General features: G+C 68.5%; 55 protein-coding genes, 1 tRNA gene and 2 pseudogenes (1 of these 58 cut by a window edge). 24 read left to right on the top strand and 34 right to left on the bottom strand.

Going from position 1 to position 54,940, the window contains the following annotated elements; translation table 11 throughout:
• From AC5Y3P_RS17065 to AC5Y3P_RS17045, 5 genes and pseudogenes are all read right to left on the bottom strand, one after another.
• A pseudogene (locus AC5Y3P_RS17065) lies at positions 1–661 on the bottom strand (inorganic phosphate transporter) (its annotated part extends 531 nt beyond the left edge of the window); the annotation flags it as partial.
• Between the two features lie 147 nt (positions 662–808).
• The gene (locus AC5Y3P_RS17060) at positions 809–1,201 is read right to left on the bottom strand and encodes a VOC family protein (protein ID WP_500047105.1); all 393 of its coding nucleotides are present in this window, start codon (positions 1,199–1,201) and stop codon (positions 809–811) included.
• Between the two features lie 17 nt (positions 1,202–1,218).
• A complete protein-coding gene (locus AC5Y3P_RS17055) occupies positions 1,219–2,079 on the bottom strand; it encodes an SDR family oxidoreductase (RefSeq protein ID WP_500047104.1) in 861 nt (286 codons plus the stop codon).
• Positions 2,080–2,090: 11 nt separating this feature from the next.
• Positions 2,091–3,020, bottom strand: coding sequence for a 1,4-dihydroxy-2-naphthoyl-CoA synthase (locus tag AC5Y3P_RS17050; protein ID WP_500047103.1), 930 nt, complete (start codon positions 3,018–3,020; stop codon positions 2,091–2,093).
• A gap of 380 nt (positions 3,021–3,400) precedes the next feature.
• The gene (locus AC5Y3P_RS17045) at positions 3,401–3,850 is read right to left on the bottom strand and encodes a nitroreductase family deazaflavin-dependent oxidoreductase (protein WP_500047102.1); all 450 of its coding nucleotides are present in this window, start codon (positions 3,848–3,850) and stop codon (positions 3,401–3,403) included.
• 81 nt (positions 3,851–3,931) lie between these two features.
• On the opposite strand from AC5Y3P_RS17045, the gene AC5Y3P_RS17040 reads away from it, so the two are divergent.
• Positions 3,932–4,756, top strand: coding sequence for a hypothetical protein (locus tag AC5Y3P_RS17040; protein ID WP_500047101.1), 825 nt, complete (start codon positions 3,932–3,934; stop codon positions 4,754–4,756).
• Between the two features lie 6 nt (positions 4,757–4,762).
• Complete coding sequence (locus AC5Y3P_RS17035; protein ID WP_500047100.1) at positions 4,763–5,407, top strand: hypothetical protein; 645 nt, start codon at positions 4,763–4,765, stop codon at positions 5,405–5,407.
• Here AC5Y3P_RS17035 and AC5Y3P_RS17030 read toward each other — a convergent pair whose 3' ends face one another.
• From AC5Y3P_RS17030 to AC5Y3P_RS17020, 3 genes are all read right to left on the bottom strand, one after another.
• Complete coding sequence (locus AC5Y3P_RS17030; protein WP_500047099.1) at positions 5,408–6,094, bottom strand: HAD family hydrolase; 687 nt, start codon at positions 6,092–6,094, stop codon at positions 5,408–5,410.
• Positions 6,095–6,250: 156 nt separating this feature from the next.
• On the bottom strand, positions 6,251–7,873 hold the full coding sequence (gene fadD8 / locus AC5Y3P_RS17025; protein WP_500047098.1) for a fatty-acid--CoA ligase FadD8: 1,623 nt from the start codon (positions 7,871–7,873) through the stop codon (positions 6,251–6,253).
• A gap of 27 nt (positions 7,874–7,900) precedes the next feature.
• Positions 7,901–8,584, bottom strand: coding sequence for a GntR family transcriptional regulator (locus tag AC5Y3P_RS17020; protein WP_500047146.1), 684 nt, complete (start codon positions 8,582–8,584; stop codon positions 7,901–7,903).
• 83 nt (positions 8,585–8,667) lie between these two features.
• Between AC5Y3P_RS17020 and AC5Y3P_RS17015 the strand changes: the two genes are divergently transcribed.
• The 3 genes from AC5Y3P_RS17015 to AC5Y3P_RS17005 are packed head-to-tail and all read left to right on the top strand — an operon-like array spanning position 8,668 to position 14,052.
• A complete protein-coding gene (locus AC5Y3P_RS17015) occupies positions 8,668–11,454 on the top strand; it encodes an FAD-binding and (Fe-S)-binding domain-containing protein (RefSeq protein WP_500047097.1) in 2,787 nt (928 codons plus the stop codon).
• 58 nt (positions 11,455–11,512) lie between these two features.
• Positions 11,513–13,084 (top strand): long-chain-fatty-acid--CoA ligase, encoded by a 1,572-nt coding sequence (locus tag AC5Y3P_RS17010; protein WP_500047096.1) that lies wholly within the window; start codon positions 11,513–11,515, stop codon positions 13,082–13,084.
• A 2-nt stretch (positions 13,085–13,086) separates the two neighbouring features.
• Positions 13,087–14,052 carry an o-succinylbenzoate synthase gene (locus AC5Y3P_RS17005; protein WP_500047095.1) on the top strand — a complete coding sequence of 322 codons (966 nt, stop codon included), beginning with the start codon at positions 13,087–13,089 and terminating at the stop codon, positions 14,050–14,052.
• 8 nt (positions 14,053–14,060) lie between these two features.
• On the opposite strand, the gene AC5Y3P_RS17000 is transcribed toward AC5Y3P_RS17005, so the two are convergent.
• Complete coding sequence (locus AC5Y3P_RS17000; RefSeq protein ID WP_500047094.1) at positions 14,061–14,708, bottom strand: thioredoxin domain-containing protein; 648 nt, start codon at positions 14,706–14,708, stop codon at positions 14,061–14,063.
• A 30-nt stretch (positions 14,709–14,738) separates the two neighbouring features.
• Positions 14,739–15,356 (bottom strand): thioredoxin domain-containing protein, encoded by a 618-nt coding sequence (locus AC5Y3P_RS16995; RefSeq protein WP_500047155.1) that lies wholly within the window; start codon positions 15,354–15,356, stop codon positions 14,739–14,741.
• 52 nt (positions 15,357–15,408) lie between these two features.
• Here AC5Y3P_RS16995 and AC5Y3P_RS16990 point away from each other — a divergent pair, with 52 nt between their 5' ends.
• The 7 genes and pseudogenes from AC5Y3P_RS16990 to AC5Y3P_RS16960 all read left to right on the top strand — a co-directional run bounded on the left by AC5Y3P_RS16990 (position 15,409) and on the right by AC5Y3P_RS16960 (position 20,750).
• On the top strand, positions 15,409–15,543 hold the full coding sequence (locus tag AC5Y3P_RS16990; RefSeq protein ID WP_500047154.1) for a hypothetical protein: 135 nt from the start codon (positions 15,409–15,411) through the stop codon (positions 15,541–15,543).
• Positions 15,519–15,770 (top strand): annotated as a pseudogene (locus tag AC5Y3P_RS16985) (helix-turn-helix domain-containing protein); the annotation flags it as partial. The gene AC5Y3P_RS16990 and the pseudogene AC5Y3P_RS16985, both read left to right, overlap by 25 nt.
• A gap of 11 nt (positions 15,771–15,781) precedes the next feature.
• The gene (locus AC5Y3P_RS16980; protein ID WP_500047093.1) at positions 15,782–16,531 is read left to right on the top strand and encodes a DJ-1/PfpI family protein; all 750 of its coding nucleotides are present in this window, start codon (positions 15,782–15,784) and stop codon (positions 16,529–16,531) included.
• Positions 16,532–16,581: 50 nt separating this feature from the next.
• Positions 16,582–17,367, top strand: a complete 786-nt coding sequence (locus AC5Y3P_RS16975) for an alpha/beta fold hydrolase (RefSeq protein WP_500047145.1) — start codon at positions 16,582–16,584, stop codon at positions 17,365–17,367.
• Between the two features lie 23 nt (positions 17,368–17,390).
• A complete protein-coding gene (gene menD / locus AC5Y3P_RS16970) occupies positions 17,391–19,028 on the top strand; it encodes a 2-succinyl-5-enolpyruvyl-6-hydroxy-3-cyclohexene-1-carboxylic-acid synthase (protein WP_500047092.1) in 1,638 nt (545 codons plus the stop codon).
• A gap of 10 nt (positions 19,029–19,038) precedes the next feature.
• On the top strand, positions 19,039–19,545 hold the full coding sequence (locus AC5Y3P_RS16965) for a DUF3592 domain-containing protein (protein WP_500047091.1): 507 nt from the start codon (positions 19,039–19,041) through the stop codon (positions 19,543–19,545).
• 68 nt (positions 19,546–19,613) lie between these two features.
• The gene (locus AC5Y3P_RS16960; RefSeq protein WP_500047090.1) at positions 19,614–20,750 is read left to right on the top strand and encodes a glycosyltransferase family 4 protein; all 1,137 of its coding nucleotides are present in this window, start codon (positions 19,614–19,616) and stop codon (positions 20,748–20,750) included.
• Here the strand turns inward: AC5Y3P_RS16960 and AC5Y3P_RS16955 are convergent.
• Positions 20,747–21,445, bottom strand: coding sequence for a proteasome protein (locus AC5Y3P_RS16955; protein WP_500047089.1), 699 nt, complete (start codon positions 21,443–21,445; stop codon positions 20,747–20,749). The genes AC5Y3P_RS16960 and AC5Y3P_RS16955 overlap by 4 nt on opposite strands.
• A 76-nt stretch (positions 21,446–21,521) precedes the next feature.
• On the opposite strand from AC5Y3P_RS16955, the gene AC5Y3P_RS16950 reads away from it, so the two are divergent.
• Positions 21,522–22,208, top strand: a complete 687-nt coding sequence (locus AC5Y3P_RS16950) for a demethylmenaquinone methyltransferase (RefSeq protein ID WP_500047088.1) — start codon at positions 21,522–21,524, stop codon at positions 22,206–22,208.
• Between the two features lie 26 nt (positions 22,209–22,234).
• On the opposite strand, the gene AC5Y3P_RS16945 is transcribed toward AC5Y3P_RS16950, so the two are convergent.
• The 12 genes from AC5Y3P_RS16945 to AC5Y3P_RS16890 are packed head-to-tail and all read right to left on the bottom strand — an operon-like array spanning position 22,235 to position 33,315.
• The gene (locus AC5Y3P_RS16945; protein WP_500047087.1) at positions 22,235–22,906 is read right to left on the bottom strand and encodes an oxygenase MpaB family protein; all 672 of its coding nucleotides are present in this window, start codon (positions 22,904–22,906) and stop codon (positions 22,235–22,237) included.
• Positions 22,907–22,911: 5 nt separating this feature from the next.
• A complete protein-coding gene (locus tag AC5Y3P_RS16940; protein ID WP_500047086.1) occupies positions 22,912–23,835 on the bottom strand; it encodes an oxygenase MpaB family protein in 924 nt (307 codons plus the stop codon).
• Positions 23,836–23,856: 21 nt separating this feature from the next.
• Positions 23,857–24,477 (bottom strand): Rv1363c family protein, encoded by a 621-nt coding sequence (locus AC5Y3P_RS16935; protein ID WP_500047085.1) that lies wholly within the window; start codon positions 24,475–24,477, stop codon positions 23,857–23,859.
• Positions 24,461–25,675 (bottom strand): MCE family protein, encoded by a 1,215-nt coding sequence (locus tag AC5Y3P_RS16930; RefSeq protein WP_500047084.1) that lies wholly within the window; start codon positions 25,673–25,675, stop codon positions 24,461–24,463. Before AC5Y3P_RS16930 ends, AC5Y3P_RS16935 begins: the two co-directional genes overlap by 17 nt.
• A complete protein-coding gene (locus AC5Y3P_RS16925; protein ID WP_500047083.1) occupies positions 25,672–26,730 on the bottom strand; it encodes an MlaD family protein in 1,059 nt (352 codons plus the stop codon). Before AC5Y3P_RS16925 ends, AC5Y3P_RS16930 begins: the two co-directional genes overlap by 4 nt.
• Positions 26,731–26,735: 5 nt before the next feature.
• Positions 26,736–27,848 (bottom strand): MCE family protein, encoded by a 1,113-nt coding sequence (locus tag AC5Y3P_RS16920; RefSeq protein WP_500047082.1) that lies wholly within the window; start codon positions 27,846–27,848, stop codon positions 26,736–26,738.
• Positions 27,845–28,900: an MCE family protein gene (locus tag AC5Y3P_RS16915; RefSeq protein ID WP_500047081.1), complete on the bottom strand. Its 1,056-nt coding sequence runs from the start codon at positions 28,898–28,900 to the stop codon at positions 27,845–27,847. The genes AC5Y3P_RS16920 and AC5Y3P_RS16915 overlap by 4 nt, the downstream gene beginning before the upstream one ends.
• Positions 28,897–29,073: a hypothetical protein gene (locus AC5Y3P_RS16910; protein ID WP_500047080.1), complete on the bottom strand. Its 177-nt coding sequence runs from the start codon at positions 29,071–29,073 to the stop codon at positions 28,897–28,899. Before AC5Y3P_RS16910 ends, AC5Y3P_RS16915 begins: the two co-directional genes overlap by 4 nt.
• On the bottom strand, positions 29,073–30,119 hold the full coding sequence (locus AC5Y3P_RS16905) for an MCE family protein (protein WP_500047079.1): 1,047 nt from the start codon (positions 30,117–30,119) through the stop codon (positions 29,073–29,075). The genes AC5Y3P_RS16910 and AC5Y3P_RS16905 overlap by 1 nt, the downstream gene beginning before the upstream one ends.
• A complete protein-coding gene (locus AC5Y3P_RS16900; protein ID WP_500047078.1) occupies positions 30,116–31,648 on the bottom strand; it encodes an MCE family protein in 1,533 nt (510 codons plus the stop codon). Before AC5Y3P_RS16900 ends, AC5Y3P_RS16905 begins: the two co-directional genes overlap by 4 nt.
• On the bottom strand, positions 31,649–32,506 hold the full coding sequence (locus AC5Y3P_RS16895; RefSeq protein ID WP_500047077.1) for an MlaE family ABC transporter permease: 858 nt from the start codon (positions 32,504–32,506) through the stop codon (positions 31,649–31,651).
• Entirely contained in the window at positions 32,503–33,315 is an 813-nt protein-coding gene (locus tag AC5Y3P_RS16890) for an MlaE family ABC transporter permease (RefSeq protein WP_500047076.1), read from the bottom strand. Before AC5Y3P_RS16890 ends, AC5Y3P_RS16895 begins: the two co-directional genes overlap by 4 nt.
• A gap of 289 nt (positions 33,316–33,604) precedes the next feature.
• On the opposite strand from AC5Y3P_RS16890, the gene AC5Y3P_RS16885 reads away from it, so the two are divergent.
• Entirely contained in the window at positions 33,605–34,843 is a 1,239-nt protein-coding gene (locus AC5Y3P_RS16885; RefSeq protein WP_500047075.1) for a TetR/AcrR family transcriptional regulator, read from the top strand.
• A gap of 36 nt (positions 34,844–34,879) precedes the next feature.
• Here AC5Y3P_RS16885 and AC5Y3P_RS16880 read toward each other — a convergent pair whose 3' ends face one another.
• Together AC5Y3P_RS16880 and menJ are read right to left on the bottom strand one after the other, a co-directional pair.
• Positions 34,880–36,292: an IS4 family transposase gene (locus AC5Y3P_RS16880; protein ID WP_500047074.1), complete on the bottom strand. Its 1,413-nt coding sequence runs from the start codon at positions 36,290–36,292 to the stop codon at positions 34,880–34,882.
• A gap of 127 nt (positions 36,293–36,419) precedes the next feature.
• Positions 36,420–37,640, bottom strand: a complete 1,221-nt coding sequence (gene menJ, locus AC5Y3P_RS16875) for a menaquinone reductase MenJ (protein ID WP_500047144.1) — start codon at positions 37,638–37,640, stop codon at positions 36,420–36,422.
• A gap of 33 nt (positions 37,641–37,673) precedes the next feature.
• Here menJ and grcC1 point away from each other — a divergent pair, with 33 nt between their 5' ends.
• Together grcC1 and htpX are read left to right on the top strand one after the other, a co-directional pair.
• Positions 37,674–38,681, top strand: a complete 1,008-nt coding sequence (gene grcC1 / locus AC5Y3P_RS16870) for a nonaprenyl/(2E,6E)-farnesyl/geranylgeranyl diphosphat synthase (RefSeq protein ID WP_500047073.1) — start codon at positions 37,674–37,676, stop codon at positions 38,679–38,681.
• A 73-nt stretch (positions 38,682–38,754) separates the two neighbouring features.
• Complete coding sequence (gene htpX, locus AC5Y3P_RS16865) at positions 38,755–39,654, top strand: zinc metalloprotease HtpX (protein ID WP_500047072.1); 900 nt, start codon at positions 38,755–38,757, stop codon at positions 39,652–39,654.
• Positions 39,655–39,658: 4 nt separating this feature from the next.
• Here htpX and AC5Y3P_RS16860 read toward each other — a convergent pair whose 3' ends face one another.
• Positions 39,659–40,936 carry a PE-PPE domain-containing protein gene (locus tag AC5Y3P_RS16860; protein WP_500047071.1) on the bottom strand — a complete coding sequence of 426 codons (1,278 nt, stop codon included), beginning with the start codon at positions 40,934–40,936 and terminating at the stop codon, positions 39,659–39,661.
• Between the two features lie 125 nt (positions 40,937–41,061).
• Here AC5Y3P_RS16860 and AC5Y3P_RS16855 point away from each other — a divergent pair, with 125 nt between their 5' ends.
• Positions 41,062–41,592: a hypothetical protein gene (locus AC5Y3P_RS16855; RefSeq protein WP_500047070.1), complete on the top strand. Its 531-nt coding sequence runs from the start codon at positions 41,062–41,064 to the stop codon at positions 41,590–41,592.
• A gap of 102 nt (positions 41,593–41,694) precedes the next feature.
• Here the strand turns inward: AC5Y3P_RS16855 and AC5Y3P_RS16850 are convergent, their stop codons facing one another.
• On the bottom strand, positions 41,695–43,929 hold the full coding sequence (locus AC5Y3P_RS16850; protein ID WP_500047069.1) for a SulP family inorganic anion transporter: 2,235 nt from the start codon (positions 43,927–43,929) through the stop codon (positions 41,695–41,697).
• Positions 43,930–44,286: 357 nt separating this feature from the next.
• Here AC5Y3P_RS16850 and AC5Y3P_RS16845 point away from each other — a divergent pair, with 357 nt between their 5' ends.
• The 3 genes from AC5Y3P_RS16845 (at position 44,287) to AC5Y3P_RS16835 (ending at position 46,976) form a co-directional block, all read left to right on the top strand.
• On the top strand, positions 44,287–45,060 hold the full coding sequence (locus AC5Y3P_RS16845) for a response regulator transcription factor (protein WP_500047068.1): 774 nt from the start codon (positions 44,287–44,289) through the stop codon (positions 45,058–45,060).
• Positions 45,057–46,538, top strand: coding sequence for a sensor histidine kinase (locus tag AC5Y3P_RS16840; protein WP_500047067.1), 1,482 nt, complete (start codon positions 45,057–45,059; stop codon positions 46,536–46,538). Before AC5Y3P_RS16845 ends, AC5Y3P_RS16840 begins: the two co-directional genes overlap by 4 nt.
• A gap of 120 nt (positions 46,539–46,658) precedes the next feature.
• The gene (locus tag AC5Y3P_RS16835) at positions 46,659–46,976 is read left to right on the top strand and encodes a hypothetical protein (RefSeq protein WP_500047066.1); all 318 of its coding nucleotides are present in this window, start codon (positions 46,659–46,661) and stop codon (positions 46,974–46,976) included.
• Positions 46,977–46,986: 10 nt separating this feature from the next.
• Here AC5Y3P_RS16835 and AC5Y3P_RS16830 read toward each other — a convergent pair whose 3' ends face one another.
• The 3 genes from AC5Y3P_RS16830 to AC5Y3P_RS16820 form a co-directional block, all read right to left on the bottom strand.
• Positions 46,987–48,012 carry an NAD(P)H-dependent glycerol-3-phosphate dehydrogenase gene (locus AC5Y3P_RS16830; protein WP_500047065.1) on the bottom strand — a complete coding sequence of 342 codons (1,026 nt, stop codon included), beginning with the start codon at positions 48,010–48,012 and terminating at the stop codon, positions 46,987–46,989.
• Positions 48,013–48,080: 68 nt separating this feature from the next.
• Positions 48,081–49,595, bottom strand: a complete 1,515-nt coding sequence (locus AC5Y3P_RS16825) for a flavin-containing monooxygenase (RefSeq protein WP_500047064.1) — start codon at positions 49,593–49,595, stop codon at positions 48,081–48,083.
• 112 nt (positions 49,596–49,707) lie between these two features.
• Entirely contained in the window at positions 49,708–50,199 is a 492-nt protein-coding gene (locus AC5Y3P_RS16820) for a YajQ family cyclic di-GMP-binding protein (RefSeq protein WP_500047063.1), read from the bottom strand.
• A gap of 110 nt (positions 50,200–50,309) precedes the next feature.
• On the opposite strand from AC5Y3P_RS16820, the gene AC5Y3P_RS16815 reads away from it, so the two are divergent.
• Positions 50,310–50,392: transfer RNA gene (locus AC5Y3P_RS16815), tRNA-Tyr, on the top strand.
• Between the two features lie 124 nt (positions 50,393–50,516).
• A complete protein-coding gene (locus AC5Y3P_RS16810) occupies positions 50,517–51,197 on the top strand; it encodes a hypothetical protein (RefSeq protein ID WP_500047062.1) in 681 nt (226 codons plus the stop codon).
• A 13-nt stretch (positions 51,198–51,210) separates the two neighbouring features.
• Here the strand turns inward: AC5Y3P_RS16810 and AC5Y3P_RS16805 are convergent, their stop codons facing one another.
• Entirely contained in the window at positions 51,211–51,789 is a 579-nt protein-coding gene (locus AC5Y3P_RS16805) for a helix-turn-helix domain-containing protein (RefSeq protein WP_500047061.1), read from the bottom strand.
• Positions 51,790–51,836: 47 nt separating this feature from the next.
• Here AC5Y3P_RS16805 and AC5Y3P_RS16800 point away from each other — a divergent pair, with 47 nt between their 5' ends.
• Positions 51,837–52,478: an SAM-dependent methyltransferase gene (locus tag AC5Y3P_RS16800; protein WP_500047060.1), complete on the top strand. Its 642-nt coding sequence runs from the start codon at positions 51,837–51,839 to the stop codon at positions 52,476–52,478.
• A gap of 7 nt (positions 52,479–52,485) precedes the next feature.
• Here AC5Y3P_RS16800 and AC5Y3P_RS16795 read toward each other — a convergent pair whose 3' ends face one another.
• Positions 52,486–52,917 (bottom strand): anthrone oxygenase family protein, encoded by a 432-nt coding sequence (locus AC5Y3P_RS16795; RefSeq protein ID WP_500047059.1) that lies wholly within the window; start codon positions 52,915–52,917, stop codon positions 52,486–52,488.
• Positions 52,918–52,977: 60 nt separating this feature from the next.
• Positions 52,978–53,661, bottom strand: coding sequence for a winged helix-turn-helix transcriptional regulator (locus AC5Y3P_RS16790; protein WP_500047058.1), 684 nt, complete (start codon positions 53,659–53,661; stop codon positions 52,978–52,980).
• 133 nt (positions 53,662–53,794) lie between these two features.
• On the opposite strand from AC5Y3P_RS16790, the gene AC5Y3P_RS16785 reads away from it, so the two are divergent.
• Positions 53,795–53,998 carry a hypothetical protein gene (locus AC5Y3P_RS16785; RefSeq protein WP_500047057.1) on the top strand — a complete coding sequence of 68 codons (204 nt, stop codon included), beginning with the start codon at positions 53,795–53,797 and terminating at the stop codon, positions 53,996–53,998.
• A gap of 6 nt (positions 53,999–54,004) precedes the next feature.
• Here the strand turns inward: AC5Y3P_RS16785 and AC5Y3P_RS16780 are convergent.
• The coding region (locus AC5Y3P_RS16780) for an alpha/beta fold hydrolase (RefSeq protein WP_500047056.1) at positions 54,005–54,940 on the bottom strand (936 nt) is incomplete at its 5' end.

Here is a 54,940-nt window from a genome sequence, read left to right as displayed (position 1 = left end):
CCCAGAACGGCGGCATGTGATCGGACTGGTCGGCAGCGCCGTAGGAGATCAAGGCCAGGAAGATGACGCCCATGGTCTTCTGCGCGTCATTGGTGCCGTGCGCCAGCGACACCAGCGACGCCGAACCGATCTGGCCGTAGCGGAAACCCTTTTCGACCCGGTCCTCCGGGTACTTGCGCACCGTGCGGTACACCAGCCAGGTGCCGATGGTGGCGACCAGGCCGGCCAGGAACGGTGCCAGGGCGGCCGGCACCAGCACGGTGGACACCAGGCCGCTCCAGATCACGCCGTGTCCGCCGACGGCGGCCAGCATGGCCCCGACGATGCCGCCGATCAGCGCGTGCGACGAGCTGGACGGGATGCCCAGCAGCCAGGTCAGCAAGTTCCACACGATCCCGCCGACCAAACCGGCGAACACCAATTCCAGGGTGACCAGGCCGGACTGCACCAGCCCCTTGGCGATGGTGGCCGCCACGGCCGTGGACAGGAAGGCACCGACCAGGTTCAGTGAGGCAGACAAGGTGACCGCGACCTTGGGCTTGAGCGCCCCGCTGGCGATCGAGGTGGCCATCGCGTTGCCGGTGTCGTGGAATCCGTTGGTGAAGTCGAACGCCAACGCGGTGATGACCACGATGATCAACAGGAACAACTGGAAGTCCACGCCTGGATTGTTGCCGTTGCCGACCTGTTATGTAAAACCAAACGCCGGAAGTTGCGGGTGGATTTTTTCTTCGACCGGCAATGTTTGCCTGTTGTTCACCTTCGCAGGGGCTGCAGGCTGCTTCGGGGGCTCTGAGCGAGAGCCAGGTCAAGGCTTGTTGCGGGTGTCGCGGCGCAGCGGGTGGTTCTCGGGAACCTGCACAAAGATCAGCGTGACGCCGTCCGGGTCGGTGACGTGCATCTCGTGCAGGCCCCACGGCTCCCGGCGGGCTTCCCGCGTGATCGCCACCCCCCGGCCCCGCAGCTCGGCCTGGGTCGCCGCCAGGTCGCGGACCTGCAGCCATAGCGCGCCTGGGAATGCTGCCGTGGCCTCGGCGGTGGTGCCGTGGCCGGCGATCTCGATCAGCGACTGGCCGGCGTAGAACACCGTGCCGGCGCCGTACTCGCGGGCGATCGCCAGGCCCAACTCGTCGCGGTAGAAACGCAGCGTGCGCTGATAGTCGGCAGGCCGCAGCAGCACCCGGCTGGCCAGGATCTCCACGCCCGTCACCTCCTCGTTTAGCCGGTCTCGTTCGGTTGTACGCGTTGCCGGCGCATTACGCTGTTCACAAACCCGGGGGCGACGACGTCGACCGCGCGCGCGGTGACCGCGATCCGCGGCGCGATCCGCACCGGCCTGGTGCGTGCGGCGCGCACCATCCACTCGCCGGCCTCGGCGGCGCTGAGCGCCGGCATCCCGTCGTAGGCCCGGGTCGGCGCGATCATCGGGGTGGCCACCAACGGGTAGTACAGCGTCGTGGAGTGCACACCGCGCACCGCCCACTCGGTCTCCATCGCCCGGCTCGCGGTGGACAGCGCCGACTTGGATGCGTTGTACACCGAGAACAGCGAAGCACCTTCGCTCATCACGCCCCAGGTTGCGACGTTGATGATGTGACCGTCGCCGCGGTCGAGCATGGCGGGGGCAAAACCGCGGATCAGCCGCAGCGGCGCGTAGTAGTTCAACCTGATGGTGCGCTCGACGTCATGCCAACGTTCCAACGACTCGCTCAGTGGACGGCGGATCGAACGTCCCGCGTTGTTGACCAAGATGTCAACGGGCCCAACTGTTTCCACCAGATCGTCGATGGCGTCCAGGTCGGACAGATCGCATGCCCGTGCCTCGGCGCGGCCGCCGGCGGTGCGGATCCGCTCGGCCAGCGCGTCGAGCAGTTCTTGGCGCCGCGCCACCACGACGACGTCGGCCCCGGCCTGCGCGAACTGTTCGGCGGCGGCTTCCCCGATCCCCGAGGATGCCCCGGTGAGCAGAATCCGCTTGCCGCGCAAGTCGATATCGATTCCGGTGGGCAGCGACCACGGCGGCCGCATCCCGGCCAGCACGGCGCTGCGGGTGAACTTGCGCAGGGGATTGCGGCTCATGGCGGGTTGCCTCAGAAGTAGCGGGGGAACGGGGTCCAGTCCGGGTCGCGCTTCTCCAAGAACGCGTCCCGGCCTTCGACGGCTTCATCGGTCATGTAGGCCAGTCGGGTCGCCTCGCCGGCGAACAGCTGCTGGCCCACCAGGCCGTCGTCGAGCAGGTTGAACGCGTACTTCAACATGCGTTGGGCCTGAGGGGATTTGCCGTTGATCTCGGCGGCCCATTGCAGTGCGACGGTCTCCAGGTCGGCGTGGTCGACCACCTCGTTGACCGCGCCCATGTGGTGCATCTGCTCGGCGGTGTAGGCGCGGCCCAGGAAGAAGATCTCGCGGGCGAACTTCTGTCCCACCTGGCGGGCCAGGTAGGCGCTGCCGTAGCCGCCGTCGAAGCTGCCGACGTCGGCGTCGGTCTGCTTGAACCGGGCGTGCTCGCGGCTGGCCAGCGTCAGGTCGCACACCACGTGCAGGCTGTGCCCGCCGCCGGCCGCCCACCCGTTGACCAGACAGATCACCGGCTTGGGCATGAATCGGATCAGTCGCTGCACCTCGAGAATGTGCAGCCGGCCGGCGCGGGCGACGTCGACGGTATCGGCGGTCTCACCGCTGGCGTACTGGTAGCCGGACCGGCCCCGGATGCGCTGATCGCCGCCCGAGCAGAAGGCCCAGCCGCCGTCCTTGGGCGAGGGGCCGTTGCCGGTCAGCAGCACCACCCCGACATCCGGAGACATCCGGGCGTGGTCGAGTGCGCGATACAACTCGTCGACCGTGCCGGGCCGAAACGCGTTGCGCACCTCGGGCCGGTCGAAGGCCACCCGGACGGTGGGCTGCAGGTTGCCGTCGGCGTCGACCTGGCGGTGATAGGTGATGTCGGTCAGATCGGCGAACTGAGGGTCGAGATCCGCGACCGGACGCCACTGGTTGGGATCGAAGGGGTTGTCGGTCACATGGTCCTCCTACGTCAAGCCGCTGGCGGGGGGGCAACGCTTCGCCGGTTCTGGTGGCCGAGGTCGACGTCATCGAATCGCACCCTACCCGTGGTGATCAGAACGGTTCTCCGGAGCTTCGGGATGACCACGCCGCCGCGGCCGACAAGACACAGACGACATTCGGGTCGCCGCCCAGCTGCGCCGTGCTGAACAGAACTCCCGGCGGTTGCCGGGGCAGTGAAAAGGGTGAATAGACAAACGCTTCGACAACCTTAGGCTCGGTGACAGCCCTGGTTGCGAAAGGCGGAACTGCTTGCACCGAAGGTGATCCCGGTCAGATCACCCAATTGGCCGGAGCGTTTGCCATGGCCGGCGTGTTCACCGCCGAAAGCTGAGCATCAACTCGGATCGAGGCGGAAGACCGCGCAGCGCCCGGCCAGCGCCTCGAACTCCTCGGGTCGACCCTTGGTCACCAGGCCCGCGTTCTTCATGAAGCTCACACCGGTGGGCACCAGCGTGGGGAACTGGTACAGCAGCGGCCGCGCTTGTTCGGCCGGCATTTCGACCATCCGGATTCGTTCGGTGCGCCGGCCCTGCTGCAACGTCGCCGCGGGGTTGGCCCGCGCGTTGCGCACCCAGTCGGCACCCGGGAAGCCGCCGACCACGTACCGCTGGCCGTCCACCGTCATGGGCGTGACCGGCGTGGATCGTGGCCGGCCCGAGGTACGCCCGGTGAGGGTGAGGACCGTCGGCGCGTTGCCGCCGAGGACGCCGGTGCGCCCCACGGCCATCAAGATCTTGTTCATCGGCTTGAGCCACCGCGGTGGCCTCGGATCCGGGTTCGTCATCAGATGTCAGCCTAGATCGGCTCGATGCGGCACACTCAGTAACGCGCGACTGCTCACGCTCGCAATGGAAAGGTGACATCGGTGGGGAATCCTTACGACCCGCAGCAGTACCAGGGCCAAGCGCCCGGGCCATATCCCAATCCCGGTTACGGCCAAAGCGGTGGCCACGCTGCGCCGTCGGTTCCGCCGTCCTATGGGGCGCCCGGACCGGTCCCGCCGCAGTGGGGACAGCCCTACCCGGGACAGCAGCGCAGCCCCAAGCTCAACCTCGGTGCGCTCGACCTGTCGAAGATCTCCGCGATCGTGGTGGTGGTCGCAGGCCTGGTGGTGCTGCTCGGCTCGTTGTTCTCGCTGTACACCGTGACGGTCACGCCGTCGGCGCTGGACGTGCCGGACAACGAAGCGCCCTCCGGTGAGGTGAGCGTCGGGATCGGGTTCTTCGACGTCGTCCCGATCCTGACCCCGCCGGTGGTGGCACAGGCGATTCCGCTGCTGCTGGCGCTCGCGGTGCTCAGCGCGCTGCCGGTGATCTTCAGCGCCGAGCGCAAGACCGCACCGCTGGCCGCGGTGTTCGCCGGCACCGGCACGCTGTTGGCGCTGCTGTTGACGATCAGCAACCCGTTGCCGTCGGTGAAACTCACCGGTGCGCTGGCCGACGCCTTCGAGGAGGAGGTCGGTGCCGACTCGGTCGACAGTCTGGTCGGCTCGGTGGCGACCATCGGTGCCGGTGCGGGCCTCATCCTCGCCCTGATCTTCGGTCTGATCGCCTGGGCGGCAGCGCTGGTGATGGTGTTCAAGCGGGACGTGCCCGCCGCCCCGGCCGGCCCGGCGCAGTTCGCTCCGCAGGCGCCGCCGAACTCGGGCTGGGTGCCGCCGTCGGCACCGACCGAACAGCCGCGGTGGTGACCGGCGATGGTCTACTACCCACCGCCGGGGCCGGTCGGCCGGCCGCCGGCTCCGCGTTCGCTACCTGAGTGGTTGCCGGCCGCGCTGCTGATCGTGGTGGCCTTCATCGGCGTGGTGTGCACGCTGCTGCCGATGTGGACGTTGTCGTTCGAACCGGACGCGCTGGACTCCGGGCTGGGCAGCGAGATCTACGGCCCCGATTACGAGGAGCTCTACCCGAGCGGTGCCGTCGAGGTGGGCATCGGTTTCTACAGCTGGACCGCAGCCAATTTGCCTATGGTGGCCGCGATTCCGATCGCGCTGGCGGTGGCATTGGCGATCGGCGCGACGCTGCTGGTGCGCGGCTCGGACCGCACGCTGTGGGGTGCGACGGCCGCGGTGGCGGTGTGCTCGCTGCTGATGGCGATCGCCGCGGCGATCCGGCCGGCCCCGGTCACCGAGATCACCGGTGATCTGGCCGACGAGATCAGCCCAGCCGATCTGGACCGATTCGACTACGGCTCCTCAGACGCCGACGTCGGCTACGGCGCCGGGTTGATCATCGCGATCATCTGCCTGGTCGCGGTACTGGGCTTGGCCACCTGGCAGTACTTCACGGCCGAGCGACGCCCGCCGGTCCCGGCGCTGCCCGCCGGCCCGTACCCGTACTGATCAGAGCGCGACGCCGGCGTCGCGCACCGCGCGCAACAGTGCGTCCGGGCGCTCGGTGGTGGGCAGTGGATCCACCAGGGCGAACTGACAGCCCAGCGCGCGGGCGCCGCCGTCGGCCTCGTCGCTGTCACCGACCATCAGAGCGTGCTCGGCCGGCACGCCGAGTCGCTCGAGTGCGGTCTCGAAGATCCGCGGATCCGGTTTGACCGCACCGACCTCGAAGGACAGCACGAAGGCGTCGACGTCACCGTCGGCCCCGATCGCCTCGAAGGTGGGCCGCACGTCGAACGCGATGTTGGAGACCACCGCGGTGCCCAGGCCGCCGGTCTTCAGCCCGGCCAGCACCTCGGCGGTGTCCGGATAGCACGTCCAGGAATCCGGTGAGATCAGTCGTTGGTACAGCGATTCGGCGTGGTGGTCGGCCACCCCGGACTCGCGCAGCACATGCAGGTAGGCCTCGCGGTGCAGATGCGGCGCCAGGTCCCGGTTCACCCAGGCGTGGTACTCGTCGGGCCCCATCTGCACCGACCGCCCGGTCGGCGCGGTGAGCCGGCGCATCAACTCGGCCTGCACGTGACCGTCGACCGCGCGGTCGTCGACGGTCATGCCCTCGAACCAGCTGTCGTCCTCTTCCAGGCGGAACAGGGTGCCGGAGAAGTCGAACATCACGGCGCGAATCGGCGACATGGTTCGATGCTGCCAAACCCGGGGTGCCGGCGGGTGGTGTTGCGCTCTGCCGTCTCCGGCCGCCCCCACTTCGCGCTCTGCCGTCTCCGTCCCGCTCTTCAGGCCGAGTAGGCGGGAAGGAGACGGAAGAGCGCGTGGCGCAAGGGGCGGCGACCGTCAGCCGACGGCGCGGCCGGCGCCCTCCCAGAACCGGGCCCGCACGGCCTTCTTGTCCGGCTTGCCCAGACCGGTCAACGGCAACGCGTCGACGACGACGACGGACTTCGGCACCTGCACCGAACCCTTGCGTTCCTTGACCGCAGCCTGGATCTCGGCGGTCATGGTGGCGATCGAAGCCTCGTCGGTTCCGGCGTCGGCGCGCAGCACCACCACCGCGGTGACGGTCTCACCCCACTTGTCGTCCGGTGCGCCGACCACGCACACCTGCGCCACCGAGGGATGTTCGGCCACAACGTCTTCCACTTCACGGGGATACACGTTGAAACCGCCGGTGACGATCATGTCCTTGACCCGGTCCACGATGAACCAGTAGCCGTCGGAGTCCTCGCGGGCCATGTCGCCGGTGCGCAGCCAGCCGTCGCGGAAGGTCTTGGCGGTCTCCTCGGGCAGCTTCCAGTAGCCGCCGGACAGCAGCGGACCGGACACGCACACCTCGCCGACTTCACCTTGGGGCACCGGATTGCCGTCGGCATCGAGCAGCGCACACCGTGCGAACAGCGTGGGCCGACCGCACGAGGTCAACCGCAACTCGTCGTGATCCTTCTTGCCCAGATAGGAGATCGCCATCGGGGCTTCGGACTGCCCGTAGTTCTGCGCGAAGATCTGACCGAACCGGGAAATGGCCTCCGCCAACCGAACCGGGTTGATCGCCGAAGCGCCGTAGTACACCGTCTCCAGCGAGGACAGGTCCCGGGTGCGCGAATCCGGGTGGTCCATCAGCGCGTACAACATCGCCGGCACCACGAACGTCGCGGTGATCCGGTGCTCCTCGATGTAGGCCAGCGCAGCGCCCGGATCGAACTTGGCCATCACGTGCATTTCGCCGCCCTTGATCAGGGTGGGCAGGAAGTAGGCGGCCCCGGCGTGCGAGAGCGGGGTGAGCATCAGGAACCGCGGGTTTTCCGGCCACTCCCATTCGGCCAGCTGGATGGTGGTCATCGTGGTGGTGGCCTGGGTGGTCATCATGACACCCTTGGGCTTGCCGGTGGTGCCACCGGTGTAGGACAACCCGTTGACGTGATCGGGCGCCAAATCGGCTGCCACCAACGGTTTTGGTTCATAGCGTTCGGCTTCGGCGGTCAGGTCCAGCGCGACGGCGCCGGCCGCCTCGGCTGCGGCGGCCAACTCGGCGGGCACCGGACCGATGGTCAGCACCTGGTTGAGCGCGTCCACCTTGCCCAGCAGCCCGATCGCGCGTTCGGTGAACGCCGGGTTGGGGTCGATGATCAACGCGGTGGCACCCGAGTCGGCGAGCACATAGGCGTGGTCGTCGAGTGAGCCCAGCGGGTGCAGCGCCAACCGACGGTAGCCCCGGGTCTGGCCGGCGCTGGTGATCATCAGCACCTCGGGCCGGTTCAGCGACAGCAGTCCGGAGACCGCGCCGGAGTCGGCGCCCAGCGCGTCGAAGGCTTGCACGTACTGGCTGATCTTGGCGGCCATCTGGCCGCCGGTCAGCGTGGTGTCGCCCAGGTGCAGCACCGGCTTGTCCCGGTGCCGCTTGAGCGCGCCGATCAGCAGGTGGCCGGAGTGCACGGGATGACGCAGGAGATCTTGAGCCATGGGCCAAGACTAGAACGTGTTCCAGTTCTAGTACACCACCGCATCCCAGACGGCTTGGATCCGGTCCGGTTGGGCCTGCCCGGTCTGCTCCCGAAGTGCTTGCCCGACGAGCAGTTTTCCGGTGTTGACCAGGTGTGATCGCATGGCCGCCGCGGCAGCCTCGGCGTGCCCGGCCAGCACCGCGTCGACGATCGGGGTGTGCTCGGCGTCGATGTCGACGAGCGTTCGTGTCTTGTCCGCGGTGGCGGCGCCGAGTAATCGGGTGGTCTCGCGCAAGCCCTTGACGATGCGCCGGGAGCGCTGGTTGCCGGCCAACTCCAGGATCAGGTCGTGTAGGCCTTGGTCGTGCTGGGCGAAGCCGCGGTCATCGCCGGCGGCGACCGCGCGGCGCATCGCCTCGCGTTGCCGACGTAGCCGGTCGCGGCCGACGTCGTCGACGGTGCCGGCCACCCGGCGCGCCGCCGGCACCTCCAGGGCGAGCCGGACCGCAAAGATGTCGGCGATGTCCTCCGGTTGCGGTGCCAGGATCTGAAACCCTTGGCGGGCTTCGAATTTGATCAGGCCGACCTCTTCGAGGCGCAGCAGTGCCTCGCGCACCGGGGTGCGGGAGACGCCGAGGGCTTCGGCGAGTTGGTAGACCGAGTAGCGCACCCCGGGCCGCATCCGGCCGTCGTCGATGGCAGCCCGTACCGCGGCGGTGGCAGCTTCCATCCGCCGCCCGTGCGGGGCCAGCGGGGTCACGTCGGGAAGTCCGTGCGCCACCCCGGTACCGTAGCATGCTAGGACGTTGTAGCATGCTACGAATGGAGGCGGAATCGCTGGCCGGGTTGCTGCGAGCCGCCGGGCTGACCGATGTGCACGCCGACTCGACCACCCGCGCGGCGTTCTCCTCGGACGCCTCGCTGTACCGGGTGCTGCCGCTGGTGGTGGCCCGGCCGCGGGACGCCGACGAGGTCGCGGCCGCGCTGGCGGTCAGCCGCGCCGAAGGCATCCCGGTCACCGCGCGCGGCGCCGGCACCTCGATCGCCGGCAATGCCGTCGGCCCCGGACTGGTCCTCGACTTCAGCCGGCACCTGAACCGGGTACTCGATCTCGACCCGGACGCCGGCACCGCGACCGTGCAGCCCGGGCTGGTGCAAGAAGCCCTGCAGCGCCACGCCAAGCCGCACGGCCTGCGGTTCGGGCCGGACCCGTCGTCATCCTCGCGCTGCACCATCGGCGGCATGATCGGCAACAACGCGTGCGGCACCCGGGCGCTGGGCTACGGCCGCACCAGCGACAACGTGCGCGCACTGACCCTGCTGACCGGCACCGGTGAGCAGCTGCACCTGCCCGGCGCGGACTCCCCGGCGCTGACCGCCTTGCGCGACGTGGTGCACGCGGACCTGGCGACGGTGCGCACCGAGTTCGGCCGGTTCAGCCGACAGGTCTCGGGCTACGCGCTGGAAAACCTGGCCCCGGAGCGGGGATTCGACGTCACCAAGCTGATCGTCGGCAGCGAGGGCACCCTCGGGGTGTTGACCGAAGCCACCGTGACGCTGGTCGCCGACCCGGCCCATCGCGTGCTGGTGGTGTTGGGCTACCCGAACATCGCGTCGGCCGGTGACGCCACCCCGGCGGTGCTCACCCATGCGCCGGTGGCCTGTGAGGGCATCGACTCCCGGATCGTCGAGGTACTGCGGGAACGGCGTGGGCCGCAAGCAGTTCCACCGCTGCCGGCCGGGGCCGCCTGGCTGTTCATCGAGATCGCCGGGGCCGACCGACACGACACCCTGACCCGAGCCCGCCAGGTCGCGACCGGCTGCGGCGCGCAGGACTCGATGGTGGTGACCGATCCGGAGCACACCGCAGCGCTGTGGCGGATCCGGGCCGACGGTGCCGGGCTGTCCAGCCGCAGCCCGGCCGGTCTGCCGGCACACGCCGGCTGGGAGGACGCCGCGGTCCCACCCGCCGCGCTCGGTGCCTACCTGCGCGACTTCGATGCGCTGCTCACCGAGTATCGGCTCACCGGCCTGCCCTACGGACACTTCGGCGACGGCTGCCTGCACATCCGGATCGACTTTCCGCTGCAGCATCCCGCCGGGCACCGGGTGTTCCGCGAATTCCTCATGGCCGCTTCGGATCTGGTGGCCGGCTACGGCGGGTCGCTGTCCGGCGAACACGGCGACGGCCGGGCCCGCGGCGAACTACTGCCCAAGATGTACTCGGCGCGGGCGATCAACTTGTTCGAAGCCGTCAAGCAGATCTTCGACCCGCACGACCTGCTCAACCCGGGGGTGCTGGTGCGTCCGCGCCCGCTGGATGCCGACCTGCGCGAACCCGCCCCGATGCTGCGCCGTGACCTGGCGCTGGCCTACCGGCACGACGGCGGTGACTTCACCCAGGCCGTGCACCGCTGCACCGGGGTCGGCAAGTGCCGCGCCGACAACACCGGCACCGGTGGCGTGATGTGCCCGTCGTACCTGGCCACCGGCGAGGAGAAGGACTCCACCCGGGGCCGCGCCCGGATCCTGCAGGAGATGATCAACGGCAGCTTCGTAACCGGCGGCTGGCGTGCCCCCGAGGTGCACGAAGCGCTGGACCTGTGCCTGTCCTGCAAGGGCTGTCTGTCGGACTGCCCGACCGGGGTGGACATGGCGTCGTTCAAAGCCGAAGTGCTGCACCAGAGTTACCGAGGACGGCGGCGTCCGGCCGCGCACTACGCGCTCGGTTGGCTGCCGCGCTGGGCCCGGCTGGCGGCCCGTGCGCCCCGACTGGTCAACCGCGGTATCGGCCTGCCCGGGGTGGGCCGGTTCGGAATGCGGTTGGCCGGGGTCGATCCGCGCCGCAGCATCCCGCCGTTCGCGCCGCAGACCTTCCGGGACTGGTTCGCCGGGCACACCCCGGCGGCGGGGGAGCCGGTGCTGCTGTTCGTCGACACCTTCACCAACTACTTCAGCCCGCAGGTCGGTCAGGCGATGGTCGCGGTGCTGGAAAACGCCGGATACGCACCACGTTTGACCGCCCAACAACAGTGCTGCGCGCTGACCTGGATCTCGACCGGACAACTCGACGCGGCCCGGCGGATCCTCGGCCGCACCGCTGACGAGCTGCTGGCCGCGGACCTGCCGGTGGTGGGCGTGGAACCGTCCTGCACCGCGGTGCTGCGCTCGGATGCCGCCGAGCTGCTCGGCCCACCCGGCGTGCAGTTGGCCGAGCGCACCCGCACCCTGGCCGAACTGTTGACCCAAGGTCAGTGGACACCACCGTCGCTGGCCGGGACCACGGTGCTGGCCCAGCCGCACTGCCACCACCACGCGGTGTTGACCTGGGCCCCCGACCAGCGACTGCTCGACCAAGCCGGCGCCACGGTGCAGCGGCTCGGCGGCTGTTGCGGGCTGGCCGGCAACTTCGGTGTGGAACAAGGCCATTACGAGGTGTCGGTGGCGGTCGCCGAACAACAACTGCTGCCCGCGGTCCGCGCCGCTGACCCGGACACCCCGATCCTGGCCGACGGCTTCTCGTGTCGCACCCAGTTGGCCGACCTCAGTGCCCGCCGCGGTATCCACCTGGCCGAGCTGCTGGCCGCACGGCTGAGCTGACCGCGGCAACCGGGACGAAATCCGCCGGCCGGGTTGTCCGGCATGGCAGGCTCGCTACATGACTGCTGAGTTGCCGACACCGCGTCTGCTCGATGACTGCCCGGCGCACTGGGCGCGCACCATCCCGGATTCCGAGGCGATGAACTACCTCGGCCGCAGTTGGGCCTGGGCGCAGTGGGACGACCGGGTGCGTCGACTCGCCGGTGCGCTGCACCAGCTGGGCGTGCGCCGCGGCGACATCGTGGCCTTCCTGGACAAGAACCACCCGGCCGGGGTGGAGCTGACCCTGGCGGCCGGATCCTTGGGCGCGGCAACCACATTGATCAACTTCCGGCTCGGACCCGACGAGTTGAACTATGTGCTCGACGACTGCGCGGCCAAGGTGCTGGTGGTCGGCACCGAACTGCGGGGGACCATCGACGCGCTGGCCGACCGGCTGCCGAACCTGACGGCGGTCTTCGGGCTCACCCCGGACGGCGGCCAGGGCGACGAATACGAAGCGCTGCTGGCGGCCTCGACCCCGCGCGGTCCGGCGCCCGAGGCCGACCCCGACGACCCGGTGCTGGTGCTGTACTCCTCGGGCACCACCGGTAAGCCCAAGGGTGTGCAGTTGACGCACGCCAACATCATGGCGCACAGCCGCGATTCCCAGGATGGCTGGACCTTCGACGACGGCGACAAGAACATGGTGTCGATGCCGCTGTTCCACGTCGGCGGTTCCTCCTACGTCGAGGTCGGCATCCACGACGGCGTGCCGACCGTGATGACCCGCGAGGTGGACGGCCCGTCGCTGGCGGCCGCCATCCTGGCCGGAGCCAACCGCACGTTCTTGGTGCCGGCCGTGCTGGCAATGGTGCTGGAAGCCGGGCCGGAGGCGGTGGCGCTGTTCGGCAAGCTGAAGACCTTCTGCTACGGCGCGTCCCCGATGCCGCTGCCGTTGCTGCGCGCAGCGCTGGAAGCCTGGCCGGACACCGATTTCATCCAGGTCTACGGCCTGACCGAGGTCTCCGGTGTGGTTACCCACCTGATGCCCGAGCAGCACCGCGACACCGCACACCCCGAACGCCTGGTCAGCGCCGGGGTGCCGATCCCGAACGCTGAACTGCGCGTCGTCGACCCGGACACCCTGACCGACAAGGCGGTCGGCGAACAGGGCGAATTGTGGATCCGCACACCGCAGTTGATGAAGGGCTACCTGAACCGGCCGGAGGCCACCGCCGAAGCGATCACCGCCGACGGCTGGTTCCGCAGCGGTGACATCGGCTACGTCGACGCCGACGGCTACTTCTACGTGGTGGACCGGCTCAAGGACATGATCATCACCGGTGGCGAGAACGTGTACTCCATCGAGGTGGAACGGGTACTGGCCGAGCACCCGGCGGTCGTCGAGGTCGCGGTGTTCGGGGTGCCCGACGACAAATGGGGCGAAGCGGTGCGCGCAGCCGTCGCACTGAACACCGACACCGAGCCCGAGGCGCTGATCGCGTGGATGCGGGATCGGTTGGCGCACTACAAGATTCCGAAACAGATCGACGTGCTCGATGCGCTACCGCGCAACCCGACCGGCAAGATCCTCAAACGGGACCTGCGGGCGCCGTTCTGGGCCGGACGGACCCGCGCTACGGTCTGAGCATGACAGCCGTGCCACTGGCCGACTTGCTGGACCGGGTGCACGTGGTCACCTTGCCGATGCGGGTGCGCTTCCGCGGCATCACCGAGCGTGAGATCGCGCTGATCGACGGACCGGCCGGCTGGGGCGAGTTCAGCCCGTTCCTGGAGTACGAGGCACCCGAGGCCGCGGCCTGGCTGGCCGCCGGCCTGGAGGCCGCGTTCGTCGGGACCCCGGCCCCGCGCCGGGACCGGGTGCCGATCAATGCCACGGTCCCGGCGGTGCCGCCCGAGCAGGTGCCCGACGTGCTCGCCCGGTTCCCGGGCGCACGCACCGCCAAGGTGAAGGTCGCCGAACCCGGCCAAGTGCTGGCCGACGACGTCGCCCGGGTCAACGCCGTGCGCACGCTGATCCCGACCGTGCGGGTGGACGCCAACGGCGGCTGGACCGTGCCGCAGGCGGTGGCGGCAGCGGCCGCGCTGACCGCCGACGGCCCGCTGGAATACCTGGAGCAGCCGTGTCGCACGGTCGAGGAACTCGCCGAGGTGCGCCGCCGGGTCGACGTCGCGGTGGCCGCCGACGAGAGCATCCGCAAGGCCGAGGACCCGCTGCGCGTGCTGGCCGCCGGCGCAGCCGATGTCGCGGTGCTCAAAGTTGCGCCGCTGGGCGGGGTTTCGGCGATGTTGCGGATCGCGGACCAGATCGAGGTGCCGGTGGTGGTGTCCAGCGCATTGGACAGCGCGGTCGGCATCGGGGTGGGGGTGGCCGCCGCTGCGGCGTTGCCGCGGCTCGAGCACGCCTGCGGTTTGGGCACCGGGGGACTGTTCGTCGAGGACGTCGCGGCACCGCTGGTGCCGGTGGACGGCTACCTGCCGGCCGGCGCCGTCGTCCCGGATCCGGCCCGGCTGGCCGCGCTACGCGCACCCGCGCCGCGCCGAGACTGGTGGTTGGACCGCATCGCGCAGTGCTACCCGCTGCTGGCCGGGTGATCAGCCGATCAGCCGATCAGCGCGTCCAGCCAGCCGGCCTCGGTATCGATCACGCGCCCGCTGATCGGGTCATAGACCGTCGGCACACCCACCCCGTCCGGCGAAACCGCGTGCAGCGCAGCCTGATTGGCTGCACCCATGGCCGCGGGATTCACACCGACCTGGCGGGTCGCCACCGCCACCACGACACCCGGCGGCAAGCCGGCTTCGCCGGCCACCCCGGCCAACTGCAGATCGTCGAGCTGCGCGCGGGTCTGCGGCAGCCGCTCGTACAACGTCTGCAGGAAGCCCAGCAGCGCGGCCGGGGTGCTCGCCGGGTCCGCAGCAGCCAGGAACAACGCGTTGTCCACCCGAGACGAGTAGTCCCGGCCGTCCCGGTCCAGGAAGTTCATCGGCCGCAACGTGACGAACAGTGCGCCGGCGTCGATCAGCTCACGCAGCTGCGCACCGTCGCGCGCCAACAAGGTTCCCGAATGCGGGCAGGACGGGTCGACGTAGAGGTCGATGGCCCGCGCGGCGGACGGCTCACCCAGCGCGATGCCGAAGCCGTCGGCGCTGACCTGCGGCGCCGGGGCGGCCGCCGCGGGCCCCGGGAAACCGAGCACTGTCGTGGTCAGCAACAGGGCACCCAGCAGCGCGATGATGGTGTTCCGCATGCGGCTCACCCTAGGACGTGCCGTGCGGTGTCAGTTGGTCAGCGTGTCCAGCCAGCCGGGATTGAGTTCGATCACTTCCTCGCGGACCAGGTCGTGCACGGTCGGCACACCGAGGCCGGCCGGGCCGACCACCGCTTCGAGCCGATCCTCGTTGTGCTCGCCCATCGCCGCGGTGTCGATGCCCTGCTGCCCCAGGGAGATCCGCTCGACGACCGCCGGGGGCAGCGCGGCCGATTCGGCCACCTCGGCCATCGCCTCGTTGCTCAGCCCGGTGTCGAGGATCCGGTACAGCTGCTGCAGGAAGGTCAGGATCGCATCCGGGGTGGAGTCCGGATCGGCTGCGGCCAAGAACAGGGCATTGCCCACCCGCGACGAATAATCCCGGGCACCGGAGTCCATGAAGTTCATCGGCAGTTCGTTGCCGTCGGTGCGCATCAGTTCCCCGCAGTGCGGGCAGGACGGATCGAAGTACAGCTCGATGGCCGCCGGCGCGGACGGCGCACCCAACTCGATGCCGTAGCCGTCGGCGGTGACCATCTCCCCGGCGCTGTCCTGGCTGGTATCGGCCGCGATCGGTCGACCCGCGGTCAGCGAGGTACAACCAGTCAGCACGGCCAGCGCCAGCAGCAGGGCGATCACGATTCGCACCCGATTCACCCTAGATGCTGTCCTGATTCGTGGGCACCATGGCGTAGACGCCATGCTGCCCAGCCAGCAGGATGGCACTGTGCAGCGCAACGTGTACCTGCTCGGCTACCCGGGCATCCAACCGCTCGACCTGGTCGGCCCGTTCGAGGTGTTCACCGTGGCGACCTGGCCCGTCGCGCGGCGATGAGCCCGCGGCACTTCACCCGGCTGTTCACCAGTGAGGTCGGCGAAGCACCGGGCAGCTACGTGGAGCGGGTCCGCACCGAGGCCGCCCGGCGCCTACTCGAGCAGACCGACGACAACGTCGTCGCCATCGCGGCCCGCTGCGGCTTCGGCACCGCCGAGACCATGCGCCGCAATTTCGTTCGCCGGGTGGGCATTTCACCTGATCAGTACCGCAAGACGTGCGCCTAGAAAGGAAGACCATGACCCAGATCGCCATCGTGCTCTACCCGCGCTTCACCGCACTCGACCTGATCGGCCCCTACGAGGTGCTGCGCATGCTGCCGGGCGCCGACGTCCGCTTCGTCTGGCACGAGACCGGACCGGTGGCCGCCGATTCCGGGGTGCTGTTGATCGGCGCCACGCACACCTTCGACGAGACGCCGGCACCCGATGTGGTGCTGGTGCCCGGCGGCCCGGGCAGCGCCGGAGCCGCCCGCGACGAACGACTGCTGAGCTGGCTGCGCGCGGTGCGGCCAGGGTCGACCTGGACGGTGTCGGTGTGCTCGGGATCGGTGGTGCTGGCCGCGGCCGGCCTGCTCGACGGTAAGCGGGCCACCTCGCACTGGTCGACGTTGCCGCTGTTGAAGGCCTTCGGGGCCACCGCGGTCAGCGATGAACGTGTGGTGCGGGCCGAGCCGGGCCTGGCCACCTGCGCCGGTGTGTCAGCCGGTATCGACCTGGCGTTGTGGCTGGCCGCCGAACTCGGCGGCGAGGACCGGGCCAAGGCGATCCAGCTCGGCATCGAGTACGACCCGCAGCCGCCGTTCGACTCCGGGCACACCTCCAAGGCCTCGGCGAGCACCCGGGCCGCGGCCACCGCGACCTTGTCCAAGGACCTGCTGCACCTGGAGCCGCTCAAGGACGGCGCCTTGCTGGCCTGGTCGCAGGCCATCGCCGGGATCCGCGGCCGCCGGCGCAACCGTCGTCGTCGCGCGGCTTCGGTGCGTTAGGGGGCGCTGGGCGCACCCGGCCGCACCGAAATCGCTAACGTGGCCGGGTGATCAATCTCGCCTACGACGACCGCGGCACCGGGGATCCGGTGTTGTTCATCGCCGGCCGGGGAGGCGCCGGCCGCACCTGGCACCTGCACCAGGTGCCGGCCTTCCAGCGGGCGGGCTACCGGGTCATCACGTTCGACAACCGCGGGATCGGCGCCACCGAGAACGCCGAGGGTTTCAGCACCGAGACCATGGTCGCCGACACCGCAGCGCTGATCGACGAACTGGTCGGTGGCCCGGTGCGGATCGTCGGGGTCTCGATGGGCTCCTACATCGCGCAGGAACTCATGCTGGTCCGGCCGGAATTGGTCAGCCAGGCCGCGCTGCTGGCCACCCGCGGCCGGCACGACCGCACCCGAACCTTCTTCGGCACCGCCGAACTGGCGCTGGAGCGGGCCGGGATCACGTTGCCGCCGGAGTACGACGCCAAGGTCCGGCTGCTGGAGAACTTCTCGCCGCGCACGCTCAACGACGACCGGCTCGCCGACGACTGGATCCAGATGTTCACCATGTGGCCGTCCAAGTCGACCCCGGGGTCGCGGACCCAACTCGAGGTGTCGCCGAGCGAGAACCGGTTGCCGGCCTACCGGGGCATCACCGCGCAGGTGTTGGTGATCGGTTTCGCCGACGACATCCTGTTGCCGCCGCACCTGGGCGCCGAAGTCGCCGACGCCATCCCGAACGCCCGCTACCTGGAGATCCCCGACGCCGGGCACCTGGGCTTCATCGAGCGTCCGGACGCCGTCAACACCGCGCTCCTGGAGTTCTTCGGCCAGCCCCGGGTGTGACACCCTGATGTGGTGACGGCCTCATGAACCCCTCGACCGCGCAGGCGCGCATCGTCGTCGACGAATTGATCCGCGGTGGGGTGCGCGACGTGGTGTTGTGCCCCGGGTCTCGCAATGCGCCGCTGGCGTTCGCGCTGGCCGACGCCGACCGGGCCGGCCGGTTGCGGCTGCACGTCCGGATCGACGAACGCACCGCCGGCTACCTGGCGATCGGCCTGGCGGTGGCCGCCGGGGCGCCGGTGTGCGTGGCGATGACGTCCGGGACCGCGGTGGCCAACCTGGGTCCGGCCGTGGTGGAAGCCAACTACGCCCGGGTGCCGCTGATCGTGCTGAGCGCCAACCGGCCCTACGAACTGCTGGGCACCGGGGCCAACCAGACCATGGAACAGCTCGGCTACTTCGGCACCCAGGTGCGCGCCAACATCAGCCTGGGCCTGGCCGAGGACGCCCCGGAGCGGCTGGAGGCGTTCAACGCGCAATGGCGTTCGGCAACCTGCCGGGTGCTGGTCGCGGCCACCGGCGCGCGCAGCGGCAACGCCGGCCCGGTGCAGTTCGACATCCCGCTGCGCGAACCGCTGGTGCCGGACCCGGAAACCGAAGGCGGCGGGGCGATCCCGGCTGGCCGCCCGGACGGCAAGCCGTGGACCTACACCCCGCCGGTCAGCTTCGACCAACCGCTGGACGTCGACGTCGGGCCGGACACCGTGGTGATCGCCGGGCACGGCGCCGGTGTGCATCCCAATCTTTCCGGGCTGCCGACCGTCGCCGAACCCACCGCGCCGGCCCCGGCCAATCCACTGCACCCGCTGGCGTTGCCGCTGCTGCGGCCGCAACAGGTGATCATGCTGGGTCGGCCCACCCTGCACCGCCCGGTCTCGGCGCTGTTGGCCGACCCGTCGGTGCCGGTGTATGCGCTGACCACCGGGCCGCGCTGGCCCGATGTGTCGGGTAACTCGGCGGCCAACGGCACCCGCGCGGTGACCTCCGGGGCGCCGAACCCGGCCTGGCTGCGGCGCTGCGCCGAACTCAACGAACACGCCGTGGCCGCGGTCCGTGGACAGCTGCGTAGCCATCCGCTGACCACCGGTCTGCATGTCGCGGCCGCGGTCGTCGACGCGCTGCGCGACGGTGATCAGCTGGTGCTCGGTGCGTCCAACCCGGTGCGCGACATCGCGTTGGTGGGAAATCAGCGGCCCGGGGTGCGGGTGCGGTCCAACCGCGGGGTGGCCGGCATCGACGGCACGGTGTCCACCGCGATCGGCGCCGCGCTGGCGCACGAACGCAGCGGTGGACGCACCGTGGCGCTGATCGGTGATCTGACCTTCGTGCACGACAGTTCGGGTCTGCTGATCGGGCCCACCGAGCCGCTGCCGCAGTCGCTGACCATCGTGGTGTCCAACGACAACGGCGGTGGCATCTTCGAACTGCTCGAGCAGGGCGACCCGCGGTTCTCCGATGTGTCGTCGCGGATCTTCGGCACCCCGCACGACGTCGACGTGGGCGCGCTGTGCCGCGCCTATCACGTCGAGAGCCGCCAGGTCGAGGTGGCCGAGTTGGCGTCCGCGCTCGACGACGGGCACACCGGGGTGCGGGTGCTGGAGGTCAAGGCCGACCGGTCCTCGCTTCGCCAACTGCACGCCTCGATCAAGGCCGCGCTGTGAGGGTGGCGCCGTGAGGCTCCCGCAGTTCGACGCGCGCCGCTGGCTGCGGCCGCTGTTGCCGGTCAAGGATCCCGGGGTGACCGACACCGCGGCCCGAAAGGCCTTGCGCTGGACCAAGGTCGGTGTCTGGGTGGCGGTCATCGTGGTGACCCTGCAATCGCTGCTGCTGGTGGCCGGCGCCTGGCGCAACGACCGGCAGATCGAAGCCAACATGGGCGTCGCGCAAGCCGAGGTGCTCAGCGCCGGGCCGCGGCGATCCACCATCGAGTTCGTCACCCCCGACCGGGTCACCTACCGCCCCGAGCTCGGCGTGCTCTATCCCTCGGAGCTGGCCACCGGCATGCGGATCTACGTCGAATACGACCGCAGCGACCCGGACCTGGTGCGGGTGCAGCACCGCAGCGCGGTGCTGGCCATCATCCCGGCCGGGTCCATCGCGGTGGTCGGTTGGCTGGTGGCGTTGGCCGCGCTGGCCGGGCTGGCGTGGGCCGAGCGCCGGGTGGCCGGCTCAGGCTGACCGGGTTTTCGTGTGCCATCCAACTTCTGGCAACCTCGCGGCCACGTGCCGCTGTCATCGTCGGAGTCGTGCGTGTCGCGATCGTTGCCGAGAGCTTCCTGCCGAATGTGAACGGGGTCAGCAATTCCGTACTCCGGGTGCTCGAGCACCTGCGTTGCACCGGACACGAGGCGCTGGTGATCGCGCCGGACACCCCGCGCGGCGAGCCGCCCGCCGACCGTCTGCACGACGGTGTCCGCGTGCATCGGGTGCCCGCCCGGATGTTCCCCAAGGTCACGTCGCTGCCGCTGGGGATCCCCTGGCCCCGGATGGTCGGGGTGCTGCGCGGGTTCGCGCCCGATGTGGTGCACCTGGCCTCACCGGCGTTGCTGGGCTGGGGTGGGGTGCTGGCCGCGCGCCGGCTCGGGGTGCCGACGGTGGCGGTGTTCCAGACCGACGTGGCCGGGTTCGCCGAGAGTTACGGCATCGGGGTGGCCGCCCGCGCTGCCTGGGCCTGGACCCGGCAGTTGCACAGCAAGGCTGACCGCACCCTGGCGCCGTCCACGTCGGCCATGGAAAACCTTGCTGCGCATGGTATTCCACGGGTACACCGATGGGCCCGCGGGGTCGACCTGGCCGGCTTCGCGCCGTCGGCCCGATCCACCGAACTGCGCCGCTCATGGTCGCCGGATGGCCGCCCGATCGTTGGATTCGTCGGCCGGCTGGCCCCGGAGAAGCACGTCGAGCGGTTGGCGGTGCTGGCCCGCCGCGACGATGTGCAGCTGGTCGTGGTCGGCGACGGCATCGACCGGGCCGCGCTGCAGGCTGCGCTGCCGGGCGCGGTGTTCACCGGTGCGCGGTACGGGGCCGAGTTGGCGGCGGCCTACGCCAGCATGGACGTCTTCGTTCATCCCGGCGAGCACGAGACGTTCTGCCAGGCCGTGCAGGAGGCGCTGGCCTCCGGTCTGCCGGTGATCGCGCCGGATGCCGGCGGTCCGCGGGATCTGGTCACGCCCATGCAGACCGGTGTGTTGTTGCCGGTCGCGCAGTTCGAAGCCCGGCTGGACGCCGCCGTCGATCACCTGATCGCCGAACGCGCACGCTATTCGGTTGCCGCCCGGCGCAGTGTGCTGGGCCGCACCTGGCCGGTGCTGTGCGAGGAACTGCTCGGGCACTACCGCGAGGTCATGCACCATCCCGGCCACGTGCAGCGGCGGCCGGCCTAGTCGAACAGGCCGTCCAGGGTCTTCTGCTCGAGCTCCTTCCACCGGCTGATCTGATCGCGCACCTCGGCGACCTCGTCGGTGCCCAGATGGTGCGCCTCTTCGGGCGTGAGCCGGCACAGATCCATCGGCCCACCCACGCTCGGCGACGAGATGGCCAGCGCGTCGAGCACCCGCAGCACACCCAGCAGCCCGTAGTCGACCCCGCGGTCAGACATGTTGAAGTTCTCCAGCAGCGTGTAGGCCTGCTGCGCCATCGGGGCGCCGCTGCCGATGGCCTGGAACCCGGTGCCCTCGTGCCGGCCGATCAGACCGTGTGGATCGAGGCTGACGATGAACGGCTCCCCGCCGGTGTAGCCGGCGGCCAGCAGGTGGGTCGCCGGGGTGGCGCCGCTGGATTCCTCCCCGGGGACCTTCGCGATGAAGTTCTGGTAGTGGTGCTTGAGCACCGGTACTGCGCGGGCCTGCACGGCCCGGCCGATGTCGTCGGCCTCCAGCAGTGATTCGGGATCGGCGCCGAAGAGTTGCTCGAGGTCGTGGAGGACCGCGCGCGAGCCGCTGCCGCCCCACGCCGCGCGCTTGCCCAGCGGATGCAACTTCTGGTCCGGGTAGGTCAGGCCGCGGTCCGGATCGGTGATCTGCGAGTCCGAACCCATCACCAGACCGTCGAGGCAGCGCAGTGCGATGACAACCGTCATCTCTTCGATGCTGCCACAGTGCCGGATTGCCGGGTCAGCTCGCGCCCCGCGGACACCCGTCGGTAGCGTCAGTGCGGTGAGCCGAGCGACGCTGGACAAGGATCCCCGTGAGGTGGCGTCGATGTTCGACGCCGTGGCCCGCCGCTACGACCTCACCAACACCGTGCTGTCGCTGGGGCAGGACCGCGCCTGGCGGCGTGCCACCCGGGCCGCCCTGGGGATCGGTGCAGGCGACGCCGTGCTGGATCTCGCGGCCGGCACCGCGGTGTCGACGGTGGAGCTGGCCAAGTCACGGGCCTGGTGCGTGGCGTGTGACTTCTCGGTCGGCATGCTGGGCGCCGGTGCGCACCGCGCGGTGCCGAAGGTGGCCGGTGACGCCACCAAGCTGCCGTTCGCCGACGCCAGCTTCGATGCCGTGACGATCAGTTTCGGCCTGCGCAACGTGGTCGATCACGTCGCCGGCCTGCGCGAGATGGCCCGGGTGACCAAGCCCGGCGGCCGACTGGTGGTGTGCGAATTCTCCACCCCGACGGTGCCGGTGTTCTCGACGATCTACAAGGAATACCTGATGCGTGCGCTGCCGGCGATGGCGCGGGTGGTGTCCAGCGACGCCGAATCCTATGAGTACCTTGCCGAGTCGATTCGGGCCTGGCCGGATCAGGCGACGCTGGCCGCCCAGATCGGGCAGGCCGGCTGGACCCAGGTGCGCTGGCGCAACCTGACCGGCGGGATCGTCGCGCTGCACGCGGCCGTCAAGCCTTAGCTCTCAGTGGGCGCTCGCGAAAAGCGTCACGAGATCGCGGCGGCCAGCTTCAGGAACCGGCGCAGTGAACGTCGGTCACCGTTGGACACCGTGGTTCCGGTGAGCTCGGCGGCCCGCTGGTGTTGCATACCGCGCACCGCGGCCTTGGGCACCAGTCGCGGCCACCAATCGCTGGGCGAGAAGATCTCCGCCCGGAACGGCTCGAAGTGCGGACCGACCGACAACTGGGTGCGGCACTGCTCGTCGAAGTACTCGACGAACTCCGGCCAACTCGCCGGCATCGGTCGGGTCGAGATGCCGTAGCGGCGATACCAGTCGCAACAGTCGGAGTAGAACTGTGCGTAGGCGCCGTCATCCAGCGGCCCGTCGAGCAGATCTGCCAGGGTGGCAAGGGTTTCCACCCAGGTGGCGTGCTGGAAGTGGAAGACGTCCGGGTTCAGGGCGTGATACTTGCAGCCCCGGTGGTCCTCGCCGCGGACGTGCTCATGACCGAATCGGATGTAGGGCCGCATGTCTCGGTCCAGACTCGCGATCTCGATCGAGGCCGGCACGGTGCGCCGCTCGTGCAGAAAGATCCGTTCCTTGTGGATCGAGTGCTCGTAGATGCCGGTCGCGATCGAGGGATGCAGCAGCTGCAGGCACACTGCCCGCGGCAACATGCACAGAAAGCGCCGGTCGTGTAGGTAGCGGAACAGCATTCCGTTCAGATGAGCGGCCGTTTGGTCCGCAGCCGCCACCGTACGTCGGCCATCAGCACCGTGTAGTTGAAGGTGCGCAGGAACTTCGGGATGAACCGGTTGACGAACGACACGAACAAGAACAGGTGCTCGAACCGGCGCTGATCGGTCTCGCTCCACTCCAGGCCCAAATTGTCACGGAACACCGGCGCCAGGAACCCGATCGTCAAGAACCGCAGCAGCGGCGCCAGGACCATCCGCGGGAGGATGTTGATCATCTTCAAATCCACGATTTTCAACAGGAATTCGCGGATGTAGTCATCCATCTCGATGCGTTCGCACCCGGTGTTCCAGTAGACATCGAACTCCTTGCGGGTGGCCGGCCACATCTCCGGCTGCACCTGCAGCGTGGTGCCCAGCGGCATGGCGCTCTGGTAGAACACCTCGGCCTGCTCGTCGGTCATCTTGCCGTGCAGCAACTGGTAGGTGTCCTCGTAGAAGATGAACAGGCAGGCGGCCACCCACAACTGCAGGTCCCGGTTGAACGCGTTGTACTTCACCGGGCTTTCGTTGGTGGAGCGGACCTGACGGTGTGCCACGTTGACGGCCTCGCGGTAGGCGGTGCGTTCCTCTTCGCTCCCCAGCAGCGCCACCGCCATGTACTGCGCGGTGGTGCGCAGCCGCTTCCACGGGTGGATCATCAACGCGCCGGAATGCACCCGGCTTTCGGCCACGCCGTAGCCCACCTCGGGCCAGCTCAGCTGCATCACCACGTTGGCCGCCGAACCGGCTGCCGACCAGAAGTCCAGCGCGTCGGTCACATCCACCGGCTTCTTGTTCCAGCTCGGGGTGCGCTGGTTGATGGTGATCCGGGTCTGCTCGGTGGTCAGCCGGGGCCGCTCGGGGGTGAGCCGGGGCTCGCTGCCAATCTCGACGTGCTGCGCGGTCATCGGGATCCTTTCGCGGTGTCTCTAGATGGTTTCGACGTTGTCCACGGACCAGTGATCACCGCTGCGCACCAGCGTAACCACCATCCGGTATCTCTGTTTGTTGCCCTCGGGTGCGGTCACATTGCTGACCTGCTGATCGACGAAACCGATCACGGTGGCCGAGTCTTCGTCGAGTTGTTGCACCGCGACGTGATCAGCCGTCGCGGTGGCCACGCCCTTACCGGCGACCACGATCTCGCGCAGCGCAGCCACCATCTCGTCGTACTTGGCGGCGAACTCCGGGGTGGACTCCGCGGCGATCTTGTCCTTGTTGGCATCCAGGTTCTGGTAGTCGAACGAGGCCATCGCGACCAGGTAGTCGCGGGTGGTGTCGACGGCCTGCTGCTGCAGGCGGTGCAGTTCGCTCTGCTGGTAGAGCGTGTAGCCCAGTGCGGCAGCCAATCCGAGCACCCCGGCCACCAGCACCGCGACCAGTGCGCGGATCGGCCAGTTGGGTCCGGGGGCCGGTTCGGGCTCGGCGGCCGTCACCTCGACGGTCTCGGCCGGACCGTCGACGGCTTCGGTCTGTTCGGTGGCGTTGCTGCCCGGTTCGGTCATCGTCGGATCCCATTCCAGCGTCGAGGTGTCATCGCGGCCCATCATTGCCTCCCAGGATCATGCGCCACTTGTAGACGATCTCGGCCAGGGTGGGGATCTTGATCGGGTCGACGACCACCGGCGGACCCACCACGCCGCCGGGATCCTGCCAGTTCTGCAAGCCCAGATCGTTGGGTCGGGGTGCGTTGACCGCGCCGCGCATCTGCATATCCGGCGACGGTGGGCAGTAGCGGACCAGATTGGGTTCGATCGGGCTCAGGTCGCCGATGGAACGCCGGTCCACGTCGTGCACGCAGACCGGGCCCTGGGTGGCGACCAGTGCGAAGTCGGCCCGGTCGCCCTTGACGATCGAGGCCAGCCCGTTGAGGCCGTCCGGAATCGCGACCAGACCGGTCGCCAGCGACTCGGAGCGATCCCCGATGATCGGGGCCACGGTGGCCAGGTTGGCCAGGGTGGCGCCGAAGGTGTCGCGGTAGGTGTCCAGCACCGAGCGCAGCGACTCCAGGGTGGCCGGCGAGTGGTCGGTCAGGTACAGGAACGTCGGTCCGTTGGCGTCGAGCGCGTTGGTGAACTCCGCGCTGGCACCCATGCCGCGCACGAAGCTGTTGCTCCGGGCGGCCATGGTGGTGACCAGGTTGGCGGTGCCGTCGATCAGCGGCTGCAACTCGCCCATCCGGTCGCGCATGCGGGCCGAGATGTTGGCCCCGTTGTCGATCAGCTTGGCCAACTGCGGGCCCAGACCGGTGAACGAATCGGACAGTTCGGTGGAGACCGACGCGACCGCCTCGGCGTCGATGCCCTTCACCAGTTGCGCGGCATCCTGCATCAGCCGGTCCATCTGCACCGGCTGCGCGTCGGCCGGGGCGGCGATGGTGTCGCCGGACTGCAGATACGGTCCGGCATCGGTGTTCGGCAGGATGTCGACGCTCTGGATACCGGCCGCGGTGCCCATGCCGACGGTCAGCACCGAATCCCGGGGAATCTCGGTGCCGGGCCGGACGGCCAGCGTGATGTGCGCGCTGCCGTCCCGACCCAACCGGACGTCGTCGACCGAACCGACCTCCATGCCGCGCACCGTGACGCTGGTGCCCTTGGTCAAGCCGAATGCGTCGGTCATGGTGGCGTGCAGCGTGATCGGGGTGCGCAGGCCGGCCGGTCCGGCCACGAACTGCACCCCGAACGGGATCACCACGGCCGCGATCGCCAGGAACATCAGCATCTGTACCAGCACCAGGCGCCTCATCGCAGACCTCCGGACAAGAAGCCCTCCAGTGCGTCCTCACCGCTGATCGGGATGCCGTTGACCAGCAGGCCGCCGGTGACCAACTTGTCCAGCGTGCCGGGGATGTCCAACGCGCCGTCGAACACCATGTAGTCACCCTTGATCGACTCGTCGATGCGAGTCAGGAAGGTGCCCATTGAGGTCAAGGTGTCGTGCAACCGGTCGTTGTAGGAGGACAGCGCCTGCACGACGGTGCCGGCGTCCTGCACCACGGCGGTCATATCCGATTGGGACAGTACGGCGTTGGCGGTTGCGGCCAGGGCCGTGGTGGAGGAGAACAGGGTTTGGATCTTGGCCCGCTGCACGTCGAGCATCGCCACCACCTTCGGCAGCGCATCCAGGTACCGGTCCACGGTGGCCTGCTCGTTCGCGAACTGGGTGCTGATGTCGGCAGCCAACGCCAGCGCCTGGTCGAACTCGCCTTGATGCTCACTGGTCTTGCTGGTCAGCACCGACATCGCGTCGACCAGTCCGCGCACCTTGTCGCTGCGTCCGGTGAATGCCTCGTCGAGTTCGGTGACCACGGTGGTCAACTGGTCCACACCGCTGCGTGACATCAACGCGCCGAAGGTGGCCAGCGCGGTCTCGATCTGCGGACCGAGTTCGGTCTGGCTGGGCGGGATGACGTCGCCGTCGCGCAGCACCCGGGCGGTCGGCTGGGTGGGTGCGGACAGCCGGATGAACGGATTACCCAGGGCCGACGGCAATTCCACGCTGGCCACGGTGTTGGCCGGCAGTGCGCTGTCGGCGGTCACCGACAGCTGCACCGATGCGCCCGAGGTGGCCGTGCTCATCGAAGCGACCCGGCCGATCACCTTCTGCCCGTCGCGTACGTCGGCGCCCAGGGTCAGACCTTCGGCGGTCGGCAACACCACGGTGACCGACATGGTTTGGCCCTGCGCGGAGCGGCCCACCGGCAAATCCTGGATGCCCAGGTCGGATCCGGCCCACAATGCGGTGCCGGTCAGGCCCGCGATGGCGAGCATCGCGACCGTGGTCTGCTTTGGCTTCTGCATCGGGATTACCTCGGGTACCGCGGGTTTGCCGGCGGGATCAGGCCGGTGATGGCGCTCATGATCCCGAGCGGATCGGAGCGGCTGATCGGATACGAGACCGGGTTGACGATGCCCAGACCGGCGCAGATCGCCCAGTTGTTGCGTTCGCAGAAGTTGTGCGCGGCGGCGAACTGGCTCAGGTTCGACGACACGTTGAGCCGGATCCGGCCGCGCCGGTCCGGGCCGATGGTGTTGCCCAGGTTCTGCATCATCAGCGGTACCAGATCCATGAACTCGGCCAGGTCGGGTTGGTGCTGAACCAGGACGTCGCCGACCGCGTTCAGGTTCTCGGCCACCGCACCGAGATCACCGCCCTGTTCCTCGGCGACGACCGAAACTTCGTCCAGCAGCGTCTTGAGGTCGTTGACCGCGGTGGTCACGTCCAGGTTCTGATCCGCCCAGGCGTCGCCGAGCGCGCCGAGTTCGGTGACCATCTGGTTCAGCGACACCTGCCGCTGGTTGAACGCGGTCATCATGGTGGTGAGGTTCGCAACCACCGCGTCGATGTCGGCACCGCGCGCGTCGAGCACACCGGTGGCCGAGCTCAGGTTGCGGATCGCGGAATTGAACTGGGTGCCTTGCCCGTTCCACTGGTTGGCGGCCTGGGTGAGCAGCGCGGACAGGTCGCCCTGCTCGGGGCCGAGCGCCGAGGACAACGTGCTCAAGCTGCTCAGCATGGAGTCGAAAGTGATCGGCGCGTGCGTCTTCTCCACCGGGATGACCTGATCCTGTTGCAGCAGTGGGCCGCTGCCGGTGTAGGCCGGGCCGAGGTCGACGCTGCGGTCGCTGATCAAGGCCGGGCTCAGGATGTAGGCGTTGACGTCGGCGGGCAGCTGCACGTCGGCGGGCACCGACATGCTGACCCGGACCGTCTGGCCTTCCGGCTGCACGCTGGTCACCCGGCCCACCGGCACCCCGAGCACACTGACCTTGCTGCCCGGGTAGATGCCGTTGATGTAGCTGAACTGCGCGTGCAGCGTGGTGGCGTTGTCGGTGCGGCCGAACACGTACCAGCCGCCGGCGCCGATGAACAGCGCCAGGATCACCGACATCGTGATCGCCCGGGTGCGGCTTTTCATCGGCACTCCCGCTGAATGTTCAACGCGCACAGCATGTTGTCCGGCATCACCAGGCTCGGCGAATTGACGTCGGCCCAGTTGCCGTTGCCGGTGGCGTTGGTGATCGCGCGGATGGCCGGCGGCAGCTTGCGCAGGGTCTCGTCGATGGTGCCGGCGTTGGTCTTCAGCGTGGCAGTGACCTTGGTCAGTTTGGTGATCACCTCGCTGAACTCGGCGCGCTTGTCGGCGTAGACCGTCGACATCTGGTGCAGCACGGATTCCAGGTTGGTGACCAGCTGTCCGAGGGCCTGGCGGCGGCTGCTCAGGCTGGCGATGATCTGGCTGGCGTTGGACGCGGTATCGGCGACGGTGTCGTTCTGGGCCACCAGCATGTCGGTCAGCGACCGCGAGACCCGCAGCAGCTCATCGAGTTTGGCTCCGTTGTCGGCGAACACGCTGCTGGCGCTGCTCATCCCGGCCAGCGCGGCCCGCAGGTCGGCGTTGTCGTCGGGAATGGACTCGGTGACGGTGCGCATGGCCTGGGTCAGCGCGTCCTGGTCCACTCCGGTGGCGGCGTCCTGGGCCTCGCGGCCCACCTCGTCGAGGCTGTAGGGGACCGTGGTGCGCGACAGCGGGATCACCCGCGGGGCATCGGGATCCAGGGTTCCGGCCGGCATGACGTCGAGGAACCGCTTGCCCAGCACGGTGCGCAATCGCACCGTGGCGGTGGTCTGGTTGCCCAAGGGCTGCCCGCTGTCGAGCCGGAAGTCGATCCGGACCCGGTCGCCGGCGAGGTTGACCGACTCGATCTGCCCGGCCGGGACACCGGCCACGTACACCGGGTCACCGCTGGTGAGTCCGCTGGCGTTGGCCATCTCGGCGCTGTAGTCGTCGGTGCGCACGTGATACCAGGCCCGCGGCAGGGCCACCGCGATCACCATCACCGCGATCAGCGCGGTGGTGCCGATGGTGCCCAGCGCCAACGGCACCGCGGGGTTGTACCTGCGCTGCTTGGAGAACAGGAACATCACCGCGCCGACGACCAGGTCGATCAGCTTGACCAGGAACATCATTGGGCTGCACCCACCCAGGTGGCGATCAGGATGGCCCCGAACACGACCAACAGGGCCAGCGTCAGCACGCACATGATGGCGGTGACGCGCAGCGCACGAGCGCCGGGTGCGGCGATGGCCGTCGCGATGATCACGATCCGGTCGATCAGCTTGACCAGGAACATCAGGAACATTAGAGACACACCTCGGAATGCCGGCTGCCGAAGATGTTCGCCTCGTGCTTGGCGATCTTCAGCGTGAAATTGCACAGATACAGGCTGACGAATCCGCCGTAGCTGGTGGAGCGGTCGATCGCATCGGCGAACTTCGGCAGCTTCTGCACCAGTTCGGTGAACTCCGGGGTGGCGCCGTCCCAGGCGCCGAGCAACGCGTTGAGGTCGGTGATGGCCGCGCCGTAGGCCTGGCCGGACTCGTTGACCGTGGCCGCCAGCGTGGCCAGCACCGCATTGCCCTGATCCAGCAGCAGATCCAGCTGGCCGTTCGGTCCGGTGACCGCGGTGGTCAGCCGCTGCAAACCGGCCAGCATCTGCTCGAGTTCGGGCTGCCGGGTCTGCACGGACTTCATCAGGGTGGACATGTTGGTCACCAGCGTGTTGAAGATCTCTTGGTTGTGATCCATCGACGTGGTCATGGTGGCGATCTGCGCCAGCAAGGTGGTGACGGTTTGGCTTTGGCCGCCGAAGGTTTCGACGAACCCTCGGGTCAGCGCGTTGACCTGGGCGGGCTCCAGGGCGTCGAACAGCGGTTTGAACCCGTTGAACAGTGCGGTCAAGTCGACTGCGGGTGCGGTCTGGGCCAGCGGGATGACGCCGCCGTCGGCGAGCAGCTGCGCCGGTGGATCGGTGGAGACCTCCTTGATCGCGCCGGTCGGATCGGACAGCGCGATGTAGCGCGCGCCCAGCATGTCGCCGTAGCGGACCGCGGCGGTGACGTTGGTGGACAACGTGTAGCTGGTCTTGACCTCCAGCCCGACGTCGGCGCGGGCAGTCCCATTTCCGTTGTCGGCGAACCTGATCGAGTCGACGCGGCCGATCCGGATGCCGTTCATCATGACCGGGTTGCCGACGTTGAGTCCCTCGACGCTGCTGAACTGCGCGACGTAGCTGTTGGTGGCCCCGCGCACCGGGACCGACAGCGTGTTCACCACGAACACCCCGCACATCAACCCGATGGCGCAGAACAGGCCCATCTTCATCCAGTGCTGCCAGGTCAGGGTCATGCCACCCGCACCTCCGTACCGCGCACCAGGGGTCCGAGCATCACCACGGTGGCGATGTTCGGTGGGGTGTCGGCGTCGACCGGGCCGGACTGTCCGAGCACCTGCTGTTGCAGCAGGGCCAGGGCGTGGGCTTCCCGGTCACCACCGACGACCGCTGAGGCGCCGTTGATCTCGGCAGGGAAGTCCGCGTCCGGTGCAGTCGGGACCGGGGTCGGTGCAGCCGGGGCGGGTGTAGTCGGGGCCGGGGCCGGGGCCGAGCGGGTCGGGGTGGGCGCCGGTGCTGCCGTCGCCGGGGTGTCTTCGGCGGCGGCCTCGGCGGCCTCGGCCGCGGCGACATCGGCCGGGACCTGCGCGGGGCCAGGCCGGGCCGGCTTGGCCAGTCCGGACGGTCCGCCGGCATGCTGCAGTGGCACCGTCGGCCAGTTGGCGGCCGGGGTCGAGGCGTCCAGCACCGGATGCGGATTGCGGCCGATCGGATCGGAGTCGGCGCAGTGCGCACCGAGGGTCTGGCCGTACAGCGGGCAGTCCGAGGACGAGTAGGGCATCGGTCCGGAGAACGTGGCCACGGCGGTGATGTTGAACTTTCCGGTGGAGAACGTCCGGGTGCCGGCATCGCCGAACTTCTTGGCGCCGGACAGGGTGTCGACCAGGCCCTGCGGATTGGCCGCGGTGGTGGACAGGATCTTGCCGCCGGCACCGACGATGGTGATCAGCTGTTCGTGGTGATCGGCCAGGAACGGCGTCAACAATTCGCTCAACCCGCTCAACGAATCCAGCGCGGCGAACAGGCCCTGGCGGTCGTCGAGCATCCGGTTGGACACCTCGGCGGCCTCCGACAGGGTGCTGATGATGTCCGGGGTGGCGGTGTGCAGTGACTGCATGACCTCGCGGAATTGCGGTGTGGCGTCCAGGAATCGGACCGCCGACGGGGTCAAGGTGGTGGCGACCTCGGACAGGTCGTCGATGGTGGCGCCGATGTCGTCGCCGCGGCCACGCAGGCCCTGGCTGAGGGCGGTGAGCGCGGTCTGCATCTTCTCCGGCTGAATCCGGGAGAACACGTCGACGATCTTGGTGAACACGTCGTACAGCGCCATGGCGTCGGCACTGTCGTCGATCGAGATGGTGGTGCCGGGCTGCAGCGGCTGATCACTGCTGCCGTGCGGACTGTCGGCCAGCTGCAGGTAGATGTCACCGAAGAAGGTGCGCGGCACCACCCGCGCCACCACCGACTCGGGCACCAGCGGCAACGCGTCCTTGTCGATGGCCAAGCGGACCTTGGAAGTCTCGGTGCCCGACTCGATTTCGGCGATCCGGCCGATGTTCACGCCGTGATAGCGGACCGGGGCCTGGGTGTTGATCAGACCCGCGGCCACCGGAATCCCGACGTAGACGTCGTCGACCGGATCCAGATTGCCCGAGGCGCGACCGACCAGCAGCGCGGCCACCACGCCGGCCACCAGCACCGCGCACACCCCGCGCACCGCCAGCCACGGCTTGGCCGGCAACAGTCCTCTGCGTCCGCGCGCCATCTATACGCCCATCCCTGGAATTTCGGGGACCAGGCCCCACAGCGCGAAGGTCAACAACACGTCGAGCACGCCGATCGACAGGATCGCGGTGCGCAGCGCACGCCCGGCGGCCTGACCGACACCGGCCGGGCCACCGGAGGCGAAGTAGCCGTAGGTGCAGTGCACCAGCGCCACCACGATCGCGAACACCACGGCCTTGATCCCGGAATACAGCAGGTCTTGCGGACCCAACGCCAAATGGAAGAAATAGTCGTAGGTTCCGGCGGATGCGCCGTTGAAGAACACCACCACCGTGCGGGTGGACAGGTAGCTGGCCAGCAAGCCGATCATGTAGATCGGGATGACGCAGACGATCGCGGCCAGCACCCGGGTGCCGACCAGAAACGGCACCGACTTGATGCCCATCGCGTCCAGCGCGTCGATCTCATCGGAGATCCGCATCGCGCCGATCTGCGCGGTGAAGCCGGTGCCGACCTTGGCCGCCAACGCGATGGCCACCACCACCGGTGCCAGCTCACGGGTGTTGGCGATCGCGGCCAGCATGCCCGACATGGTGTTCATGCCGACCAGGTCCAGGCCGCGCTGGGTTTCGACGCCCAGCATCATGGCCGCGGCCAGCGACATCGCGAACACGATGCCGATGGTGCCGCCGCCGGACAGCAGGGAGCTGGTGCCGAAGGTGACCTCGCCGACCTGGCCGACGGTGTGCTTGCGGTAGCGAATCAGGGCCTGCGGCAGCGACAGCAGCACCTTGACGTAGAAGGTGACGTGTTGGCCGACGGTGGCCAGGCCGTCGTAGGCCGTGCCGACCGGGGCGGTCAGCTGGCGCAGCTGCGCGGAGTTGGTCAGCGCGGTCATCGGTAGCTCCCGACGGCCGGCACGATCACGGTGTAGAGCGCCGACAGGATGGTGTTGAGGATGAACACCAACGCGAAGGCCATCACCACGGCCTCGTTCACCGAATCGGCCACCCCGCGCGGGCCGCCCTTGGTGTGCAGGCCCTTGAAGGTCGCGACCAAGGTGGCGGTCAGGCCGAACAGCGCGGCCTTGATCAAGGCCATCACGAAGTCCGAGACCCGGCCGTACTGGCTGAAGGTGGCCAGGAAGGTTCCGGCCGGAAGGTGTTGCACCGAAATGTGATACAGGTAGCAGGCCAGCACGCCACCGAAGGTCACCATGGCGCACAGCGCGATCGAGACGATCACCGAGGCGACCAGTCGCGGCGCCACCAGCCGCTCGATCAGGTCCAGCCCCATGACCTCCATGGCGTCGATCTCTTCGCGGATCTTGCGGGACCCCAGATCGGTGCAGATCGCCGACCCGGCGACCCCGGCCATCATCAGCGCGCACACCAGGGCGGCGGCCTGACCGACGATGATGAACGCCACCACCGCGCCGGAGTAGCCACCGGCACCGATCCGGCCGGCCAGTTCACCGACTGAGACCGCGATGAACACGCCGATCGGCATCATCAGCAGCAACGACGGCCCGGTGCAGACCCGGCCGATGAACAGGGTCTGGGTGACCACTTCGTGGATCGACAGCCGGCGGGTCAAGGTCGCGACCACGGCGCTGATCAAAGCTTGCAGCGAGAAGCCGATGACGTAGCCGCCCTGGACCATCAGGTCGCGCAGCGGACCCCGTGGGGCCGGAAGCTCGTAGGTCATCGTGCTCTCTCAAAGTGTTCGGCGGCGCGGGTCCACGCATCACGGCAACCGGTCCGTCGCCCCCCGGCCACGTGTGGAGCATGTCACAACCCCGGACGCGGGCGCAAGGCATAAGTTAACGTTCATTCACGAATCTGACGACATTCTGAAAACACCGTACGCAATCGGTCAGCGGCCTATCATTCGTCGTCGGACGTATTTTTTGTCCGATGATGGCTGGCTGCCTCGAGGCGATAAGCTACTGGCAGTTCCGTGCGTTTCGGGGGGATTCGAGGTTACGGTGACGGATATGTCCACGGTGGATGCCGGGGCGGTCCGGGTGGTCAAACGACGACCCAAGGACCGTAAGGAGCAGATCGCGCGCGCCTCGGCCGAGGCGTTCAGCACGCTGGGCTACCACGCGGTCAGCATGGAGGACATCGCGTCGCGGGTCGGCATCTCGGCGGCCGCGCTGTATCGGCACTCGGCAAGCAAGTATCAGCTGTTCCGCGCCGCGGTGGTGACCCTCGGTCAGGAGCTGGTGGACCGCACCGCGTTCGCCGACGACCTGGTGACCGACGTCGACCCGCAGCGCTGTCTCGACGAACTGGTCGAGGCGCTGATCGACACCTCGATCGCCAACCGCACCTCCGGCGGGCTGTACCGCTGGGAGGGCCGCTTCCTCAACGACGACGATCAAGCCGCGCTGATGGAGCAGATCAAGGTGGTCAACCGCCGGCTGCACCGACCGTTGGCCCGGCTTCGGCCGCAGCTGGATTCGCGCCAGCGCTGGATGCTGTCGTCGGCCACGTTGAGCGTGATCGGCAGCATCGCCGATCACCGGGCCCAGCTTCCGGTGGCCGACATCCGCGAGGTGCTGCTGGGTCTGGTCGGCTCCGTGCTAAGCACCGAATTGCCTTCCGCCTCAGCCGATCCCATCCCGGCCGCGGTTCCCACCGTGCTGCCCGAGTTGGCCAACGCCGACCGTCCGGTGCTCGAAGCCGGCCGCTACGAGGCGTTGCTGCGCGCGTCCATGCAGTTGTTCAGTCGTCAGCACTACCGCGAAACCAGCATGGAACAGATCGCCGCGGCCGTGGGCATGCCGGCGTCCGGCATCTACCGCTACTTCGCCGGCAAGGGCGACATGCTGGCCGCGTCGTTCCGGCGGGCCGCTGACCGCGTCTCCGGTGACATCGCCGAAATCCTTGCCGCAGAACCCGATCCGCGGCACGCCCTGGAGAAGTTGATTGCCGCCTATGTGGCGCGCTCGTTCGACGACCCGGAATTGGCGTTCGTCTACTACACCGAACGGATGAACCTGCCGGCTGCCGATCAGACGATCCTGCACAACGTCCAGGTGTCGACGGTGGAGGCCTGGGTGCGGCTGGTGGTGGCGGCCCAACCCGAAACACCGCCCGAGCGAGCACGTTTCGCCGTACACGCCGCCTTCGCGTTGGTGGTGGACCTGGGTCGAATGGTCGACTACGAGAACACCGAGCGCTCCCGGGCCGGCGTGCGCGCGCTGATGCACGCGGCCCTGCTGGGTTAGCCCCAATGCCGCGCAGTTAAGGTCTGCGGCCTGTTGTCAACCGTCGAGGATTTCGATGGTGATGGTGGTTGTGTAGTTGGTGCGGTCGATGGTGCCTTTGGCTCGGTGTTTGGAGATGGCGCGTTTGACCACTCGGGGGCTCGAGCGTGATCGCCGGGCCGGTAGTGGCTGGTTGAGGACGGCCGCTCCGATGCGGCCGATCAGATCGACAGTCGTCGCGGTGATCGCTGCGGCGGCTTGGATGATCTGGTCGCGGGCGGCTTGCAGGGCGACGGTGAAACTGAGCCGGTCGGGGCTGATGGTGGGGTGGGCCAGGCTGGTATCAGCGATGGCGGTGCGCAGGGCTTGGTAGGTGATGAGCAGTGCGTAGACCTCTTGAGTGATGCCGGCAGGGGTGGCTGCGCGCAGGACTCGTCCGCCCAGCATGGTCGATTTCAGTTCCAGGTAGCTGGTTTCGATTTCCCAGCGTTGGTGGTAGAGATCGACCAGTTCGTCTGCGGGATATTGCTTTTCGTCGAGCAAGGTGGTGACCAGTCGGTAGTGCCCGCAGCGGGTGGGACCACCGGCGAACCGCACGGTGATGGAAGCGTCGATGACGCGCACTGTCGCCGAGCCCATCCGTGCCAGCCATGTGCGGTCCGGCAGGGTTCGGATCGGGGGCAGCACACGGGCGTCTTTGCAGCGGATCAGCAGGTCGGCGTGGGCCGAGGCGATCTGTTCAACCAGGGCGGTGACGGCGAAGTTGCGGTCGGCCAACAGCAGCATGCCGGGTTTGAGGCAGTCCAACAGTTTTGGTGCGTAGGTGGTTTCGCCGACTCCGTAGGCGCCGAACACGGCGTCGATAACGGTACGGGTGCCACAGGCCACGACCGTGAGCATGCGCAGCATCGGATACCCGGACTCGGCATCAGTGCGGCCGGTTTGGCGGCCGAACGCTGCGGCGTTGGCCGCACTGTTGGGGACGAACATCGAGGTGCCGTCGATCGCACAGACCAACAGCCCATGCCAGCGAGCCGCACCGATCGCCGGGCCGCGCAGCAGGGTGAACAAGTCGCGCAGCGGCGCCACGCCGATGCGTCGCAACGCTTGGGACAGCGCCGAGGAGCCCGGTGCGGCCACGGTGGCCGGGTCCAGACCGGCGACCAGCCGAGCCCAGACCTGCTGGTAGCCGATCTCGGCGAATAACGCCCCGGCCAGCAGCACATAGACCACGACCCGCGAGGGCAGTACCCGAACACGGCGCTGCACGCGGCCGGTGTTCTCCAAGGCGGCATCAACGAGATCGGCGGACACGATCCGGGTCAACTCGCCCAGATGACCCGGCGCGAACCGGCCCTCTCGACTCCGTACAGCAGGACAGATGACAGACTGAACAGACAGCGGAACTCCCTGGTGCGATGGTGTCTTTGGACGGACAATCCATCGATACCGGGAGTTCCGCTGTCCCACCTGTATCCCACCCCGGCGTGTCACAATTGCCACACCAGTCACACGGCTAACTGCGCGGCATTGGGGTTAGCCCCGCGATTTCGGTGCGTTGGGGGGCGCCCAGCGCCCCCCAACGCACCGAAATCGCTCAGGAGAACGGTTTGCGGCGGTCGACCAGCCGCGACCCCAGGCCCGCGGTGCGCCAGATCCGTGCGACGGCGTCGACGTCGTCGTCGGTCACCAGGTTGCCCATCACGCGCACCGCGATCCGCATCATCGGCTCCGAGCGCATCGCCAGTGGGCCGGTCAGCGGCAGGAACCGCGGCACGGTCAGCAGCAGTGCCAGCCGCCGCGCCACCGAGAAACCGCGCGCGTAGTGCTCGCGCAGCAGGGCCGGCCAGGCCAGCGACACGTCGGCGGCCGCCAGCAGCTCGGCGGCCAACCGTCCGGTCTCCAGCCCGTAGTCGATGCCTTCGCCGTTGAGCGGGTTCACGCAGGCTGCGGCATCGCCGATGAGCATCCAGTTCGGCCCGGCCACCCCGGACACCGCGCCGCCCATCGGGAGCAGCGCCGAGGACACCGCGCGCGGTTGACCCTGGAAGGACCAGTCGGCGCGTTTCAGGTCGGCGTAGTGCTTGATCAGCGGCCGCAGCGCGACGTCGGCGGGGCGTTTCACGGTGGCCAGCGCACCCACCCCGATGTTCACCTCACCGTTGCCCAGCGGGAAGATCCAGCCGTAGCCGGGCAGCACGGCACCGTCGACCGAACGCAGTTCCAGGTCGGAGTAGATCCACGGATCGTCGGCGCGTGGACTGCGCAGATAGGCCCGCGCGGCCACCCCGTAGACGGTTTCCTGATGCCACTGCCGGCCCAACACCCGACCCAGCGTGGAACGCGCGCCGTCGGCCACGATCAGCTTCTGGCAGCGCACCAGCGCACCGTCGGACAGCACCACGTGGGTGACCCGGCCGGCGGAATCGTACTGCACGTCAACGGCTTTGACCCCGAGCAGCATCTTGGCGCCGGCGGCCTCGGCGGCTTGCCGGATCCGGTCGTCGAGTTCGGTGCGCGGTACCGCCGAACCGGTGGCCGGAAACGACGGTCCCGGCCAGCGCACCTGCACGTGCGAGCCGAAGCCGGACAGCCGCAGCCCGTGGTGCCGGATCTTCTCGTCGAGCCAGCCCCCGAGCCCGAGCCGTTCCAGTTCGGCCACGGCTCGCGGCGTCAGCCCGTCACCGCAGGTCTTGTCGCGTGGGAAGGCCGCCGAATCGATCACCACCACGTCCCGGCCGGCGCGGGCGGCCCAGGCCGCGGCGGCAGAACCGGCAGGTCCGGCTCCGACGACGGCCACGTCGGCGGCGTGGGCGATGTTCGAGTTCACGTTGCCCAGTATGTTGGAACAATGCGGACACCGGCGAGCGTGGTTGCGGGGGTGGACTTCGGCGACGCCGAGTTGGCGCAGAGTGTGCGCGACGACGTCGCGCGCATCGAAGCGCTGATGGAGGCCGAGTTGGGGCGCGCCGACGGCTTGATGTCAGAGGCCGTGCAGCATCTGTTCCGGGCCGGTGGGAAGCGGTTCCGCCCGCTGTTCACGGTGCTGGCGGCCTCACTGGGGCCGCGCCCGGACGCCGACGAGGTCGCGGTGGCCGGCGCGGTGATCGAGATGGTGCACCTGGCCACCCTGTATCACGACGACGTGATGGACGACGCCCAGATGCGGCGGGGGGCGCCCAGCGCCAACGCTCGCTGGAGCAACAACATCGCGATCCTGGCCGGGGACTACCTGTTCGCGACGGCCTCGCGGCTGGTGTCGCAGTTGGGGCCGGAGGCGGTGCTGGTGATCGCCGACACCTTCGCCGAGCTGGTCACCGGGCAGATGCGCGAGACCCGCGGTCCCGGCCAGGACGTCGACCCGATCGACCACTACCTGAAGGTGATCTACGAGAAGACCGGTTGTCTGATCGCCGCGTCCGGCCGGTTCGGCGCGACGTTCTCCGGTGCGGACGCCGATCAGGTCGAACGGTTGGCCCGGCTCGGCGGCATCGTCGGGACGGTGTTCCAGATCTCCGACGACATCATCGACATCGACAGCGAACCGGATGAGTCCGGCAAGCTGCCCGGCACCGATCTGCGCGAGGGCGTGCACACGCTGCCGGTGCTCTACGCGCTGCGGGAGTCCGGTCCGGATGCCGAGCGGCTGCGCGAGCTGCTGGTGGGGCCGGTCGAGGACGACGACGTCGTCGCCGAGGCGTTGACCCTGCTGCGTCGCTCGCCGGGGATGGCGCGGGCCAAGGCCACCGTGCGGGACTACGCCGAGCAGGCCCGCGCCGAGCTGGTCCAGTTGCCGGACCTGCCGGGCCGCCGAGCGTTGGCCTCGCTGCTCGACTACACCGTCAACCGGCACGGATAACCGGCATTGCGGAACTTGCCTGCGAGCTCTGGCGTTTAATCAGCTGGCGAGCCATTTTCCGAGGAGGACGCTGATGACCTGGCACCCGACCGGCAACCGGATCAAGACCTTCGTGCTGTTGATCGGTTTCACCGCGCTGATCGGGCTGGTCGGCGCACTGTTCGCCAGCGCCACCGGCAACACCATCTGGATCTGGGGGGCACTGGTGCTGGCCCTGGCCACCAACGCCTACACCTACTTCAACAGCGACAAGTTGGCACTGCGGGCCATGCAGGCCCAGCCGGTCTCGGAGGTGCAGGCACCGGAGATCTACCGGATCGTGCGCGAGCTGGCCACCACCGCGGGCCAACAGATGCCGCGGCTGTACGTGTCGAACACCAGCAATCCGAATGCGTTTGCCACCGGCCGCAATCCGCGCAACGCCGCGGTCTGTGTGACGACCGGGATCCTGCATCTGCTCGACGAGCGGGAACTGCGCGCGGTGTTGGCGCACGAACTCTCGCACGTCTACAACCGCGACATCCTGATTTCGTGTGTGGCCGGTGCGATGGCGTCGGTGATCACCTCGCTGGCCAACTTCGCGTTCTTCGCCGGCATGCTCGGCGGCGGCAACCGGCAGGGCGGCGGCGGAAATGTGTTCGCGCTGCTGCTGATCCAGCTGTTGGGGCCGATCGCGGCGACGCTGGTGCGGATGGCGGTGTCGCGTTCGCGGGAGTACCAGGCCGACCAGTCCGGTGCCGAATTGTCCGGTGACCCGCTGGCGTTGGCTTCGGCGTTGCGCAAGATCTCCGGCGGTGTGCAGCAGGCGCCGCTGCCGCCGGATCCCAAGCTGGCCGACCAGGCGCACCTGATGATCGCCAGCCCGTTCCGGGCCGGGGAGAGGCTCGGCAAGTTGTTCTCCACGCACCCGCCGATCCCGGACCGGATCAAGCGGCTCGAGGACATGGCCGGGCGTGGCCCGGGACACTACTGAGCGACTACTCCGGCGCGGTTTCGGCGGGGGAGTCCGCCGCCTCGGCTGCCCGGGTCTTGGGGGCGAAGGCCTTGGTCAGCCGCTGCACTGCCGCCTTGGCCGAGATGGGTTGCAAGTTGGGGACATCGGCGCTGCGGACGACGGGCTTCGGTGAGCCCGGACGGAACTTCGGCCCTTCGCGCAGGGCGTTGCGGACGGGTCCCTTGCTCGTCGAGGCGACACCGTCACGCACACCTTGGCGGAATTCCTCGGCGAAGGTCTTGGTTTCGGTCCGCGACGGCAGCAGCGCGGCGCGTTCCAGGGTGCCGGGGTTGGCCAGCGGATCGTTGTCCGGGTAGCCGTAGTTCACCAGTGCGGTCAGGGCCGGTTCGACGGCCTTGGCGATCCGTTGACCGGGCTCGCCGCCGTGGTCGTAGAGCGGCTGCACCAGCGGCAGGTGCTCGCTGCGGTAGCCGACGTAGGTCACGTCACCGGCCCGCTGGACCCGCGCGGTGACCGGCTTGCCGTCCTGGGTGTAGCTGACCCAGGTGACATCCGGGTTCTGCTCATCGACGGTCTGGCTGAATGCCGTCGTCGACCCGTCCGGATGGGTCACGGTGCAACTGGTGCCGGTGCCGCACACCGGATGGCCCTCGGTGTCGACGGCCAACGAGAGCTCGGCCTGGGTGAGTCGCCGATTGAAGTACGCGGCAAGGGAATTCGCGTCGGCGAACGGGTTCAGGATGTACTTCGGCGCATTGCCGTTGATGTCGTACTCATAGGCCGTGGAGATCACCACCGCGCCTTGGGCGTCGGCCGGGGTCGGAATCGGGTTGACCCCGATCAAGGCGAAGACGGGATATCGGGTGCCGAAGCCACCGTTGGGGTTGGCGACGTTGTTGTCCAGCGCCCAGGTGGTCGACGACAGCATTTCGTCGTCGGAACCGGTGGCCTGCAGGTAGGACATCAGCAGGCTGGCGTTGGCCGCGCCCCACCCCGAGGACATCACGACGTTCGGCGGTCCGTCCGGTGCGGGCCGGTGCTGATCCAGGGCGCCCCAGATGCCGTACGGTCCGGACAAGAAGTCGAGCTCGACCAGATCGGCGTCGGGAACGTCGAATGCGCCGCGATAGAAATCCCGGATGCCGGCCCCGGACTGGTTGGTGGAACTGCCCTCGACGATCAGCGCAGCCTGCGCCTGCGGCGCGCTGAGCCCCGCCAGCGCCGGAGTCGCCGTGAGGGTGACGATTGCCGCAGCAACACCGGCTGCCCGTCGCGTCGAATATGCGTACTCGTTGACCACCGTGGCCTCCCCCTGCGGACCCGATCCGCGAATGCACTCAGTCTAGAGGCAGACAAACCGCAGGCTGCGGCGGTGCGGGCGGTAACGATCAGCGGGGCCCGGCGCGAAGACCTAGTGTGAACCACGTGCTTGGCAAAGTAGTCACCCTCCTGATCGGCGCGGCCGCCACGGCGCTGCTGTGGCCCGGTTCGGCCGTCGCCGACCCCGACGTGGCCCCAGCGCTGCCCAACCTCAACGTGTTGCCACCGATCAGCCCGGTCGAGTACTCCGCTGCCCAGGACAAGTACTACGCATTCGGCACGCCCGACGGCCTGGTCTGCGCGATCGACCGCACCAACGGCTCCTACGGCTGCAGCGGAGTGCTGCCGAACGCCCCGGGCGGCTCCAACGTGGTCTCGGGCGGCAGCCGCGGGGCCCCGGGCTTCTCGAAGGCGGACCGGCCCATCTTCGATGCGCTGCGCCCGGTCCGGGAACTGCCGGCCAACACCCGGCTGAGCTTCCGCAACATCAGCTGCGCCACCGACGGCGTGGCCACCACCACCTGCCTGAACCACCAGGACCAGACCGGCTTCGTGGTGTCGCCGACCGACAGCTACACGTTCGACAGTCCGCCGCTGCTGGCCCGCCCCGAGGGCACCAACCCATTCGCAAACTAGGTGCGCATCCCGCGGTCAGTGCCCGTACTGAGAGCGAAGAATTGGCCGATATTTCGCTCTGATTACAGTCGGACACCCGCGGAAGGCAGCCAGCCGGCCCCGTCACGCGCTCTTGGCCACTTCGGGTGAGCTGACCAGAACCGGGCGCACCGGCAGGGCCTGGGCGCTCGGGATGTCGTAGAACAACCCGATCACCTCGAGGTCGCGGACCCGACGCGCCGCCGCGACCACCGGGTGCTTCAGCAAGGTCTCGACCTGTACCGCAATGTTGACCATGCTCAACTGGTCGACGGTGCCCAAGCCGTCGCGTGCGGCGGCCCTGGCCACCGGGTGCGCACCGTCGTCGAACGCCTGCAGTGTGGTCTCGCCGTGCCGCAACCACGCAGCCAGGGGGTCGCCCGGTTCTGAATCCGGTTGGGAAATGAGCGCTTTCATCGCCCCGCAGCTGGAGTGACCGCACACCACGATCGATGACACCCCGAGCAGTTCGACAGCGAACGCCAGCGCGGCCTCGGTGGATTCGTCGAGCCGGTCGGCCGGGATCAGGTTCCCGACGTTGCGCACGGTGAACAGATCACCGGGTCCGCTGCAGGTGATGACGTTGGGCACCACCCGGGAATCGGCGCAGGTGATGAACAGCGTCTCGGGCCGCTGCGCGTGGGCCAGTTTCTCGAGATGGGGCCGCATCAGCGGCGCGGTGCGGCGGTGGTAGACGTCCAGGCCGTGCAGGACTGCGCTGCCGTTGCGCTGCTGACGGGAATGCTGCCAGGAATCCCAGGGCGCCACACCGGTGCGCTGATCGATCGGGGTGAACGCCCGACTCGGCGGACCCTGTACGGCACTGTCCATTTCGGCCGCGCCCAGATTGCGGAGGTGCACCGTGCCGCCGGCGGCGACGTGGCTGCGCTGCCATTCGTCGAGCGTCTGATGTGCGGCATGGTCGATGAAGTCGACGGTCACCTCCACGGTTACCCGGGCGCCGGCCGGAACCGACGCCAACGTCGAGGTCAGCCTGGGCAGCGCCAGGAATGAGCACGATCCCTCGACCACGACATGCCATTCGTCGTCGTCGGTTTGCTCTGCGTGGATCCGGGCGCGCACCACCCGCCACAGCGTCAGCGCCACCGCCAAGGCCAGGCCGATCAACACGCCCTCCAGCAGGTTGAGGAACACCACACCTGCGACGGTCACCACGTAGACCGCCAGATCACCTGTGCGCAAGGCAGTTTCGATGTGCGCGCGTTTGACCAGCTGGATACCGATCACGATCAGCAGTCCGGCGAGGGCGGCCATCGGTATCTTGCTGGCCAGTGCCGCGAACGGAAGCGCGAACGCCAGGATCCAGACGCCGTGCAAGATGCTCGACGCCCGGGTGCGGGCACCCGCGGCGACGTTGGCGGTGCTGCGCACGATCACCCCGGTGACCGGGAGTCCACCCATTGCGCCGGAGGCGATGTTGGCGGCCCCCTGGCCGATCATCTCGCGGTCGAAGTTCGTGCGCGGTCCGGCATGCAGCCGATCCACCGACACCGCCGACAGCAGGCTCTCCACGCTGGCGATCAAGGCCACCGTCAGGACACCTGCAGCGAAAGCGCCCCAGTTGCCGTCCGGCAGGCCGGGCAGCGCCAGGGCATCCAGCAATGAGCCGTCCAGCGCGATGCGGGGCACCGTGAACGGGAAGACCACCGAAATGGTGGTGGCTGCCACGATTGCCGCCAACGGCCCGGGCACCTTGGACAACGGCGCGGGCACCCAGCGCCACCCGACCATGATCGTGATGACCACCAGCCCCAGAAGCAGACCGCTGCCGTGCGCGTCGAGGATCTGAGCGGGCAGTTCGGTGACATTGGCCCACGCCGAACTGCGCGAGCTGCCGCCCAGCAACACGTGGACCTGCTGCAGCGCAATGGTGATGCCGATCCCGGCCAGCATCGCGTGCACCACGACGGGGGAGATCGCCAGCGCGGCGCGCGCAACCCGGGCCAGGCCGAACAGCACCTGCAGGACGCCGGCGCACACCGTGATGGCGCAGGTGACCGCCCAGCCGAATTGCGACACCAGTCCGGCGACCACCACGGTCAGACCGGCCGCCGGGCCACTGACCTGAAGTGGCGAGCCGCCCAGTGCGCCGGCCAGGATGCCGCCGACGATCGCCGCGATGATGCCGGCCATCACCGGTGCATCGGATGCCACCGCGATGCCCAGCGACAGCGGCAAGGCCACCAGGAACACCACCAACGACGCCGGCAGGTCATGACGCAGGATCGGCCGGATCCGGTCGGCGAGTCGCGGTTGCGCTTTCTCGGCCGCTGGTCGTTGTTGAATCGGAGTCTCCAATCGTTCGGGGCACTTCATCGGTGCCCCCGGGATGGCCCGCGATACCTGCAGAAGGTGCTGTGTTGCAACAGATTTGATGAGCAAGTGCCGTGATGCACTAATTCGCTTGGGGCAACGGTATTTATCGAATGCAGAGGCGGTCAAGCGGTGTCGGAGGATCCATAGAAACTCCAAATCTGAGAAACTCTCAGAAACGATCACGCACAATGAATACGTGTAAGTGATTGGCAGTGAACAGTTTTGAACACTGTGATGGCGGTCGCGAATTTTCGTGCAGGTAAGTCGCGCTGACTGGCGCAGATAGGAAGCAGATATGAGAATTGTGACATTCACATATGTGCTCGGGACAATGAGTACATGACAACGATGTCGGTGACACCCCGTTCCCACCAGCCCCGCCAGGCGATCCTCGGACAGTTGCCGCGGATCCACCGTCCGGACGGCTCGCCCATCAGGGTGCTGTTGGTCGATGACGAACCGGCGCTGACCCACCTGGTGAAGATGGCCCTGCATTACGAGGGTTGGCAGGTCGAGGTGGCCCTGGACGGGCAGGAGGCGATCACCAAGTTCCACGAGGTGAATCCCGATGTGTTGGTGCTCGACATCATGCTGCCCGACGTGGACGGTCTGCAGATCCTGCAGCAGGTCAGGGAGTCCGACGCCTACACGCCGACGCTGTTCTTGACCGCCCGGGATTCGGTGATGGACCGGGTGGCCGGTCTGACCGCCGGCGCCGATGACTACATGACCAAGCCGTTCAGCCTCGAAGAGCTGGTGGCGCGGATGCGCGGGCTGCTGCGTCGGTCGGCGCGCTTGTCGGCACCGGAGGACGAAGTGCTCAAGGTGGGCGATTTGGTGCTGACCGGGACCAGCCGTGAGGTGACCCGAGGCGGCGAACGGCTGTCGCTGACTGCCACCGAGTTCGAGCTGCTGCGCTATCTGATGCGCAACCCGCGCCGGGCGCTGACCCGTGACGAGATCCTGGACCGGGTGTGGAACTACAGTTTCGGCGGCCGGTCGAGCATCGTCGACCTCTACATCTCGTACCTGCGTAAGAAGGTCGACGCGGGCCGGGCACCGATGATCGAGACGGTGCGCGGTGTGGGTTACCTGCTCCGGCCCCCGGCGTGAGCCTGCTGCGCCGGCGCTGGTGGCCGCGAACGCTGCGGCGCCAACTCGTGCTGGGTGTCACCACGCTGGTCAGCGTGGTGCTGCTGGCGGTCGGCGCGCTGACGGTATGGAGCCTGCGCGAGTACGTGATCGCAGCCGGTGACACCGAGGTGAGCAACTCGCTGGCGGCCTTCCAGCACACCTACGACAAGAAGCATCTGCATCCGGCCGCCCACGACGGCCCGATCGGCTCGGAGCTCTCCGGATACACCGGCCAGGCGCCGGGCAACCTGATCGCCGTACTGCACGACGGACAGGTGGTGCAGTCGGCGGTGTTCTCCGACGGCGAGGCGCAGCCGGCGGCCCGGGAGGCAGTCGGGGCCATCGAAGGTGTGCGCTGGGATGACGAGCCGCAATCGGTGCGCCTCGGCGAACTAGGTGCCTACCGGGTGCTGAGCCATGACCTCGGGGACGGTGACCGCCTGGTGTCCGGGGTTTCGCTGGATCGTGCGCTCAACGCCATTGCCCGCAAGTCGGTGACGGTGATCATCCTGGTGCTGATCGCGCTGGTGGTGACCGCGGTGGTCACCGTGGTCATCGTTCGCTTCGCACTGCGGCCGCTGCGTCGGGTCGCGGCCACCGCGGGCCAGGTTGCGGCGCTGTCGCTGGGGCAACCGTCCGATCGCATCACCGTGCGCGTCGATCCGCGGGACGTCGACCCTGCCAGCGACGTGGGGATCGTCGCCCGGGCCCTGAACCGGCTGTTGGACAACGTCGACGACGCACTGGCCCAACGTGCCGAAGCCGATCGACGGATGCGCCAGTTCCTCACCGACGCCAGCCATGAGCTGCGCACGCCGCTGGCTGCCATCCAGGGCTACGCCGAGCTGACCCGGCAGGACTCCGCGGTGCTGCCCGAGACCACCGAGTACGCCCTGGCCCGGATCGAATCGGAGTCCCGGCGCATGACGTCGTTGGTCAACGATCTGTTGCTGTTGTCCCGGCTGGACGAACGCCATGACCTGGACTCCGAGGACGTCGATCTGTGCGGCCTGGTGACCGACGCCGTCAACGACGTCTCGGTGTCCGCGCCCGAGCATCACTGGGTCACCGAACTTCCCGAGGATGCAGTGTGGGTGCGCGGCGATCGAGCCCGCTTGCACCAGCTGGTCAGCAACCTGTTGGTCAATGCGCACATGCACACCCCGCCCGGCGTGACGGTTGTGACGGCGTTGCGCCGCCCGGGCGCCGGCACCGTCGAGCTGAGCGTCTCCGACGACGGGCCCGGAATTCCGGCCGAAGTGCTGCCGAATCTGTTCGGACGCTTCGTCCGGGTGGATAAATCCCGATCGCGCCAGTTGGGTAGTTACGGTTTGGGTTTGGCGATCGTCTACTCCATCGCCGATGCGCACAACGGTTCGGTTGCCGTGGCGTCGAAGCCCGGGAGAACCGTCTTCACCACGCGATTACCCGCGCTCTCAGTTGAACGACAAATATGAAATGCATATTTGAATGAGACATGCCCATTCTATATATGGGCGAAATATGAATTGCTTTGTGCCGCTGCGCGATCGCCCTACTTTCGGATGTGTAGGACGTACCGGGACAAAGGAGTTCACATGTCGAAGCAGGATTTCCCGAAAATGCGGAACGCGGTGGCGGTCAGCGGGCTGGTGCTCGCCGGCGCACTGGCACTGGCCGTCCCGGCGATGGCGGCCCCCACCGGCGAGACCGCGCAGGAAACCATCGGCAAACTACAGGCCGACGGCTACCGGGTGATCGTCAGCAAGGTCGGCAACGGCGCGATCGACGACTGCAGCGTCACCGCGGTGCGCCCGGGCCGCGACGTGGTGGGCAGCCGGCCGAACCGATGGGGCGACAACCGCCCGGCAGTGCACTACACCACCGTCCACATCGACCTGTCCTGCCAGCGCTGAGGGCGGCGGGTCAGAAGCCGGAGCCGTGCACCTCGTGGCCGGGCTTGTCGGCGATCAGACCCCGGTAGGCCTGTTCCACGGTGGCGCCCTTGTTGATCACGCCGTCGACCTCGCGGGCGATCGGCATGTTCAGGCCGTACTGGTCTGCGAACTCCATGATCACGCTGGCGGCCTTGACGCCCTCGGCGACCTGGTTCATCGACTCGATGATCTCCTCGATCTTCTTGCCCTGACCCAGCTGTTCGCCGACGTGCCGGTTGCGGCTGCGCTGGCTGGTGCAGGTGACGATCAGATCACCCATGCCGGCCAGACCGGCGAAGGTGTCCCGGTTGCCGCCGACGGCCTCGCCCAACTTCGACATCTCGGCCACCGCGCGGGCCATCACCATGGCGCGGGTGTTCTCCCCGATGCCCAGCGAGTAACCCATGCCCACCGCGATCGCATAGACGTTCTTCAGCGCGCCGGCCATCTCCACGCCCACCACGTCATCGGTGGTGTACGTGCGGAATCGCTTGGTGCGGAACAAGTTCGCCAGGGTGGCCGCCAGGCTCTGGTCGGGCATCGCGAGCACCGCGGCCGCGGCGTAACCCTCGGCCACCTCGCGGGCGATGTTGGGGCCGGCCAGGATGCCGGCCGGGTGACCGGGCAGCACCTCGTTGACCACCTGGCTCATCCGCATGTTGGTGCCCTGCTCGAGACCCTTGACCAACGACACCACCGGCACCCACGGGCGCAGCTCCTTGGCGAGCTCGGTGAGCACGCCGCGGAAGCCGTGCGAGGGGACACCCATCACGATGACGTCGGCGCATCCGGCGGCGTCGGAGAAGTCGGTGGTGGCGCGCAGCGACTCCGGCAGCGCCACCTCCTCGCCGAGGTAGCGGCTGTTGCGGTGGTTGTCGTTGATGTCGGCGGCAGTGTCGGCTGAGCGCACCCATTGCAGCGTGGGCCCGCGGCGCGCGCAGATGGCTGCGACCGTGGTTCCCCAGGAACCTCCACCCAGGACGACGACGTTGGGCTCGCGCTTCGCTGGTGCCATGACGGTCACCCTATTGCCGGGTCTGGTTCGGTGAGCCGAACTTGGGCAACTTCCCGCGGCGGGTCGGGTCAGGCGCTCAGTTCGGCGCGTTGGGCGACCCGGCCGAACACCATCTGCTCGTCGATGCGGTCGAAACGGTGATCGACGGCGTCGGCGAAGAAGTTCTGCCGCACGTTCCACGGCCGCCGGGTGCCCGACTTGGGCAGCGCGTGGGGCGCGCGCAGCACGTATCCGGCCTGCAGATCCCAGGCGAACTTCTCCTGCATCGGCTCGTCGGGCAGCAGTGGGTAGGCGTGGGTGTACCCGCGGGATTTCATGAACGCCAACAGCTTTGCCACCTGCTGGGCGGTCATGTCGGCACGCAGCGTCCAGGACTGGTTGGTGTAGCCGACACACCAGGCCAGGTTCGGCACGCCGTCGAGCATGTGCGCCTTGTAGACGAACCGGTCGGTCGGATCGATCTCGGTGCCGTCCAGGCTGATCCGCACCCCGCCGAGCGCGAGCAGCTGCAACCCGGTGGCGGTGGCGACGATGTCGGCCGGCAGGTGCTGACCGGACTGCAACCAGATCCCGGTGCCGTCGAACCGCTCGATCCGGTCGGTCACCATCTCGACCCGGCCCTGCGCGACCGCGCCGAACAGGTCGGCGTCGGCGTCGAGGCAGGCGCGCTGATCCCACGGGTTGTAGCGCGGCTTGAAGTGCACGTCGATCGGGTAGCCGGCGGGCAGGTTCTTGACGGCCTTGCGGCGGAAGAAGTGCTTCATCAGGGTGGGGAACCGTTGGCACAGGATGTAGGTCAGCGTTTCGACGGCGGCCGCGTAGTAGCGCGCGAAGGTGTGAGCCACGCGGCGCGGCAGGATCTTTCGGGCCAGGTTGGGCACCGCGGTGATGCGCGGCCCCGGCGCGATGTAGGTGGGGGAGCGCTGCAGCATGACCACCTTGGCCGCGGTCTGCGCCAGCGCCGGCACCAACGTCACCGCGGTGGCGCCGCTGCCGATCACCACGATCCGTTTGCCGGCGTAGTCGAGGTCCTCGGGCCAGTGCTGCGGGTTGACCACCTGCCCGCCGAACTGTTCGATGCCGGGGAAGTCCGGCACGTACGGGTTGTCGTAGTCGTAGTAGCCGCTGCCGAAGAACACGAAGTTCGCCCGGTAGGTCTTCTCGGCGCCGTCCTGCTCGACGCGCACCGTCCAGGTGTCGGTAGTCGAATCCCAGTCGGCGCTGCGGACATGCGTGCCGAACCGGATGTGCCGGTCGATGCCGTACTTGCGTGCGGCGTTGGTGAGGTACTCGCGGATGTCCGCCCCGTCGGCCACGCCCTCGGGCCGCTGCCACGGCTCGTACGGCAGGCTGAGGCCGAAGATCGAGCTGTCCGAGCGAACGCCGGGGTAGCGGAACAGATCCCAGGTGCCGCCGATCCGCGCGCGGCGCTCGAGCACCACGTAGCGCGTCGCCGGATCGCGCTCGGTGAGCCGGTAGGCAGCACCGATGCCGGAGATCCCGGCACCGATGATCACGACGTCGAAGCGATCCTCGGCGGCGTCGGCCGGCTGCATGGCATCGGGGGTGGGAGCGACCGTCATCTAGCGACCTCGACTTCGGAGGATGTGGTGTGCGTCACTGCCCACGATAGGACACTGCGGCGCCGGCGCGCCGCGGCCCCTGCCGGCTGCCGCGGCGGCGGGGTCGAACCGGTCAGCGGTAGTTGACGAACTGCAGCGCAACCTCGAGGTCGGCGCCCTTGAGCAGTGCGATGACGGTCTGCAGGTCGTCGCGCTTCTTGGAGCTGACCCGGATCTCCTCGCCCTGGATCTGCGTCTTGACGCCCTTGGGGCCCTCGTCGCGGATCAGCTTGGTGATCTTCTTGGCGTTCTCGGAGTCGATGCCCTGCTTGAGCCCGCCGGTGAGCTTGTAGGTCTTGCCGCTGGGCTGCGGCTCGCCGGCGTCGAAGGCCTTCATCGAGATGTCGCGGCGGACCAGCTTCTCCTTGAAGACGTCGACGGCGGCCTTGAGGCGCTCTTCGGTGGAGCTGACCAACTCGATGGCTTCCTCGCCCTTCCAGGCGATGGTGGTGTCGGTGCCGCGGAAGTCGAACCGGGTGGCCAGCTCCTTGGCGGCCTGGTTGAGCGCGTTGTCGACCTCCTGGCGATCGACCTTGCTCACGACGTCGAACGATGAATCCGCCATTGGATCCGTCCCCTCTGCTCAGATGGCCGTTTTCGTGTTGGGTACATCCTCGTTGTACCCTGCTATTCGCACCAAACCTGGGGCACCCCGGGCGCGGCGCGAATACACCAGGCAGGTTGCCCGAGCGGCCAATGGGAGCGGACTGTAAATCCGTCGGCTTACGCCTACACAGGTTCGAATCCTGTACCTGCCACACCAGATCAGGCCCCCTTTCGAGGGGGCCTGATTGCATTCCCGGGCGCGGCCGTCTGCACATCAAGCATCGGCGGGGTCTGACCTTCGTGTCAGACTCGGCCCGGTAGCAGAAGGGAGCGCCGGTGGGGGACGATTTTCCGCTGCAGGCCGGTGACACGTTGTCGACGGCCCAGCTGAGTCTGTGCGCCGGCGGGCTGGTGCGGACGTGGACCGAAGACGGGCCCCCGCGGCTGTGGTCGATTCCGGACGGCGAGCGCCTTCGTTCGGCGCAAGGTACCGGTGCGATAGCGCGGACCCTGCACGAGCCGGGTCGACTTCGTGAGGTTGCGCTGTTGTCCGCCGAAACCGCAACCATGTTCATTGCGCGCAGGCCGCAGCCGGACGGGACAGGAGGGACCCAGTTCGAGGGCTATCCGTTTCCGTTGGCCTCCCCGTCCGCGCCGGGCGATTCCACCCTCGAGGACGTGCTGGCCGTGCTCACCCAAGCGGTCCGGTACTGCGTTTCCAACCACGAATTCCTGGTGGTGGAAACGGGTGGTGGGGACGCCCCACCCGAGCCGTACTGCCTGTTCGCCCTGCTCCCGCAGGACGACCCCGTGACATCTGTGATCGAGACCGTTCCACCACCGCGGCAATCCACCATCTGGCAACCGCACATCGTCGAAGGCGAGCCCGGCGCCACCCTCACCGCAGCGGCCAATGACGAGACCATCGGCGTCGCACCGAGAATCATGTTGGACGCGATCGCAACCTGGGGCTTGACGCCGTGGGACCTGGTGCTGACCTTCGGCAACTACGGATAGCCGGCTATCGAGATCACGAATGCAGATGCAGCTGCTCGCCGTGCGGCCCGAAGATGGTGATCGCCTCCACCGGCCCGTCGACCGCACCGAACCAATGCGGAGTGCGGGTGGAAAACTCCACGGCTTCACCGGGATTGACGATGAAGTCCTGCTCACCCAGCAGCAGCCGCAGCTTCCCGGAGAGCACGTACAACCAATCCCGGCCCTCGTGCACCGGCAGCGTGACCGGCGGTGTGCGGCGGCGCGGGCTGACCCTGATCTTGAAGGCGTGCAATCCGGCGGCCGGACCCTGGCGGGTCAGCGGCCAGAACGTGACGCCGTCGTGGGTGTGCGAGGCGCCGGTGACCCGCGGGTCCTCGGCCTGCGGGATGCGCAGCAGCTCATCGGTGCTCACCGACAACGCCGCGGCCAACCGCGGCAGATGATCCAGCGCCAACCGGCGTTTGCCGGATTCCAGCCGGCTCAGCGTCGAGACATCGATCTGAGCGCGGCGGGCCACGTCATCGAGTGTGAGACCGGCTTGGGTCCGCAGTTCGCGCAACCGGCGCCGAACCACGGCGTCGACATCCGACGCGCCGTCTTTTGCCTGCATGGCAAGAAAGCTTGTCACTGTGGCATCGGGATCGGCAAGCTGACGCCATGACCGATACCGACACCTCCGACGCCCGGCAGTACTGGGAAGACCACTACGGCGCCCGCGACCGGGTCTGGAGCGGCCGGGTGAACAAGCAACTCGCCGAGATCGCCGCCACCCTGCCGGTTGGCCGTGCGCTCGACGTCGGCTGCGGAGAGGGCGGCGACGTCATCTGGCTGGCCGAGCAGGGCTGGCAGGTCCTCGGCGTCGACGTCTCGGGCACCGCGCTGCAGCGAGCCGCCGACGACGCCGCCGCGCGCGGCGTGTCCGAACGGGTCGCCTTCGCCCGCCATGACCTGACCGAGACCTTTCCGGACGGCCGCTTCGACCTGGTGTCCGCGCAGTTCCTGCACTCGCCGGTGGCCTTGGACCGAGTGCCGCTGTTACGCCGCGCCGCCGAGGCGGTCGCACCCGGCGGGCGCCTGTTGATCGTGGACCACGGTGCTGCCCCGAGTTGGGCGCCCACGGGCGTGCACGAATTCGAGTTCCCGTCCGCCCAGGAGGTGGTGGATTCGCTGAATCTCGATGCCGCGCACTGGGAGCGAACACGGGTGGAAACCGTCGAGCGAGCCGCGATGGGTCCGCAGGGTCAGCCTGCCACCCTGGTCGACAACGTGATCCAGCTGCGTTACGTGGGCGCCGACTGAGACGACCTCAGCCCACGACGGCGACGGTGAGCAGCACGAGCATCACGACCAGCGCGGCCACCCGAATCCAATGCAGCCGGTCCCAGCGGGCGGCCAAATCTCGGGACGGTACCTCCTGGTCCGTCCAGCGGCCGATCTGATTGTTGATCGGCACCATCATGGTGACGGTCAACAGCACCACCAGCGCCATCAACACCGCGGCGGTGATGACCAGCCAGTCGCCGGTCACGATGGCCGCTGCGATCAGCACCAGCAACGTGCCGATGTACCAGAACGGCATCACCTTGCCGAGCACGCGACTGCTGTGACTGCGCGCTTCCCGGAACGCGTCGTCGGGTAGCCGGGCGAACTCCGGGTTGGCGAATGCGGCGACGGAGATCTCCACGCCGACCATGGGGCCGGCGAGCAGCACGGCGAGGATCTCGATTGCTGACTTCATGGCCTGTCGAAACGGGTTCCCGTCCCGCGGTCAGGTAAACAACCGGACAGCGCCGGGTGCTCAGCCCGCGTCGACCGGGGTGCCGGTGCGATTCTCGACGACCTGGAGCAGCACGGCGGCAGCGGAGCCGTCACCGGCGAGGTCGAGTAGGCCCTCGGCCACCGCATCGGAGACGCTGAGTTTTCCCGCGACGATCGCCGCGATGGTCGTCGCGCTGGTGTGCACGGTGGCGTCGGCGTCCCCGTCGTGCGGACCGGGTCGCACCCGGACCTCGCCCCGGTCAGCCACCAGGCAGGCGACGCTGTCATCGATGTGGAATTCGAAGCTGGCGGTGAAATCGGTTGGGCCCCAAACCCGTAGGTCGGCCGCCAGGAATCCCACCAGCCACTCGGCGCGGAACACCTCTTGGCTCGGGTCGGCGCCGGTCATCGGGTGGCGCGCCCCCCAGATCGCCAGCGGGACGAGCGCGTCGGCGAGTTCGCGGCCGGATTCAGACAACGCGTAGACCACCGTCGAGCCGGGGGAGTCGGGGTCCAGTCGACGCTCGATGACGTCGTCGGCCTCAAGTTGTCGCATCCGGGACGCCAGCAAGCTGGTGCCGATGCCGGGTAGTGCGGCGGCTAGTTCGGTGTAGCGCTTGGGGCCGGTGTTCAGTTCTCGCACGATCAGCAGCGTCCAGCGCTCCCCGACGACGTCGAGGGCGTGCGCCAGGCCGCAGAACTGTCCGTAGGTCTTTCGCGACATGCCAGCCATGCTACCCGCAGCTCACTTTTCTGCATTGAACTCAAAAATCTATTTATCACTTCAAAATCTTATGCTAGGTTCTGAAACATGATCGGTAACGGTCGGCGAGGAATCAACAGTGAGGTGAACGATCATGGGTGTAGTCGCAGCGAATCCGATCGGTGCACGACGGCTGCTCGCCACTTTGGTGCGCCAAATGGCGCGCTGGAGCCTGGGCAGGCCCACAGCGACGGCCGCGCTCCGGGCCGCGCCGCGGCGCACCCGCCGGCGCTACCCGGAACTGCGTAGTCGGGTCATCGAAGACGCCGCGATGGCGCGCGAGATGTACCGGCTCTGAGCCGGCTTACAGGTGTGAGCGCAGGAACGACAGCACGTCGTCGGCGGCCGCGAACCCGCCCAGGTGGCTTTCCTCGGGCATCAGGATCAGCTCGACATCGGGCAGGTGCTGGACTGCGACCTGGGCGTCCTGCAGCGAGACGATCGAGTCCGCATCTCCGTGCCACCAGCGCACCGGAACCTTGACGTCGGCCAGCCGGAAGCCCCAGTCCCGGCCGAACAGCCGGGCGTCGTCCAGCATCGCCTGAAATCCGCCGCGCACCGCGTGCACGATGTCGTCGATGAACATGGCCTCGATGTCCGGGTCGGCGAACACCTTCTGGTCGCCTTCGGGCAGCGCCGAGCCCAGTCCTGAATAGGCCAGGTGCGCAAGCGGAATCACCGGGTAGACCAGCGCCGCCATGATGGCGGCCCACGGCCGGCGCATGGTCGAGAACGCCGGCGCGAACCGCCGGGACAGTTCGATCGCGCCGCGGCAGGACGCCTCCGGACCGACCGCGGGTGTGACGCCGCCCAGCACGGCCACCGCGGCCACCCGGTGCGCCAGCGCCGGCATGCCCGCACACGCCAGCGCATACGGTCCACCGCCGGACAACCCCGCGACGCCGATCCGCTCGGCGCCCAGCGCGTCGGCCACGTGCACGACGTCGTCGGCCCAGGCGCCGACGTCGGGCAGCACATGCGGATCGGACAATCCCGAGCCGGGACGTTCCACCAGCACCACCCGCAGACCGAGCCGTTCGGCGGCGCGGCGCCCGACGATCGGCAGTTGCCGCCGCCCACCCGGCGTGCCGTGGAACCACAGCACTACCGGCCCGGACGGATCACCGAACTCGGCGTAGCCCAGCCGGCGTCCGTCCGGCAAGAAGAAACAGCCCTCCGCGCGCGGTGGTTCGCAGGCCGGCACGCCGGGCGGGCGGCGCCACGGATTGGCCAGGTTCAT

This window comes from Mycobacterium sp. NGS45 (genome assembly GCF_059812645.1).
This window is presented reverse-complemented; position numbering and strand designations above follow the sequence as displayed.

Excerpts from the sequence above, each read along its gene's own strand:
- AC5Y3P_RS17055 (WP_500047104.1), bottom strand. The coding sequence starts at position 2,079 with ATGAGCCGCAATCCCCTGCGCAAGTTCACCCGCAGCGCCGTGCTGGCC.
- AC5Y3P_RS17045 (WP_500047102.1), bottom strand. The coding sequence starts at position 3,850 with ATGACGAACCCGGATCCGAGGCCACCGCGGTGGCTCAAGCCGATGAAC.
- AC5Y3P_RS17035 (WP_500047100.1), top strand. The coding sequence starts at position 4,763 with ATGGTCTACTACCCACCGCCGGGGCCGGTCGGCCGGCCGCCGGCTCCG.
- AC5Y3P_RS17030 (WP_500047099.1), bottom strand. The coding sequence starts at position 6,094 with ATGTCGCCGATTCGCGCCGTGATGTTCGACTTCTCCGGCACCCTGTTC.
- fadD8 (WP_500047098.1), bottom strand. The coding sequence starts at position 7,873 with ATGGCTCAAGATCTCCTGCGTCATCCCGTGCACTCCGGCCACCTGCTG.
- AC5Y3P_RS17020 (WP_500047146.1), bottom strand. The coding sequence starts at position 8,584 with ATGGAAGCTGCCACCGCCGCGGTACGGGCTGCCATCGACGACGGCCGG.
- AC5Y3P_RS17015 (WP_500047097.1), top strand. The coding sequence starts at position 8,668 with ATGCTACGAATGGAGGCGGAATCGCTGGCCGGGTTGCTGCGAGCCGCC.
- AC5Y3P_RS17010 (WP_500047096.1), top strand. The coding sequence starts at position 11,513 with ATGACTGCTGAGTTGCCGACACCGCGTCTGCTCGATGACTGCCCGGCG.
- AC5Y3P_RS17005 (WP_500047095.1), top strand. The coding sequence starts at position 13,087 with ATGACAGCCGTGCCACTGGCCGACTTGCTGGACCGGGTGCACGTGGTC.
- AC5Y3P_RS17000 (WP_500047094.1), bottom strand. The coding sequence starts at position 14,708 with ATGCGGAACACCATCATCGCGCTGCTGGGTGCCCTGTTGCTGACCACG.
- AC5Y3P_RS16990 (WP_500047154.1), top strand. The coding sequence starts at position 15,409 with ATGCTGCCCAGCCAGCAGGATGGCACTGTGCAGCGCAACGTGTACCTG.
- AC5Y3P_RS16980 (WP_500047093.1), top strand. The coding sequence starts at position 15,782 with ATGACCCAGATCGCCATCGTGCTCTACCCGCGCTTCACCGCACTCGAC.
- menD (WP_500047092.1), top strand. The coding sequence starts at position 17,391 with ATGAACCCCTCGACCGCGCAGGCGCGCATCGTCGTCGACGAATTGATC.
- AC5Y3P_RS16955 (WP_500047089.1), bottom strand. The coding sequence starts at position 21,445 with ATGACGGTTGTCATCGCACTGCGCTGCCTCGACGGTCTGGTGATGGGT.
- AC5Y3P_RS16945 (WP_500047087.1), bottom strand. The coding sequence starts at position 22,906 with ATGCTGTTCCGCTACCTACACGACCGGCGCTTTCTGTGCATGTTGCCG.
- AC5Y3P_RS16940 (WP_500047086.1), bottom strand. The coding sequence starts at position 23,835 with ATGACCGCGCAGCACGTCGAGATTGGCAGCGAGCCCCGGCTCACCCCC.
- AC5Y3P_RS16935 (WP_500047085.1), bottom strand. The coding sequence starts at position 24,477 with ATGATGGGCCGCGATGACACCTCGACGCTGGAATGGGATCCGACGATG.
- AC5Y3P_RS16930 (WP_500047084.1), bottom strand. The coding sequence starts at position 25,675 with ATGAGGCGCCTGGTGCTGGTACAGATGCTGATGTTCCTGGCGATCGCG.
- AC5Y3P_RS16925 (WP_500047083.1), bottom strand. The coding sequence starts at position 26,730 with ATGCAGAAGCCAAAGCAGACCACGGTCGCGATGCTCGCCATCGCGGGC.
- AC5Y3P_RS16920 (WP_500047082.1), bottom strand. The coding sequence starts at position 27,848 with ATGAAAAGCCGCACCCGGGCGATCACGATGTCGGTGATCCTGGCGCTG.
- AC5Y3P_RS16915 (WP_500047081.1), bottom strand. The coding sequence starts at position 28,900 with ATGATGTTCCTGGTCAAGCTGATCGACCTGGTCGTCGGCGCGGTGATG.
- AC5Y3P_RS16910 (WP_500047080.1), bottom strand. The coding sequence starts at position 29,073 with ATGTTCCTGATGTTCCTGGTCAAGCTGATCGACCGGATCGTGATCATC.
- AC5Y3P_RS16905 (WP_500047079.1), bottom strand. The coding sequence starts at position 30,119 with ATGACCCTGACCTGGCAGCACTGGATGAAGATGGGCCTGTTCTGCGCC.
- AC5Y3P_RS16900 (WP_500047078.1), bottom strand. The coding sequence starts at position 31,648 with ATGGCGCGCGGACGCAGAGGACTGTTGCCGGCCAAGCCGTGGCTGGCG.
- AC5Y3P_RS16895 (WP_500047077.1), bottom strand. The coding sequence starts at position 32,506 with ATGACCGCGCTGACCAACTCCGCGCAGCTGCGCCAGCTGACCGCCCCG.
- AC5Y3P_RS16890 (WP_500047076.1), bottom strand. The coding sequence starts at position 33,315 with ATGACCTACGAGCTTCCGGCCCCACGGGGTCCGCTGCGCGACCTGATG.
- AC5Y3P_RS16885 (WP_500047075.1), top strand. The coding sequence starts at position 33,605 with ATGTCCACGGTGGATGCCGGGGCGGTCCGGGTGGTCAAACGACGACCC.
- grcC1 (WP_500047073.1), top strand. The coding sequence starts at position 37,674 with ATGCGGACACCGGCGAGCGTGGTTGCGGGGGTGGACTTCGGCGACGCC.
- htpX (WP_500047072.1), top strand. The coding sequence starts at position 38,755 with ATGACCTGGCACCCGACCGGCAACCGGATCAAGACCTTCGTGCTGTTG.
- AC5Y3P_RS16845 (WP_500047068.1), top strand. The coding sequence starts at position 44,287 with ATGACAACGATGTCGGTGACACCCCGTTCCCACCAGCCCCGCCAGGCG.
- AC5Y3P_RS16835 (WP_500047066.1), top strand. The coding sequence starts at position 46,659 with ATGTCGAAGCAGGATTTCCCGAAAATGCGGAACGCGGTGGCGGTCAGC.
- AC5Y3P_RS16830 (WP_500047065.1), bottom strand. The coding sequence starts at position 48,012 with ATGGCACCAGCGAAGCGCGAGCCCAACGTCGTCGTCCTGGGTGGAGGT.
- AC5Y3P_RS16825 (WP_500047064.1), bottom strand. The coding sequence starts at position 49,595 with ATGACGGTCGCTCCCACCCCCGATGCCATGCAGCCGGCCGACGCCGCC.
- AC5Y3P_RS16820 (WP_500047063.1), bottom strand. The coding sequence starts at position 50,199 with ATGGCGGATTCATCGTTCGACGTCGTGAGCAAGGTCGATCGCCAGGAG.
- AC5Y3P_RS16805 (WP_500047061.1), bottom strand. The coding sequence starts at position 51,789 with ATGCAGGCAAAAGACGGCGCGTCGGATGTCGACGCCGTGGTTCGGCGC.
- AC5Y3P_RS16800 (WP_500047060.1), top strand. The coding sequence starts at position 51,837 with ATGACCGATACCGACACCTCCGACGCCCGGCAGTACTGGGAAGACCAC.
- AC5Y3P_RS16795 (WP_500047059.1), bottom strand. The coding sequence starts at position 52,917 with ATGAAGTCAGCAATCGAGATCCTCGCCGTGCTGCTCGCCGGCCCCATG.
- AC5Y3P_RS16790 (WP_500047058.1), bottom strand. The coding sequence starts at position 53,661 with ATGTCGCGAAAGACCTACGGACAGTTCTGCGGCCTGGCGCACGCCCTC.
- AC5Y3P_RS16785 (WP_500047057.1), top strand. The coding sequence starts at position 53,795 with ATGGGTGTAGTCGCAGCGAATCCGATCGGTGCACGACGGCTGCTCGCC.